A 56,091-nucleotide genomic window follows, 5' to 3' on the forward strand; every position below is an offset into this window, starting at 1 on the left:
CGCCGGGTTAGCCGCGCTGGGCCAGGGATGGCCCATCGCGGCGGCCCACGGCTCACTGCCGGAGCGAGGGCATGCCGAGCCTAGGCGAGGCACCCAGTGGTGGGGCAAGAGCCCTTTGGTTACTTTGGGGCTGTTCCAAAGTGACCCGCTGTAAGAGCGGAACCCATACCCGCCACACCCGCAGCAATGGATATGCACACCCATAAACCCGAGGCGTCAGGTCTTGGGGCCGCTACACGGTCCAGCGGGAGCAAGCTCCCTCGCCACAGGTGGTGTTTCCTCAGGTATAACTGCCACCCCCCGCGGACCAATGAAGGATAACAATGCTCAACGAATTCACCGTCCATGGAACCGCAATCGGAACCACCACCAGCCTCCAGCTGGACGAAATCTCCCTACTCGCCACCCCACAAACCCTGAGAGAACTGGGCCAGTTCCTGATCCACGCATCGGAACAAATGACCACCCACGGCCTGGAGCACCTGCACCTACAGGACGTCCTGAAGGATTTCTCCCCCCAGCAGCACGTGGATTTCATCGCCCTCAACAAAGACCGGATAACCCCCACAAAAACCTGACCAGCCAACGAACCAGGCACACAGCCCCCGAGGCTGAACGCCCTACTCAATCTGCCCGCCCTAGAACCCCACCGTGGCCGACACCAACCAGGTGCGCGGCGTCGACAACGTCAGCCCCGCCGCACTGTCGGACGAAGTGGCAGCCGAGGCCCAGTAGGTTTTATCCAGCACGTTCTCAACAGTGGCGCGCAGGGTAATCGGGCTTTCACCCAGTTCGAAGGCATAGCGCGCACCCAGGTCATAGCGCTCCCAGCCATCGATTTTCTGCTGGTTGGCCGGGTCCAGATACTGCGAGCTGGTGTGGATCGCGCGGGCAGTCAGGGTCAAGCCGTGCAGGCTGTCGATATCCCATTCGGCGCCGAGGTTGGCGTTGACAACCGGCGAACCGGTGCCGCGATTGCCGTCATACAGGCCCTTGCCAGTTTCGGTCTGCACGCTGTCGAGCAGCATCAGCCCGCCCAACAGGCGCACACCCTCATGGGGTTCGCCGAATACATTCAGCTCCAGGCCCTGGTTGCGCAACTGGCCATCGGGCTTGAAGTTGTTGTTCTCGTCGTAGACATAAGACGGCTGCTGGATGCGAAACAGGCTGGCACTCATGCCGAAGCTGCCCAGGTCGTACTTGGCGCCGACTTCCACCTGTTTGCTGCGATACGGCGCGAACACTTCGTTGGCATTGGTGGCGGTGGTCGGAGCGGTTTCGCCCTGGCTCAGGCCCTCCATGTAGTTGCTGTACAGCGACAGGTGATCGGTGACCTTGACCACCAGACCCAGGGCCGGGGACAGGGCTTTTTCGTCATTCACCGGCTCGTCGCGCACGCCGTTGCTCCAGGAGGTGACCTGAACCCGCTGCAAACGCGCGCCCAGGGTCAGCAGCACCTGGTCCTCGGCAAAACTCAGGGTGTCGGCCAGGGCCAGGCTGGTGAAACGGTTTTCGGTGTGGGTGCTGGTGTCGATGCGGTTCGGGCGCCCCGGCAGCGGCAGTTCCACTGGGCGGTAGAGGTTGCTGACACCGCGCAGGTAACGCTCGCCGGCGTTGTCGAAATCCATATTGAAGCGGTTCAGGCTCAGGTTCACCGTGTGCCCGACCGCTCCGGTGTTGAACCCGCTGCGCAGGCCGATGGTGGCGGTCTTGACGTCTTCATCACGGCGAAAGGTGCGCGGGGTGACGGTGAAATCACCATTGCTGTTGGTCACCTGCACCGCGTGCCGCAGGAAGTCGTAGTTGCCTTTGCGTGCGCCAAAGGCGGCGTACACCATCAGCGAGTCGCTGAGGTCATACTCGCCGCGCACTGCGCCGAAGCTGTCCTTGGAATGGGCGTAGGTCCAGGACTGGGCGATGTTGCGCTTGATGTCTTCGGCCTTGGGCATTTTCGCCGCGGCTGCCACTTCAACCCGCTCGATCGGCGCATCGGCGTGGCGTTCCTGGTGCCCCAGGTCCAGTGACAGACGCAGCCGCTCATCACGCAGGTCGAGGCCGATGACCCCGGTCTCGCGCTTGATCTGCTGGTGGTCCCACTCGGTGTCGCCGGACTGGCGCACGCCATTGAAGCGCAGGCCAAAGCGGTCGCCCTCGCCAAAGCGGCGACCGATGTCCACGGCGCCGCCGGTCTGCCCGGCAGAGGCGTAGTTGGCGGTGAATTCGGTCAGGGGGGTGTCCTGGGCGCGTTTGGGCTCGATGTTGATGCCGCCGCCCACGCTGCCCCGGGGCGGAATACCGCTGAGCAGCATGCCCGGCCCCTTGAGCACATCCAGGCGGCCGACCATTTCCATGTCGATGGCGTAGGTGGGCAGGATCCCGTACAGGCCGCCGTAGGACACATCACTGTTGAACAGGCTAAAGCCGCGCACCGAAAACTGCTCGAAACGCCCACTGGCCGGGTTGGTGGTGCGCACCGACGGGTCGCTGGCCACGGCGTCGCCCAGGGTCCGCGCCTGCTGGTTTTTCAGGGCCTCGGCGGTGTAGGACGTGAGGTTGAACGGGGTGTCCATAAAGTCGCGGTCGCCGAGCAGGCCCTGGCCGCCCTTGCGATCCACCTGGCCACCGGCATAGGGCTCGCCGCTGCTGGGGATGCTGGCGCCGAGAATCGAGGTACTGGGCAGCTCCAGGCTACCCGCCTCGGGAGCCGGTGCCAGGGTGTAGGCCTGCTCGCCCACGGCTTGCAGTTGCAAACCCGACCCCTGCAGCAACCGGGCAAAGCCCTCCTCCACCGCGAATTCACCGGAAAGCCCGGCGCTGTTGCGCCCACTGACCAGGCCCGGATCCACCGACAGGTCGACCCCGGCCAGCCCGGCAAAGCGGGTCAGGGCCGCGCCCAGGCTGCTGGCCGGCACCTGGTAGCTGCGGCGCCCGGCATCCTCGGCCCAGCTCACGGGGACCAGCAACGGGCTGGCACTCAGGCTCAGCAACAGACTCAGGCGCAGCAAGGGACGCACAGAACTAGGCATTACGAGGGGCATTGAAGAGGCTCTCTTTTTCGTTCACTTACCTGCAATGACAGGCACCTCGAAAAAAGGGGACAGCCCTCAAGCAACTTTTTTACGCGGCAGCAGCGTGACCCAGAAACGGGTCCGCGACTGCACCTCCAGCGGCAGGCTGGCGGCCAGCAGGGCCAATACCCGGTCGGTGTCCTCGACCCGAAAACTGCCGGTGACCCGCAGCGCTTCCAACTCCGGTTCCCAGCGCAACACGCCGCTGCGGTAGCGACTCAACTCCCGCAGGAAATCGCCCAGGGGCTGGTCCTGGGCCATCAACACCCCTTCGCGCCAGCCCGGCATCGCGCTGTCGAAGGCCTGCGGCAGCCCGGCCCCGGACGCCTGCAGACGGACCTGCTGCCCGGCGCGCAAGGTCAGGGCCGGACCCTGCAGGGGCTGCACCTGCACCGTGCCACTGACTACCGAAACCCGACAGCCGAGGCTGTCCTGGCGCACGCAGACTTCGCTCTGGCTGACCCGCACCCGGCCGAAGTGGGTGTGCAGGGTCAGGGCCGCGCTGCCCGGCACCTTGAGCGCCATCTCGCCCTGGACCAGGGTCAGGCGGCGCGCGGCCAGGTCCACATCCACCGCCGTGGCGGTATTGAGTTGCAGGGAACTGCCGTCGGCCAGGGGCACCTGTCTGCGCTCGCCGGTGGCGGTGTGCAGATCGGCGCGCCAGACCTCCAGGGGCAATTGCCGGCTCAGCAACCAGGCTGTTGGCACCAGCACCGCCACACCCAGGCCGCGCTTGAGCAGCGCACGGCGTCCCGCTTGCGGGCGGTCGAGGCTGGCCAGGGCCAGGGCCGAGGGCAATTCGGCGAAGCGTTGGCGCAGCATCTGGGCTTTCTGCCAGGCCTGTTCGTGACTGGCGCAGCGCTCGCGCCATTGTTGCAGGCCCTGCTGGTCGCCCTCGCTGGCGGTGCCCGACTCCAGCAACGCCAGCCACTGGGCGGCGGCACGGGCGACCTGGCGCGGGTCGCTGGCGGGTGCCGGGTTCACAGGTCCACCAGCAGGCAGTGTTCGTAGGCGTGGGCCATGTAGCGCTTGACCGTGCGTTCGCTCACCCGCAGGCGCTCGGCAATCTCGCGGTAACCCAGGCCTTCCAGCTGGCTCCAGAGAAACGCGCGGCGCACCCCGCTCGGCAGACCGTCGAGCAGTTCATCCAGGGCTTGCAGGGTTTCCAGGAGAATCCAGCGCTGTTCAGGCGAAGGCACGCAGGTATCGGGCAGGGTTGCCAGGGCGTTGAGGTAGGCCTGCTCGAGGCTGCGCCGCTGGTGGAAGTTGATCAGCAGGCGTTTGCCCACGGTCAGCAGATAGGCCCGTGGCTCCTGCAACTGGGTCAGGGGCTGGGCGCTGCCAAGCACGCGCAAGAACGTGTCCTGGCTCAGGTCGGCGGCATCCCAGGCGTTGCCCAGGCGCCGCCGCAGCCAGCTTTCGAGCCAGCTGCGGTGGTCACGGTACAGGTTGTCGAGGGTGTGCTCCGTTGGCAGTACGGCATCATTCATGGCAAGGGCACCCGGCGTGGCACGTTAAATCAAATGAGACTCATTCTATTTAATATCGCTCGCGGGCACACCTTCTTTCGTCGCCTTTACCGGACCGCCCTCCTCCCTGTTCGCTATCGCTGTCGATTGCCCAGGCTCCCTCAGCGCCGCCAAGACCCCAGCGGCAACTCGACCTCACGCTCGGCCGCCGCCAGGGCAGCGCTCAGCCCTGGCTGGTCCAGCGGCACGCAGTACGCCGGCTTGGCCCGCTCGAAGCGCCAACTCTGATCCAGGCCACCGCCATCGACGGCGTCGAAACCGACCTGGTCCAGAAACTCGATCACCTGGGCCCTGGCCTGGGCGTCGTCCGTCGCGATCGGCAGCGCGCGGCGGTCGGGCGCGGCCTGGGGTCGGCCGTCCTGCAAAAGGTCCTGGGCGAGAATGGCGTTGAACACCTTGACCACCCTCGATTGTGCAAAGTGCTCGGCGAGCAGGCGGCTGGTAGTGGTTTCAAAGCGATCCAGGGCGGCGATATGGCCGTCGCGATCCGGGTAGTAGTTGTTGGCGTCCCACAGGGTTTTCCCCGCCAGCCACTCGGGGTCAATGCTGGCGTAATGCTCGAAGGGAATCGCCACCAGCACCACCTCGCCAAACCGCGCCGCCTCCTCGGCCGTGCCCACCTCGCAGCCGCTGATCCCGCTGAGCACACTGCTCATGGTGTGCGGCCCCCGGGAATTGCTGAGCATCACTGAATGCCCGGCCTTGAGCGCCAGTTGCGCCACGGCGCGCCCGATAAAACCTGCTCCGATAATGCCAATACGCATGTCGTTCTCCGCTGTTGGGGTAAGAAGGCCCTATGATGATTGGCTACCATAAGCAGATAAATCGTCACCCCTTACTTAGACTCATTACCAGGAGTATTGAATGGATCGCCTGACCAGCATGGGCGCCTTTGTGATGGCGGCCGACACCGGGTCCTATGCCCGCGCAGCCGAGCGCCTGGGCATGTCGGCGCAAATGGTGGCCAAGCATGTGGCCGCGCTCGAGCAGCGGCTGGGCGCGCGGCTGCTCAACCGCACCACTCGACGCCAGAGCCTGACTGAGCTGGGCAGTGCCTATTACGAGCGCTGCAAACACATTGTCAGCGAAGCCCAGGCCGCCGATTCCCTGGCGCAGATCATGAACGACACCCCTCGCGGCAAGCTGAAAATCAGCGCACCGGTGACCTTTGGCTCCTACAGCCTGATGCCCCTGGTCACCGACTTCTTGCGCCTGCACCCGGAGGTGGAGATCGATCTGCACCTGACCGATCGCTTCGTCGATCTGGTGGAGGAAGGCTTCGAGGTGGCGTTTCGCATCGGCCCACTGGCCAACTCCAGCCTCACGGCGCGGCCGTTGGCGCCTTATCGACTGGTGGCCTGCGCCGCGCCGCGCTACCTGGCCGAGCGCGGCACGCCCCAGGTGCCGAGCGACCTTGAGCAGTATGAATGCCTGGGGTACGCCTACTGGTCGCGCCCGGCCGACAGCGAATGGACCTTCAACCAAGGCACCAACGTGCACCGGGTCCAGGTCAGCAGCCGCTTGCACGTCAACGAGAGCAGGGCACTGATGAGCGCCGCGCTGGACGGCTTTGGCGTGGTGCTGGGGCCGGAGGATTTTTTGGCGCCGGCGCTGCAACGGGGCGATCTGGTGCGCCTGCTGAGCGACTTCAGCGCACCGAGCCGGCAGATGCATCTGCTGTACACGGCCCATCGGCAGAAGACCGCCAAGGTGCGGCACTTTATCGAAGCGGCGCTGGCGCGCTTTGGCGGGCGCTGATTCTGACCGGCAGGCGCCTGGCCGGTTTTTTGTTGCGCTTGGCATGGCGCCTGCCCTTGCGCAGGTTTAGGCTGGCAAGCGGCGAGTTTCAACGCGCCTCTTGCCACCAGGATGCCGAACCGACATGGATTTTCGCCAACGCCTCACCCTCGCCGCCACCCTGATCCTCGCTGCCCTGCCGGCCTGGGCCATGGAAGGCCGAGGTTCCCCCTCCGACAGCTCCACCCTGTACAGCATCGGCGGCACCTTGCTCGCCAGCGCCTTCACCACCGAGCCGCGAACATTCCTCAGCTTCGCCAAAGATGACGCCACCAGCTTCGTCGCCTCGAACGGCGCGATTCGCGGCGCACAATTTGAACGCGCCGTGCGCGACTACCACAACCACTACCCCGCGCCGCACATGAGCGACGACCAACTGGCCCAGGCGATAGCCGCGCGGTAGATGCCACCGAGTCATGACGAATTCTGTAGCCGCTGCCAAAGGTTTGGGCCGCGTTCGGACGCGGTCCCTTTCACACGCCGGAGGTCCACCTGGAAAAACGACTCCCAGGGCCCATTACCACACCGCAATATGGGAATCCGCACGCGGTTCGGTGCCGCCACAGAGCACGCCGCTGTCCGGGTCGCGCAGGATGATCTGGCCGCGGCCGTAGTCGGTCAGGTCGCTGGCGATTTCCACCTGGTGCCCGCGGCGGGCCAGGGCGTTGGCCAGGTCGCGGGAGGCGCCCTGCTCGATGCCGACTTTCATCTCCCCCAGCCATTGCCAGCGCGGGGCATCCAGCGCGGCTTGCGGGTTGAGGCCGAAATCCACCAGGTTCATGACCATTTGCACATGGCCCTGGGGCTGCATGTAGCCGCCCATGACCCCAAACGGCCCGAGGGCCTCGCCGCCCTGGCTGAGAAAACCGGGAATGATGGTGTGGAAGGTCTTTTTGCCCGGGGCCAGGCAATTGGCGTGGCTCGGGTCGAGGCTGAATTCCTGGCCGCGATTCTGCAAAGCGATGCCACTGTCGGGCAGCACCACGCCGGAGCCGAAGCCGTGATAGTTGCTCTGGATAAACGACACCATATTGCCCTCGGCGTCAGCCGTGGCCAGGTACACCGTGCCGCTGGCATGGGGGTCGCCAGGCTTGGGAGGCTGCGCCTGTTCACCGATCTGCTCGCGGCGCCGGGCGCTGTAGGCATCGCTCAGCAGGTCGGCCACGGCCACGCGCATATGCTGCGGATCGGTGATGTAGTGCAGGCCGTCACTGTAGGCGAGCTTCATCGCCTCCAGTTGGCGATGCCAGGTCTGTTGGCTGTCGCGGTGATCGAAGTCGAAGCCTTCAAGGATCTTCAGCGCCATCAGCGCCACCAGGCCCTGGCCGCTGGGGGGGATTTCCCAGACGTCGACCCCACGGTAATTGATGTGGATCGGCTCGACCCACTGCGCCCGGTAGTCCGCCAGGTCAGTGGCCCGCAGGTAGCCGCCGGTGGCGCGGGAATGGGCATCCAGGCGCTGGGCCAGCGGCCCGCGATACAGGCTTTCGCAGGCGCTGGCCGCCAGTTCCTCCAGGGTCCGGGCCTGGGCCGGGTTGCGGAACAGTTCGCCGGCCCTGGGCGCGCGGCCGTCGATCAGGAAGGTGTCGAACCAGGGTTCCAGCAACGCGTTGCGGTGGGGGCTGAATTCATCCAGGGCGATCTGCCATTGATGGGCGACCACCGGCGACAGCGGGAAGCCGTCCCGCGCCAGGCTGATGGCCGGTTGCAGCAGGTCGGCAAACGGCAATTTGCCAAAGCGCCGCGACAGCTCGGCCCAGGCCGAGGGGCAACCGGGGACGGTGACCGGTTCCCAACCGTAGAGCGGCATCTGCTGATGGCCGGCGGCTTGCACCGCCTCGATGCTCAGGGCCGCCGGGGCGTGGCCGTTGGCGTTCAAGCCATGCAACTGGCCCTGGGTCCAGACCAGGGCAAAGGCATCGCCCCCCAGGCCGCAACCGGTGGGTTCGACCACGGTCAGGGCCGCGGCCGTTGCAATCGCGGCGTCGATGGCATTGCCGCCCTGGCGCATGATCTCGATCCCGGCCTCGGCCGCCAGGGGTTGCGAGGCGGCAACCATGCCCCGGCGAGCGAACACGCTCTGGCGCTGGGAGGGATAGGGGTACTCGTGGGCAGAAAATTTCAACATGGCAAACACTCGTCAATTCATTGGCCGGACTTGATCCGGTTCCACTCGCGGGTGATCAGGCGCTGGATCGGGTCCGGCAGATCGGCGGAAACAAAGGTGTGGCTGATCACCTCATCGCCGGGGTACACCCCGGGGTTGCCACTGACCTTGGGGTCCATCAGCGCGGTGGCGTCTTTATTCGGGTTGGCGTAGCCCACGTAATCGCTGATCGGGGCGATCACCTCGGGGCGCAGCAGGTAGTCGATCAGCTTGTGCGCATTGGCGACGTTGCCGGCGTCCTTGGGAATGGCCAGCATGTCGAACCACAGGTTCACCCCCTCCTTGGGAATCAGGTAGCGAATGTCGGTGTGCTTACCGGCCTCCCTGGCCCGAGTCTGGGCCTGCATCACGTCGCCGGAATAACCGATGGCCACGCAGATATCTCCGTTGGCCAGGTCGGCGGTGTATTTCGACGAGTTGAAGTAGGTCACCGACGGCTTGAGTTTGATCAGCAGCGCCGAGGCTTTTTTATAGTCCTCGGGGCGGCTGCTGTTGGGGTCCAGGCCGAGGTAGAGCAAGGCCTGGGGAATGATCTTCACCGGCGCATCGAGAAACGCCACTCCGCAGTTCTTGAGTTTGGCCAGGTTGGCCGGGTCGAACACCATCGACCAGGAGTCGAGCACCACGTCCTTGCCCAGGGCGGCGCGGACTTTCTCCTCGTTGTAGCCGATGCCCACGGTGCCCCACATATAGGGCACGGCGTATTGATTACCCGGGTCGGCGGCCTCCAGGCGCTGCATCAGACGCGGGTCCAGGTGCGGCCAGTTGCCCAGCAGATTGCGCTGCAACGGCTGGTAGGCTCCGGCGCGGATCTGCTTCGACAGGAACTGGCTGGAAGGCACCACCAGGTCGTACCCCGAGTGCCCGGACAGCAACTTGGCCTCAAGCATTTCATTGGTGTCGAAAATGTCGTACTGGACCTTGATCGCGCTGGCCTGCTCGAAGTTTTTCAAGGTGTCCGGCGCGATGTAGTCGGACCAGTTGTACACCTTCACCACCTGCTCGGCGGCCTGCACTTGGGGCAACACGGCGGCCATGCACAAGGCCGCGGCAAGACTGGATAAACGCATGGTCAACTCCCTGGAAAAGATCACAGCACACGGCTGAGAAAGGCTTGGGTACGGGGATGGCTGGGGCGGCTGAAGATCTGCTCCGGCGGCCCCTGTTCAATCAACTCGCCCTGGTCGAGCACCACCACGCGGTCCGCCACTTCCCGGGCAAAACCCATTTCATGGGTGACCACGACCATGGTCATGCCCTCCTCGGCCAGCTCCTTCATCACTTGCAGCACCTCGCCCACGGTTTCCGGGTCCAGGGCGCTGGTGGGTTCGTCGAACAGCATGGCCTGGGGTTTCATCGCCAGCGCCCGGGCAATCGCCACCCGCTGCTGCTGGCCACCGGAAAGCATCGACGGGTAGTGCCCGGCCTTGTCCGCCAGGCCGACCCGCGCCAGCAGGCCGCGTGCCTGCTCCAGGGCCTGGGCACGCGACACGCCGAGCACCTGGATCGGCGCTTCGATGATGTTTTCCAGGGCGGTCATATGGGGGAACAGGTTGAAGCGCTGGAACACCATGCCGATGTCCCGGCGCTGGCGGGCAATGTTGCGTTCCGAGTCACGCACCAGGCTGCCGTCGGCGCGCTCGCGGTAGCCCATGGCCCGGCCGTTGACCCGGATACGCCCGCCCTGGATGTCTTCCAGCAGGTTGATGCAGCGGATAAAGGTGGTCTTGCCCGAGCCCGAGGCACCGATCAGCACCACCACTTCGCCGCGCCGCACCTGCAGGGAAATGCCCTTGAGAATCTGCAGCTCGCCAAAGGACTTGTGAATGTCCTGGGCATCGATGATCAGCTCTTCGCTCTTGTGCGCCATGCTTAGCGTCCCCGCAGCAGTTTCAGGGTGTGGCGGCCGAACATGCGGCTGCTGGCAGGCGGCGGCGTGGGCCGGTCCGACTGGCCGAAGCGTTGTTCCAGCCAGCGCTGGAAGAAGCCCCACAAGGTGGTGAGCATCAGGAAGTAGATCGCCACCACCAGGTACAGCTCGAAGACGCGGAAGGTGGCCGAGGTCACCATCTGCGTACTCAGCAGCAGCTCCTGCACGCCGATCACGCTGACCAGGGTGGTGTTCTTGAGCATCACGTTGAATTCGTTGCCCAGGGGCGGAACGATCACGCGGAAGGCCTGGGGCAGCACGATGCGCCGCATCAGCTTGCCGAAGGTCATGCCCAGGGAACGCCCGGCCTCGTACTGGCCCTTGTCCACCGCGCCGATCCCGGCCCGGATGATCTCGGACATGTAGGCGCCTTCATTCAGGCCAAGGGCGATGATCGCCGCCTGGATATTGCCCGGCACCACCAGCCCGAACAGCTCCAGGTCTTCGAAGCGGAAAATCCCCCCCGCCGCCAGGGCGGTGTAGAGAAAGACGATCTGCACCAGCAGCGGCGTACCGCGCATCAACCACACGTAAAAACGCACCGGCAGATGCAGCAGAGGGTTGCGCGACAGGCGCATCAGCGCCGCCACCAGCCCCAGCGCACAGCCCATCAACATCGCCAACACACTGATCAGGCAGGTCAGCCAGAGCCCGGTGAGGTACACCCCGCTGGGCTGCAACAGGTACTGCCAGAACACATCCCAATTGAAGTTCATCAGGGGCACGCCTCAGTCGAGTTGGTCGCTGGCCACATGCCATTTGGCCAGCAGTTGGCTGTAGCTGCCATCGCTGCGCATGTCACTGATGACGTGCTGCACCGCCGCCGTCAGTTGCGGGTCATCCTTGCGAATACCCAGCCCGGTGAGAATCCGGCTGAAGGCCGGCACCCCTTCCTCGAACAGATCCGGGGCCATGGCCGCGTAGTAGCCGGCGGTTTCCACGGTGGTGCCGTAGGCGTCGACCTGGCTGATGCGCAAGGCCTGGAAGGCGTCGGTGTCGGTGTTGTAGACCACCAGCTTCATGGGCGGCTTGCCGGCCTTGGTCAGGGTCTCGTTGTGTGCGTCGAGCAGGGTCTTGATGGTCGAGCCGTTGAGCACCGCCACCTTGTGCGTGGACAGCGCGTCCAGGGTCCGGATGCCTTTGGGATTGCCCTTGGGCACCACCACCGACTGGCTGGAATACATGTAGTTGACGATGTCGATCACCTCGCGGCGCTCGGGCTTGTCGAACAACTGGTCGACGATCATGTCGCACTGCTGGGCCAGCAACGCCGGCAGCAGCCCGGAGAACGGAATCACCCGCCACTGCACCTGCTTGTTGCCCAGGCGCTTGGCGATCTCCAGGCCCAGGTCCACGGTCAGGCCCTTGGGCTTCTGCGCCTCGTCGAACGACACCAGGGGTGGCGAATCCATGCCCGAGCAATAGGTCAACTTGTCGACCTTTTGCAATCGCTCCGGCGCCACGGGCGCGGCGAGCGCCCACTGTGCACAAAGTCCAAGGGATACCGCGGCAAGCAAGGCGCTTGTTTTGTGCATGACCAGACACTCCAGTTCGGTTAGTAACGGGGGCAGTACTCAAAGTCACAACAGGGTCGGGCTCGGGGCCCGCTTCTTGGCTTATTTTTCGGCTTGCAGAAACTTGATCAGCTCGGGGACCGTGCCTTCGATGTGCTCGCGCACCACGGCCTCGGCCTGATCGGCATCGCCGGCACGAATCGCGTCGAGGATCACCGCGTGCTCCTGGCGCGCGCTCAGGGGTTTATCGACGTGTTGCAGCCACAGGCGCATGGGCGCCTCGATCAGCGAATACAGGGCCGAGATCTGCTTCAGCAGCCGAGGCCGACCGCTGAGGCTGCACAGGTATTCATGGAATTTGCGGTGGCGGCTGACCCATTGCGCGCTCTCGTCGCGGTAGTCATCCATCTCGTCGAGCAGCCGCTCCAGGGCCGCCAGCTGGCGCTCGCCGATATGGGCCACCGCCACCCGCACGGCCAGGCCCTCCAGGGCGCTGCGCATCTCGAACACTTCGTGCAGCTCGGCGATATCCAGGCCACTGACGATCGCTCCCCGATTGGGCCGCAACGTCACCAGGCCCTGGGCATCGAGGCGGCGAAAGGCTTCACGCACCGGCATCCGGCTCATGCCGATTTCACCGGCAATATCCTCGGCAATCAGCCGATCGCCCTTGCAGTAACGGCCGCAGCAGATCGCTTCGAGCAGAAAGTTGTAAGCCTCCTCCTCGGCGGTCAGGGGCTGACGTTCAACATAAGCGGGAGCGAATTGCATGGCGGGCACCTTTTGTATTTTTGTATCCAATTATCCATAAATTCAAAAATGCAGAAGCCGTGCCAGGTTGTCCTGAAAACATTCAAGTGACTGATTTTCAATGGTTTAGACCCGTGGGCCGGGCGCGACGGCCCTGACGGGATACCCAGAAGACGGGAGATTTGCTACCAAATGGCCCAGCGAGCGGCCCATAAGTGGGCAGGAAAGTGCCTGAGTAACAGCCAGCGACAGGAGCGCGCAAAAACACAAATCCCGTAGCCGCTGCCGAGCTTGGCGAGGCAGCAGCTACAGACACTGACGTTCAATACACCCGATCTTCGGCCTTCATCGAGGCAATCCGATTGATCGTCCATGCCGAGATCCCCAGAAACAGCAGCACCAACAGCAATGCAGTGGCCATGATGTAAAAGCTCATGCGGTAGGTATGCAGTGCCGAGGACAGGCTGCTTACCGACGGAAACCAGGCCGAATACTGGATATCAATGGGGCCACCAACGTCGTATGCAGGGTGCTCATCGTAATAAGCATCGAAGTAGCTGTTTTCGTGAACCTGGCCGTCATGGTCGGTGTAGGTGTAATGAATGGTGGCGAAGCGGCTGTTTTTCTCGAATCGCTCAATCTGGGCGACTGTGCCCACCGCCTCGGTAGGGCTTAGATGAATGGCACCGTAGATCACACCTGACCCTCGGGCCATGAAGGCGAATGCCAGCAGCACGCAGCAGGCAATCGTGAGGAGGATGACCCGATTGTAGAGATGATCTTTTTCGGCTTCGCGGGGGTAGTACATGAACCGTCCTTATTCGTGAAAGCTGACTGTTTATCAAGCGACCGGCAATGACGATCAACGTCCCTTTTTGGCCCTTGTATCAGGCCCGACCGTTCAGGTTGCAGACCCTAAAGTAGCGGCACTTTGATTTCAACGATTCCCCCATCAAAAACCTGCCCTACTGCGCCCTTTCCCCACCCGCTATCAAGCTGACAGCGGTGACAGCTCCCGCCCCACATGGGGCCGGGCAGCCCCTCGCCCGGCACCACCCAACCGCCCTCCCCGCTAGAACTTGTGCAACAGGTTAAACACCAGCTTGTTGCCCTCGGTGCGGTTCTCGGCCTGTTGCTCGAAGTAGGCGTTGACCGACAGCACGTTCTCTTTATTGAAGGCATAGAGCACGCCCGGGCCGATGGCCCAGACCTTTTCCCGGCGGCCGCTGACGGCGTGGCCGTCGACTTGGGTGTCGGTGAATTGCTTGAGCCAGTAGCAGTTGAGCCCGGCGCTGAACTGTTCGCTGAAGGCGTATTGCAGGGTCAGGTTGGCGTGCAGGGCCTGACCGGCCTGGGTGTCGGAGACATCGCCGAAACCGGCTTGCGGGTCGTGATTCTTGCCGTTCCACAGGTACATGAAGCGACCGCTGGCCGACCAGCGCGGGGTGAACCAGTAGGTGGCGGCGTAATACGGGTTGAACGACCAGAAGTTGCTGCCGGGGTTGATCGAACGGTTGCGGTCGTAGGCGCCCACCGGCACTGAGACATCGGCCTCGATCCGCTGGGTCAACCACGGGCTGCCGTCGGCGCGGGTCAGGGTGGGCAGTTGCACGAAGGCGCCGAGGATCAGGTCGCCAACACCGGCGCGGGCACTCAAGGCGGCGTTGTTCAAGCCATCGTCGACGTCGACATGAGCCAGGGAGGTATTGATCAGGGTAAAGCCCGGCATCGCGCCATTGGCCAGGGGCTGGCCGACGTAGATGATCTGGGTGGTCGGGGCCACCACCTCCAGTTGCTGCCTGGGCAGGGGCAGCTTGTTGCCGTTGGCGTCGTTGAAGCGAGTGCCCCGGGAATAGCTCAGGTACTCCTCCAGGTACCAGCCGGGCCCCGCCGGCACCGGCGAGCCGTCGTAGAAGCTGGTACTGCCCAGGTTCAACCCGGGCAGGTCGTAGGCGTAGGCGCTGCTGCACAGCGCGACACATACCGCGGCCGCAAGAGTCCGCAAGAATGGCTTGGGCATCTTGTTAGTCCTGTATTTTTGTTGTTGTTCAAGACCCCCGGCAGGGCCGGGGTTTATGGCATCGGCTGGGGTTACACGTAGGTCGCCGCGAGCCCGCCATCCACCGGCAGGTTGACCCCGTTGACCCAGCGCGCCGCGTCCGAGCAGAGAAAGGCAATCACCGCCGCCACCTCATCGGCCAGGGCCGGGCGCTTCATGCGCACGCTGTCGCGGGCCACCCGTTCCTCGCCGAGCATGCTCACGAAATCACCAAGGATCGGCGTCAGCACCGGCCCCGGCGCCACGCAGTTGACCCGTACCGAATGCTCGCGAAACCAGCTCTGGGATTGCAGGAAGCTCCAGACAATCAGCGCCTCCTTGAAGTACTGGTAGCAACTGCCCTGGGGCACCGGGTTGGCCGCCAGCCATTGCTGCCCGGCGCTGTAGGACTCGGTGGCGGCCAGGGCCTTGTGCAGCGCCAGGCGCTCGGGCCATTGCGCCCCGAGGATCGAGGCCACGTTGACGATGCTGCCCCCCGGGCTCATGCGTGGCAGCAGCCCCTGGCTGAGGTGGCGCAGGCCCAGGTAGTTGACCTGGGCCACCGCCTGCACCGGCGACGTGCCGGGCACCCCGGCGACATTGCACAGGGCATCGATGCGTTGCGGCAACTGCGCCACCAGGGCGTCGATGCTCGCCGGGTCACCGAGGTCGGCCTGGAAGAAACCGTCCAGGGTCAGTTGCGGTTCATGGCGATCGATGCCGATCACCGTCGCCCCCTGGAACTGCGCCAGGCGCGCCAGCTCGGCACCGATGCCGGAAGCGGCGCCGGTGACCACCAGGATTTTGTTGTGCAGGTTCATGTTCAAGCCCTCTTATTGTTGTGTAGGCACAGGTTTTTCGGAAATCAGAAGGGATAGGCCGGCGCAGTGTTTTTCACCGTGACCCATTGCCATTGGCTGTATTCATCCCAGTCCGCCGGGCCGCCGACGCTGCCGCCATTGCCCGAGGCGCCGCGCCCGCCGAAGGGGTTGATGCATTCGTCGGCCACGGTCTGGTCGTTGATGTGCAGCAGGCCGCACTGCAGGCGATCGCCAATGGCCATGGCACGCCCCACCGACGGCGAAATCACGGCCGCAGACAAGCCGTACTCGGTGCGGTTGGCCAGTTCGATGGCCTCCTCGTCGCTGGCAAAACTCACCACCGTGGCCACCGGACCGAAGACTTCATCTTCAAAGGCCCGCATGCCCGGACGCACGCCGCTGAGCACCGTCGGCAGGTAGAACAGGCCGCGGGCTTCGCCACCGGCTTCCAGGCGCGCTCCGGCGGCCAGGGTGTCGCTGACAATCTGTTGCACCCGCTGCAATTGCCGCGCGTTGATCAACGGGCCAAGGGCGGCCTCTCCACGAGCGGCATTGCCCACGGTCAGGGCCCGGGCCTTGTCCGCCAGCTTGCGGGTGAATGCGGCGGCAATGGACTCATGAACCAGGATCAGGCCGCTGGCCATGCAGATCTGCCCCTGATGCAACCAGGCGCCCCAGGCAGCGTTGCTCGCGGCCAGGTCGAGGTCGGCGTCTTCGAGAATGATCAGCGGGTTCTTGCCCCCCAGCTCCAGGGCCACTTTTTTCAGGTGACGCCCGGCCACTTCAGCGACCTTGCGCCCGGCGCCGGTGGAACCGGTAAAGGCAATCATCTGCACATTGGGGTCACGGCACAGCGCTTCGCCGGCATCCGCAGCCCCCGGCAATACCTGCAACAAACCCTTGGGCAAGCCAGCGGCCTCAAACAGGCAGGCAATCAGCAAACCACCGCTGACCGGGGTCTGCGGGTCGGGCTTGAGCACCACCGCATTGCCCGCCGCAAGGGCCGGCGCCACCGAACGCAGGGACAGCACTAGGGGAAAGTTGAACGGCGAAATCACCCCGACCACGCCGTGGGGCTGGCGCCGTGCATAGGACAAACGCCCCGCTTCGCTGGGCAGTACCAGGCCGTGGGGCTGGGACAGCAACCCCGCGGCCTGGTGCAGCAGGACAATGGCCTCGCGCACTTCGTGTTCGCCCTTGAACAACGCGCCACCGGTTTCCCGGGCCACAAACAGCGCCAACTCGTCGAAGGCAGCCTGGGCCCAGCCCGCCGCCTTGCGAAACACCTCGGCACGCTGGCGTGGCCCAAGGGCGGCCCAGGCCGGTTGGGCCAACGCCGCGGCGCGGCAGGCGGCGGCCATATCGGCCGGGTCGGCCATGGCGCTGTGCAGCAGCACCTCGCCGGTGGCAGGTTCAAGCACCGCCTGCACCGGGGCCGATCCAGGCACCCAGTCGCCGTTGAACAAGCAGTGGGCCTCCAGGGCCCGCCGCAGTAATTGCGTGGTTTCAGACACAGTCATTGCACACTCCAGGTTCTTGTCATTGTGTTCGTCGTCGCCGCCCGAGGGCTTGGTGCAACGCCGTACCAGGCCTTGAGCAAGGGCTGTGCCGGTTTCGCCAAGGGACTCGCCGAGGCTGCCGTGATGGCTCTAACTCAAGGCTTGCACCAGCGCCCTTGGGAATTAGTCGCCGCTGGCGGGCGGCGCTCGCTCCGGGCGCGCTTGTTCAATTGATAAAGTTATGTTTAATAACTATCTCGCCAATTGCTCATATCGAGCACTCAAACGCCCGGGGCCAAAACAATGACCATTCCCCACTGCCCGCTGCCCGACCCCCAACTGACCCGCGAGCCCTACCGCCCCCGTGGCGACAGCAGCGAACTCAGCGCCAGCAGCTCGCCGACCCCTGCCGAACTCAATGACTGCCTGTTCTTCTCCCCCGACGACGGCCGTATCTGGCTCAACGACCAGCGCATGCTGTTGCTGCACAGCTCGTCGTTCGGCGCCCTGCGGCGGGAGATCATCGAGCGCCAGGGCCTGGAGCAGGCGCGCGGCCTGTTCACCCGCACCGGCTATGCCTGTGGCGCGCGGGATGCGCGGCTGATCCGCGAGCGCTGGCCCCAGGCCGATGCGGCGGCGGTGTTTCGCGCCGGCACCCACCTGCACAGCCTGGAAGGCATGACCAAGGTCGAGCTACTGCACTTCAAGTTCGACGCCGATTCCGGCTTCTATGACGGCGAGTTTCTCTGGCACCACTCCTGCGAGGCCGATGAACACGTGGCCGCCTATGGCATCGGCCAGGACCCGGTGTGCTGGACCGAACTGGGCTACGCCATCGGTTTTGTCAGTTGCCTGTTTGGCCAGATGGTGATTTTCCGCGAGGTGGAATGCCGCGGCATGGGCCACACCAATTGCCGGGTGCTGGGCAAGACCGCCGCCCAGTGGGGCGATGTCGAGCAAGACCTGAGCTACCTGAACGTTTCGCCGTCGCCAGCGTCCACCGCCACCGTCGCCCCGAACAGACCCTCGAGCGTCCCTGCGCCCGCCTCCAGCCAGCAACCACTGATTGGCACCAGCGCCGCGTTCAATGCCGCGACCCAGGCCTTGCAGCGCGTGGCCGCAACCCCGGCCACGGTGCTGATCAGCGGCGAATCCGGGGTCGGCAAGGAGCTGTTCGCGCGCCAACTGCACCAGCTCAGCCCGCGCCGGTCTGGGCCTTTTATCGCCCTCAACTGCGCGGCGATCCCCGACAACCTGATAGAGGCCGAGCTGTTCGGGGTCGAACGCGGCGCCTTCACCGGTGCCACCCATTCGCGCCCCGGACGCTTCGAACGGGCCCAGGGCGGCACCTTGTTCCTCGATGAAATCACCTGCCTCAGCCTGGCCGGGCAAGGCAAGCTGCTGCGTGCCTTGCAGGAACGGGAGATCGAGCGGGTCGGCGGTGGCCACGGCATCGCCGTGGATGTGCGGGTGGTGGCGGCGACCAATATCGATCTGCGCCAGGCGGTGGCCGCCGGCGAATTTCGCGCCGACCTGTTCTACCGGCTCAACGTCTACCCCATCGCCCTGCCGCCCCTGCGCGAACGCCGCGACGATATTCCGCTGCTGATCAACGCCTTCCTCCAGCGCTACTGCCACGAATACGCGCGGACCCCGGCCGGGCTGACCATGCGCGCCCTGAAGGTGCTGTTGCGCTATGACTTCGCCGGCAATGTGCGCGAACTGCAAAACCTCATCGAACGCGGGCTGATCGCCAGCGAGGACGGACAGGCGATTGACCTGGTGCACCTGTTTCGCAACGAACCCTTGCCCGAAGAGGCCTATTCCCTGGACGACCACGGCGGCCTGTCCCTGGCCCCGGGCGCGCGCCCCGAGGCCGAGGCCGAGGCGACCCTGCTCGACAGCCTCAATCAACGGGACCCGGACTTTTCCATCGAAGGCCTGGAGTCACGCCTGATCAACGAAGCCCTGGAAAAAAGCGCCGGCAACCTGTCCGCCGCCGCCCGCCTGCTGGGGCTGAGCCGGGCACAGTTTGCCTACAGGTTGAACAAGCACCGCCGCGCTGAAGGCTCAAGCACAGGCTTTACAAGGCTGGACAGCTGAGCCAGAGTTCGCCACCGCGGCGTGCTCCAGCGCCGCCCACCGCTTGCCAAGGACCCCCGCCATGGACTGGAACGCCCTGCAGAACGCCCTGTTCGACAGCGCCCGCGACGCACTGGAAACCCTGTTGAACGAGGGTATTCCCGCCCCCTATGCCGTGGCCTTCCATGCCAGTTACCGCGAAGAGGATCGGGTTATCGACCTGCCTTCCCTCGCCGTCAGCAGCGAGGCGACCCTGGAGGAAGATCATGGCCCGGGCCAGCCCCGTGACATCAGCGGCGTGCGTTGGAACCCTGCCGATTGGCGCTGGGATTGGGAGCTCGATGACTACGCCAACCCGGCGCTGCAAGCCTGGGATCAGCCGTTGCAAGTCGAAGCCAACCGCGAGGGCCCGCAACATTGGCAGGCGGTCGAAGCACAGTTCATCGCCTGCGTGGCGCAGGCGGCCCGGGCCTTGCGCGAACACTTCAAGGACGATCCCCGGGTCGATCGGCATTTCGTCGCGCTGTTCCATGACTTCAACGACGAAGTCGGCATGGCCCGCGCCAGCATGCCCCCCGAGCTGTTTGCCTGGCACTTTCCCGAAGAGGTCGCCACCGACCGCCTGCGCGAAGAAATCGCCGCCTTGCCCTATGCCGCACAGCTGAGCTTTTACCTCGACCGCCTGCAACGCATTCAGCGCATCGGTTCCGAAGAAGCCCAAGCCTGGCTGATCGCCCAGGGGCCCCGTGCCAGCAGCGCCTTGATCGAACGCCTGCACCAGGTCAAAGACCCCTATGCCATCGCGCGCATCCTGGGCCTGGCTGGGCATGCCGACACGGCGGTGATCGAGGCCTTGCGCCTGCGCCTGGGCCAGGCCCAACAGGAAACCACGCGCCATTGGTGCGCAAGGGCCCTGGCCTGCCTAGACGATGTCGAGTGGTTGCTGGGACAGGCCGACGACGTGGCAGTGGAGGGTCTTTGCACGCCGTTGAGCCACCTCAACGATAAGCGCACGCAACCGGCGGCCCTGGATTACAGCGTGCTGATCAGCCTGCTCGAACAACGTCCGGGTCTGACCGCGGCCGTGGAAGACGCCCTCAAGCCGGGCAGCTCCTTCACCACCATCAGCGATCAGGACCTGCCCCAAGCCCTGGCCGGCCTGGCCTCGCCCTACCGGGTGATCCGCCGCCACGCCGCCTGCGTCCTGAACAACCGCTGGCTCGGCGCCGCCGCCCAAGCCCAGGCCATCCAGGGCTTGTTGCCGGCGCTGCAGGACGACGACGAAAAGGTCCGCTACCTGGCACAACTGGGCCTGGAAGGCTTGCGCCACAGCTGAAAGACCCGTCAGTTGCCCAGCATTTTGTAAAACATCTGCCGCACCGTCCGCCGAATTCCATACGCGCGGCGGCGGCAGTTCTGTTAAAACCCGTCATCTGTGTTCTCTGTGTGGTGACTCCCTCCATGACTGCATCCCTGCTCAAGCGTGCCGGCCGTCGCTGGCTGTCCCTGCTGTGCATGGCCCTTTTGCTGGTCGGGGTGCCGGTGGGCTGCCAGGTGCTGGAACACCAGGAACGCAAACTGGTGTTTCGCATCGAGCCCGGTACAGCCGGCTGGTACCACGGCCTGCCCAAAACCGTGCGCGAGCTGGAGCTCACGCCCAAGACCCTCAAGGCCGGGCAGAACATTCATGCCTGGTGGTGGCCGGCAGCCCGGGCCGATGCGCCGGCGATTCTGTATTTGCACGGGGTGCGCTGGAACCTCACCGGCCAGCTGTTTCGCATCGAGCAACTGCACGCCCTGGGCTATTCGGTGCTGGCCATCGACTACCGTGGTTTCGGCCAAAGCCAGGGCGACCTGCCCTCGGAACGCAGCGTGTACCAGGACGCGCGCATCGCCTGGGACAAACTCCTGGTATTGCAACCTGATGCGCGCAAACGCCTGATCTACGGCCACTCCCTGGGCGGCGCGGTGGCCGTGGACCTGGCCGCCGAACTCGGGCAGCAAGCCGCCCGCAACCACACGCCGGTGGCCGCGCGCGGGTTGATTATCGAGTCCTCCTTTACCAGCCTGGCCGATGCGGCCGCCGCTATCGGCAACACCTCGCTGCCGGTGCGCTGGCTGCTGTCGCAGAAGTTCGACTCCATCGACAAGATCGACCGCATCGGCATGCCGCTGCTGGTGGTCCACGGCCTGGAAGACCGATATGTGCCCTCGCGCTTCAGCCAGCAACTGTTCAACGCCGCGCAAGAACCCAAGCAACTGCTGCTGATCCGGGGCGGCACCCACAACAACAGCATGAGCCTGGCCGGCAACCGCTATCGCCAGGCCATCAACACCCTGATGCAGGCCAAGCCACCGGCCAAAATGGCCGGCGCCCTGCCCGCCGCGAAACCTACCGGATGAGGCAATTGCCCGGCGCTGGCGCTCAGCTCTTGAGCACAGCCGCCACCGAGTCGGCGATCGGCGTGGTGCCGCGCCCGATCAGCCGGCTCAGTTGCTGGCCGTCATCGAACAGCGCGCCCTTGGCCGCCGCCGCGTCGGAGTCGGCCAGCAGTACGGCGAACCCTTCGGGCAGGCCAATGCCCAGCAGCGCAGCCTGGTACTCCTCCTGGGATAGATTCTGATACACCAGGGGCTTGCCGGACTGGCGAGCGGTTTGCGCCGCCAGTTGCTCAAGGGTGTAGGCGCTGTCGCCGGCCAGTTCGTAGACGCGCCCGGCCTGGCCTTCGCTGGTCAGCACCACGGCGGCGGCCTCGGCGTAATCAGCACGAGCTGCCGAAGCGATGCGGCCCTGGCCGGCGGCGCCCAGCAACACACCGTGCTCCAGGGCCGTGGGCAAACCGGCGCTGTAGTTTTCGCTGTACCAGCCATTGCGTAGCAACACATGGTCCAGGCCCGAGGCGCTCAACGTCTGTTCGGTGGCGAGATGTTCCGCCGCCAGCCCCAGGGCCGAGGTGTCGGCACGCAGCACGCTGGTGTAGGCCAGCAGTTTCACCCCGGCGGCCTTGGCCGCATCAATCACCGCAAGATGCTGCGCGGTGCGCTGGCCGATTTCGTTCGAGGAAATCAACAACAGACGCTCGACGCCGACCAAGGCCGTGGCCAGGGTTGGCGGCTGGCTGTAATCGGCCTGGCGCACGGTAACACCCAGCGCAGTCAGGTCCCGGGCCTTGAGGGGGTCGCGCACCAAGGCCAGCACTTCGCTGGCGGGCACCCGTTGCAATAACGCATCGATCACCAGACGACCCAACTGTCCGGTTGCACCTGTGATAGCAATCATGGGGAAAATCCTTGTGTGAAGACGAGAGAGCGCCCACCCTATCGCCCTGGCTAACTTTTAGTAAGTACGTACAAAAAGGTAAGTACCATGAGCGTTTCCGAAGACCTGCCCCTGCCCTTGAGCGCCAAGCTGCGACGCGGCGAACTGCTGGCAGTCAACTGCCCATCGCGCGATGTACTCAAGCACATGACCAACCGCTGGGGCGTACTGGTGCTGGTGGTGCTGCTCGGCGGCACCCAGCGCTTCAGCGACCTGCGACGCAAGATCGGCGGGGTCAGTGAAAAAATGCTCGCCCAGACCCTGCAAGGCCTTGAAGGCGATGGCCTGGTACACCGCCACTCGTTGCCGGTGGTGCCACCCCATGTTGAGTACAACCTCACACCCCTGGGCCAGGAAGCTGCGCAACGGGTCGAGGCGCTGGTGGACTGGATCGAGGAAAAACTGCCGCACATCATGAGCTTTCGTCGCGAGCGCGAGGCCGACACACTAGAGAACGACGCCGAGGCTTAGCCGAGGCTTAATGGCGGAAAACTCCCACTCGCCGACCGTTCCCGACCTTCTGTAGCACGCGGGCGGCGACTAGATTGAAGCCCCCGCCACCGGCCACGGAGCTACCGTGACCGGGCCTGCGGACCAAGGTTTATTCAAGGGAGAACGGCATGACTGACCAACACAAAATTCACCAGGGCAGTTGCCTGTGCGGCGCGGTGCGCTACCAGATCAACGGGCCGCTGAACGATGTACTGAACTGCCATTGTTCGATGTGCCGCAAGCTGCACGCAGCCGCGTTTCGCACCCGGGCCAAAATCGCCAGCGCGGATTGGACCACCACTGCCGGGGCGCAGTTGATCACCTTTTACGAATCATCCCCAGGCGAGCACAAAGGCTTTTGCTCACGCTGCGGTTCCAGCCTGCTAACCCGTTTCGACACACAGCCCGAGATTCTCGGCGTGCCTCTTGGCACCCTGGACACCGACCCCGGCGTGCGCGCCAGCCGCCATGTGTTTGTCGCCAGCAAGGCGCCCTGGTTCAGCATTACCGACGACTTGCCGCAGCATCCCGAGTATTGAAAAAGCTGTTGGGGGTAACGGTAAAAGATGCGGTGTTTAGCGTCTTGTAGCCGCTGCCGCAGGCCATCTGAACCGCCGCAAATACACCTGACACTCCACGGCGTCCTCAAGGGCCAGCGCAGCCTCGTTCCTCGGCAGCGGCTACAGAAACTCAGACGAGCCGAAAACCAGGCCGGCCGGAGGGCCGCCTCGCTTTGCAGGTGATTTTGATCTGAAGCGCCCGTTAAACCACGATGGCCGAACGCAGGCAGTGAGCCGTGGGCAACCCGGCAGGACGCCGGGTTAGCCGCGCTGGGCCAGGGATGGCCCATCGCGGCGGCCCACGGATCACTGCCGGAGTGAGGGCATGCCGAGCCTAGGCGAGGCACCGAGTGGTGGGGCAAGAGCCCTTTGGTTACTTTGGGGCTTTTCCAAAGTGACCCGCTGTAAGAGCGGAACCCATATCCGCCACACCCGCAGCAACGGATATGCCCCCCAATAAAACCGAGGCGCCAGGTTTCAGGGCCGCTACGCGACCCAGCGGGAGCAAGCTCCCTCGCCACAGGGGCTGGACGGCCAGCGCAGCCTCACAGACTCAGCAGCAGCCACACAAAAAAACACCGGGCAGGTGACCAAACCTGCCCAGTGCGCAACGACCGTTGACCTGGAACCGTGACCGCTAACCCAGGGTGTTGAGACACACCACTTTGGGTTGGGTCATTTCTTCATAGGCGAAGCGCACGCCCTCACGGCCCATGCTGCCGTACTTGGAGCCACCGAACGGCATGGCGTCGAAGCGGTAGTCGGATGAGTCGTTGATCATCACCCCGCCCGCCTCGATGCGTCGTGCGGCGCTCATGGCGGTGGCCAGGTTCGAGGTGAAGATCCCGGCATGCAGGCTGTATTCCGGTTCGTTGGCCAGTTCGATGGCTTCATCGAAGGTCTCGAACGGCTCCAGCACCACCACCGGGGCGAACACCTCGTTGCGCCACAGGCGGCTGGCGTGATCGACGTTTTCCAGCACCGTGGCGGCGTAGCACGAGGCGTCGCGCCGGTGCCCGCACAGCAGGCGTGCACCCTGCTCCAGGGCTTCGTTGACCACCTGTTCGGCATTCTGCGCCGCTTGCACGCTGATCATCGGCCCGATGTCGCTGCTGGCCAGCAACGGGTCACCGGTCACCAACTGCTGCGCCAGGCTGACAAACCGCTCGCGGAACGCCTCGTAGATCGAGGCCTGGATCAACAGGCGCTGGGTGCCGATGCAGTTTTGCCCGGCGGCCCAGAAAGCGCCGGACAGGCAACTGTCGACCGTCGCCTCCAGGTCGCAATCGCCCATGACAATCACCGGCGCATTGCCGCCCAGGTCCATGGCCAGCTTTTTCAGGCCGGCGCCGCGGGCGATCTGTTCACCGGTGACAAAACCGCCGGTGAAGGAAATCATCCGCACCTCACGGGCCGCCACCAGGGCCTTGCCCAACTCGGCACCGCCGGTGGCCACCGTGACCACCGATGGCGGCAGGCCGGCCTCGACCAGGCACGCCACCAGCTTGAGGGCCGACAGCGGCGCCAGCTCCGACGGCTTGAGAATCACCGCGTTGCCACCGGCAATCGCCGGGCCGAGCTTGTGGGCCACCAGGTTCAACGGATCGTTGTAGGGGGTGATGGCCACGATCAACCCCAGGGGCTCGCGGGAGAACCAGCCCTGGCGCGACTCGGAACCTTCGTAAGCATCGAACGGCACCACTTCCCCGGCATTACGCCGGGCTTCCTCCGCCGACAGCTTGAGGGTGTTGACGCAGCGCTTGACCTCCTTTTGTGCCTGCTTGAGGGTCTTGCCGGCCTCGTCGACGATCAACCGGGCAAAGGCCGGGGCGTCGCGTTCGACACTCAGGGCCGCCTGTTCGAGGATCTGCGCGCGGCGATAACGCGGCAACCCGGCGCACACCCGCGCGCCGCTGCGCCCCTGCTCCAGCAACTGCGGAACCTGGGCGGCACTCATGTCCTCGACGCTGCCCACCAGGCTGCCATCAAAGGGGTTCAGTACATCAATCGGCGATTCGACAACCGCCAGGGCCAGACGCGATAGGTTCACAGGCCTTCTCCTAGTGCTGCGCAACACGGCGGTGGATGGCGATGATGTCCGAGAGCAGAGCGAACGCGGTTTCCATGCGCCCGGCGCCCGGCCCGGAGACCGTGACCGCGCCCAGCAGCTCGCTGTTGAACGACACCGCATTGGTGGCGCCGCTGATCCCGGCCAGCGGGTGATCGTTGCCCAACAGGCGCGGCTCGACGCTGGCACTCACCGAACCATCGGCGTGGCGCGTGGCGGCGCCGATCAGTTTCCAGCGGGCGCCGTCGGCGCGGGCCTGTTCGATGTCGGCCAGGTCGAGGGCGGAAATACCGTTGCAGCTGACATCGCTGACGGTGAGTCTGGCGCCCAGCAACTCGTTGGCCAGGATCACCACTTTGAGGCGTACGTCATGCCCTTCGACATCAGCCGTCGGGTCGGCTTCGGCGTAACCCAGAGCCTGGGCTTCCTTGACCGCCTCGGCAAAGCCCAGGCCGCCTTCCATGCGGGTCAGGACGTAGTTGGAGGTGCCGTTGAGGATGCCCTCGAAACCACTCAGTTCGCTGCCGGCCAGGGTCTGCTTGGCCAGGCGGATCACCGGGGTGCCGCTCATCACCGCACCTTCGTATTCGAAGCCGACGTCATGGCGCTGGGCCAGGGCCTTGAGCTCTGGACCGTGCAGGGCGATCGGGCCCTTGTTGGTGGTGACCACGTGCTGGCCGTTTTCCAGGGCCCAGCGGCAGAACGACGTGGCCGGCTCACCGTCCACCGGGTTGGTGAAGGTGGCCTCGGCAATGATGTCGGCGCCGGAGTCTTTGATCACTGCCGCGTTCTGCGCTTCGGCGCTGCCGCCCGGCAGTTGGGCAAAGGCCCCCTTGACCGCTGGCAGGCGTGCCAGCACCCCGGCATCCAGGCCTTCGCGGCCGATCAGCGAGCCGAGAAACAGGTCGGTCACGCCGACGATTTTCAGGGTGAAGCCGAGCTCGGTTCTCCAGCGCGCATTGCGCTCGGCAATCAGTTGGGCCAAGGCCCGGTTGACACCACCGAAGCCCACCAGCGCAAGTTTGTATTCAGTCATTTTGTTATGGCCCTTGATCCGGGTGAGGGGTTGTTGGGCACTAGATTAGGCACGCGACCAGGGCAGTGAAATAGGCCAATTTGCTCTATTTATTGAGCGTTTTGACCAGGGCGCGGACGTGTTCCGGGCCGGGGCACCTGTAGCCGCTGCCGATAGGCTGCGCTGGCCATTGAGGGCGCCGAGGAGCGTCAGGTACAGGGCGGGTGGTTGGGTTCGCAGGCTCGATAGCGGCGTGTACCGTGGCGAGGGAGCTTGCTCCCGCTGGGCCGGGCTGGCGCTCCAGCGCGAAGCGGCCTCAGAACAGGCACCGCGGGCATTCAGGCAGAACCGGGTAACGGGTTTGCGGCTGCTGCGCAGCCGAGCGGGAGCAAGCTCCCTCGCCACAGGTCGGTTGCCGTTGGGCTGCGTTTGGACGCTGGCTCTGCAAAACGATGCGGTACACCTGATGCGTCACCGGCGTATGAGAGGGACAGCGCAGGCTGGCCTTTTAGGCAATCGGGGTTAGACCACCGAGGACAACACGAAGGAGGTCACGGTGTTTTCGACGCCGGGCAGCGCGGCGATGTCGTTCCAGACTTGGTGCACGCCCTGGGCCGAGGCGGCGCCGACGCGCAGCATCAGGTCGAATTCGCCGCTCATCACGTCGCACTGGGTGACTTGCGGCATGGCGCGCAGGGCTTGCAAAACTTCGGCGCCGCGCATGCGGTCGTAGCGGTAGACGAAGATCACCGCATTGATCGTGGCCGATGCCTGCCGCCCTTCCCCTTCGCGCACGGTGTAACCCTGGATCGCACCGTCGCGTTCCAGGCGCTCGATGCGCTGGCGCACGGCGTTGCGCGACAGGTTGACCTTGGCCGCCAGCTCCGCATGGGCAGCCCGGGCATTGAGCCGCAGCTCGGCGATGATGCGCTCATCCAGCGGGTCGAGAATTCGCTTCACAGAACCTCCCGGTGCGGCGCGTTCACAGCGCGCCCAGCCGTTGATGAATGATGTCCAACTGGTCCGGACGCAGCCGATACACCTGGTCCGACGCCGAGGCCGATGCCACGGCCCGGGCCGGCGGCCCCGGGATCCCCAGCTCGGCCAGCAACAGCGCCGACTTGCCCGGGCAGATCTCGCCCAGGGTCACCATCGGCGCCACCAGGCTGCGCCGGTACAGGCGCGCCGCCAGCACTCCGGTGGCGGTGTGCGGGTCGATGACGTAGCCGGTGTCGCGGTACAGCGAGCTGATCTCCTCCAGGGTCTGGTCATCGCTGACCGCATAGGAGTCGATGATCATCCGCGCCTGCAGCCAGAACTCGTTGCCGAGGGTCATTTCGCCGCTGGCTTCGAACGCCGCCATCAAGCCGCTGACCGCCTGGCCGTCGTGGCCGTAGAGTTCCCAGAGGAAGCGCTCGAGGTTGGAAAAGATCGACAGGTCCATGGCCGGCGACAGGGTTTTATTGGCCCGCGAACGGGAGTAGTGATTCTTCAGGAACAACTGGTGCAGCGCGTCATTCTGATTGGTGGCCACGATCATCTGAGTGATCGGCAGGCCCATCTTCTGCGCGATGTAGCCGGCATAGACTTCAGCGAAACTCGCCGCCGGCACGCTGAACCCGATGGGCCGCTGGCCGCCCCCCAGTTGCAGCACCGCATGAAAATAAAACACCAGCTGCGCCAGCACCCCGACCCAGTTGCTGGAATTGAAACTGATGGCTTCGTACCCCGCGCAGGGCCAGTGCCGGAACAACTGGCTGACGATGGTCTGGCACTCGTCAAAACTGCCCTCCAGCTCGAACCGGTGCACCCGGGGGTGGGCCACCGCCTGCAACTCCCGCAACTGCTGCGCCGGCACCGCCGCAGGCGGATAGAACACCACGACCTGGACCTGCTCGCAGTGCTTGAAGGCGTCGATGGCCGCCAGCCCGGTATCGCCATTGCTGGCCCCCAGCACCACGCCGCGACGCTGGCGTTTACCCAGGAAGTACTGCACCAGCTGCGCCTGCAGGCGCGCGGCGAAATCCTTGGAGGACCGGGTCGGCCCATGGAACAGCTCCAGCACCCACTCGTTGCGGTCGACCTGATGCAAGGGCGCCACGGAGCGATGGCTGAAACCGCTGTAGGCCTGTTCCAGCAGTTGCCTGAGATCGGCGTCGGGGATGGACTCGCCCACAAACGGGCGGATCACCCGATAGGCCAGCTCGGGGTAGGCCAGGGTCGACCAGTTGCCGATGTCCTGGGGGCTGAACAGCGGCAGTTCCAGGGGCACGAACAGCCCGCCGTCGTCGGCTATTCCGGACAACACCACCTTCTCGAAATCGGCCTGCAACGCCGAACTCCGTGTACTGACATAACGCATGGGTGGCTCCAGCCATCTATTTGAAACGGTGTGCCTGCTCAACCAGCCAGGTAGAAAACATCACGGCATCGGGGTGTTGATCGGCCCCGGAACCGCGTACCAGATAGAACGATTCGCTGGCTTCGATGCGCTGGGTAAACGGCTCGATCAAGCGCCCGTCAGCCAGCATTTCATCGACCATCGACGAGCGCGCCAGGGCTATGCCCTGCCCCAGCTCGGCCATGCGCAGGGTGGAAATCAGGGTGTCGAACTGCATGCCGGTGGACGAGTCCACGCCCTCGGCGCCGACCATGTTCAACCAGTAGCCCCAGCCCTCTTCGTAACCCAGCACGTGCAGCAGCGGATGCTCGCCCACGTCTGCCGGCACCCGCAGCGGCGAGCGCGCCATCAGCGCCGGCGAACACACCGGGAACAGCGTGTCCCAGGTCAGGCGCTGGGACACCAGCCCCGGCCATTGACCGTGGCCCCAGCGGATTTCCATGTCGTCCTCGCCGTCCAGTTCCTTGACCCAGATATTGCTGATATAGCGGATATCGACGTGGGGATGGGCCTGGCGAAAATCCACCAGCTTGGGCGCCAGCCAGTGCACGAAAAACGACAGGCTGCCGCGCACCTTGAGCGGCCGGCGCTTGTGCTGGCCGAAAATTTCGTTGGTGCCCACCGCCAGCCGGGTGATGGCGTCCTGCACCACCGGCAGGTAGGCCTGGCCCTCTTCGGTCAGGCCCAGGCCCCGGGGCAGGCGCTTGAACAGCGCCACCCCGAGGTGACTTTCGAGCTGGCGGATCTGCTGGCTGACCGCGCCCTGAGTCAGGAACAGTTCCTCGGCAGCGTGGGTGAAGTTCAGGCAGCGGGCCGACACCTCGAAGGCCCGCAGCCAGTTCAGTGGCGGTAATGTCTTTTGCTTCATGACCCGAACCTCATTGACGCCCCCGGCACCGAACGCGCGTGTTCAACCCGTGGAGCGCGCCTGGAGCGCATCTGCCGGGTGTGCCGAGGAAGCAAGCGACAAGCGTCGCTCGCGGCTGGTGCGGGTAATGTAATACACGAAATAGCACCAGGCGATGAACGGCAAACCGAAGTACAGGGCCACGCGCTGCTCCGGGTCGAAGGCGATGCCGACACAGGCCAGGGCGCAGCACGCCAGCGCTCCCAGCGGCACCCAGGGGTAGCCGCGAACCCGGAACTTGAGGTCGCGGATATCCCCGCCATTGGCCACATAGTGCCGACGAAAGCCGATCTGGCTGGCGGCGATGCTCATCCACACCACCACCACCGCCAGCCCGGAGATCGACACCAGCGCCAGGTAGATGGTGTCGGCGGCGAACACGCTGCTGAGCAACGACGCGGCGCCGCCGGCCATGCTCACGATGATCGCGTTGAGCGGCGTGCCCATGCGGGTCAGGGCCGAGAACTGCTTGGGCAGGTGGCCCTGGTCGCTCAGGGTCCAGAGCATGCGCGAGGCGGCATACAGCCCGGAGTTGGCGGCCGACAGCAGCGCGCTGATGATCACGAAGTTCATGATGTCAGCCGAGTACGGAATGCCGATGTAGGTGAACACCGTGACAAACGGGCTCTCCACCAGGCCGGCCTGCTCCCGGGGCAACAGGGTGGCGAGGACGAAGATGGTGCCGACAAAGAAGATCGCCAGGCGCAGCACGGTGGTGCGGATCGCCCGCGGCACATTGCGCTGCGGGTCCTTGGTTTCACCGGCGGCGATGCCGATCAGCTCGGTGCCGGAAAACGCGAACGACACCGCCAGCAAGGTCATGGCAATCGGCATGAAACCGGTGGGGAACAAGCCCTCGCGGGTGAAGTTGCCAAGGCCGATGCTGTGCACCTGATCGATCTGCAACAGGCCGAGAATCGCCCCGCCACCGATCAGCAGAAACACCACCACGGTGATCACCTTCACCAGCGACAGCCAGAACTCGGTCTCGGCAAACAGGCGCACCGACACCACGTTGGTCAGGAACACCACCCCGGCGAACAGCGCGCTCCAGATCCACACCGGGGTGTCGGGAAACCAGCGCGACATGAGAATGCCGGCGGCGGTGAATTCCGAGCCGATGGCCACGGTCCAGGTCAGCCAGTACAGCCAGGCCACAGTGTAGCCGGTGCCCGGGCCGAGAAAGCGCGTGGCGTAGGTGCTGAAGGAGCCGGTTTCCGGCATCTGCACCGCCAGTTCGCCCAGGCACATCATGACCATGTAGACCATCAGCGCGCCGATGATGTAGGCGATCACCGCACCCAGGGGGCCGGCCTGGTTGACGGTGTAACCGGAGGTCAGGAACAGTCCGGTCCCGATCACGCCGCCCAAGGCCAGCATGACGATGTGACGGGTCTGCATTTCCTGCTTGAAGCCGCTGCGCGCGGCGATTTGTTGTGGGGTACTGGACATGATTTTTCTCATGAAAGGGGTCAGGGCAAGGGTCGACGTCTGCGTCACAGACACGGGCAGAAATCAAAGGCGATGCCGACAGGTTTTTATTTTTTTTGGCTCTTCATGGAGAACTCACGGCGACCTTGCCGTGAGGGGGTGTGGCTGAACTCAGTTGGCGGCCTCAACGCAGGGTTCGGCCAGGGATGTCTGGACCGCAGCGTCCGGCTGCAGTGAACGTCTGACCCAGGCGAAAGCCTGCTTCAGGTCGGCGAGCAGATCGTCGGTGTCTTCAATGCCCACCGAGACCCGCACCAGGCCTTCGGAGATGCCCAGGGCCAGGCGTTCTTCGAGGGTGTTTTCAACGTGGCTGGTGGTGCGCGCCGGGCCGTAGATGGTTTCCACCGCCCCCAGGTTGCCGGCGCAATGGGCATAGCGCAGGCGCGGCAGCAGCAGCTTGACCGTGTCCATGCCGCCCACCAGCACAAAGCTGACGATGGCGCCGAAGCCACGCATCTGCGCACAGGCCACGGCGTGATTCGGGTGGTTGGGCAGCCCCGGGTAATTCACCGACTCCACCAGCGGCTCGCTGCCCAGGAACTCAGCCAGGGCCCGCGCGCTGTGCTGCTGCTGACGCACACGCAGGGCCAGGGTCTTGATGCCGCGGATGATCAGGTACGCCGAAAACGGGTCGAGGGCGGCGCCGTTGATTTCCCGGTAGTGCCGCACCTGGGCCATCAGCGTTTCGCTGCCACACACCAGGCCGCCCAACACGTCGCCGTGGCCGCTGAGGAACTTGGTGGCGCTGTGGATCACCACGTCCACCCCGAGGGCCAGGGGGTTCTGGTTCAGCGGCGTGGCAAAGGTATTGTCGGCCACCACCAGCGCACCGACCTGTTTCGCCGCGGCCACCAGGCGCTGGATGTCGACGATTTTCAGGGTCGGGTTGGTCGGGGTCTCGAGGTACAGCACGTCGCAGCCCTTGGCGATTTCCCGTTCGATCTGCTGATGATCGAAGGTTTCACACAGGGTCACCGCCACGCCCATGCGCGGCAGGAACTCTTCGAAAATCTTGTTGGTGCCGCCGTAGCTGTCCTTGGTCGAGACCACCCGTTGGCCATGCTGCAAAAAGCTGTAAAGCACGCTGCTGATGGCGGCCATGCCACTGCTGAAGGCCACGGCGGATTCGGCGTTTTCCAGGGCGCAGAGCTTGGCTTCCAGCACCTCCACCGTGGGGTTGCTCATGCGGCTGTAGATAAAGCCCGGGGCTTTGCCCAGCGCCACGTCGTACCACTGGTCGATGTCGTCGTAGCCGTAGGCGGCACTGGCGACAATCGGCGTCTGGGTGGCGTTGTAGGGGTGCTTGACCTGCTCGCCGCCCCAGACCACGCGGGTCCCGGTGCCGGCAGAGTGCAGCCCTGTGCTTTCAGGTTTCTTATTCATGGTGAAGGCTCACGCTAAAGGGCGCGCAGTCAGGGACTGCGCTGGATCTGCGGGCCAATATAGAGAAAAGCCCACGCCCCGAGAAACGATGTTATCGGGGCCAAAGGGGCGGTTTTTTTAATGGCTGGAAGGAGCCATGCACGCGTCTGGAGTCAGGCCCCATTCCCCCTTCGGGCAAGGGTTGTTCAAACGCCGAGCTGCACGGCTATCCACTGCGCCACTTGCTGCCGGATGTCGGCCAGCGCCGAGACATGGCCCACAATCACCCGCTCGGACTGCCCCTCTTTATCGAGGTAAGAACACAGTGGCTGAATGTCCTCGTCGAGCACCACCCTGAGGGTGTCGCCCGTGCGTTCATGTTTGGCGGAGAAGATCGGATTGCCGTCAAAAAACGGCTGGCCATTGGCGAAGGTGGTCCTGTAGTACGGCGTTTTCATCAGGTTGGCGTCTGCCTGCCGGCGCTTGATTTCAGCCTGGAAAAACTCGCTGAAGTGGCGCTCCAGCGCCTGGTAGACGGCGGTATCCGCCCGGTACTCATCGAACATGTTGTGCTCCTTGCTCCTGCTGCCTCACGACGCGGACCTCAAGATCCGCTGCACTTCACTGACCACTCCCGGGTCGCGTTTTGCATGGCGGGCAATGACATCCAGCCCCAGGGCCACGCCCTCTTGACCTTCGGCGCTGGCGCTGCGAAAGACCTTTTTGAAAAAGGCCATGGCCTGGGATTTTTCATAGTGCCGGGCAATCAGATCACCCAGGACCCAGCATCCGTCCAGGTAGGTGTAGCGAGGGTAGTTTTCCCCGGCCACCTGCAACAACGCCTGTCGTTGCGCCAGCGACAACTGGTGCATGTCGGCGGCCAGGTTCACCAGGAAATACTCGATACCGCGCTTATTGAACAACGCATCGACCGTGAGTATCTCCAGCAGCAGGGCAAAACCCGCGTCGGGGTAATGCTCGTGACTCAAGGCCAGGCTGGCATGCTCGATGGCCAGTGCCTGCACGCGCTTGCCGACCTTCTTGCCGGTGGTGGCGTACAACGCGGCCCTGATGGTTTCTACTGCGACTGCGTCTTGCACAACGCGCTCCTTGGTTCGTCATGGACATCCGGGTCAAGCACTTTGATTTCAGGCAGGCATACCGCTGATGGATAACGGCCGCTCAGCGATACTCCAAGACCCGGGCCCAGTCGCCCAGGCCTTGGGCGAAGGTCCGGTCCGCGTGCAATGAGGCAACCGCATCACGGTACAGCGGCATCCCGGCGATTGCCTGCTCATCCTCGACACTCAACACCACCGCCTTACCCTGCTTGCGCTCAAGCACATACTGTTGCCCTGCCCCATAGTCATAGGCATCGACGATGGCGCTTTCGGCTGCGCTCAAACTGGCGGGCGTGGCCTCGGAGAAAAACATCGCGAAATCGGCAAGCGCATACAGGTAAAGGTTTTTCAGAATCTCGGCGGTGCCTGCGCCCTGCTCATCGACCACTGCTGCGTCTATGGCAGCGTCCAGGGCCTGCGTGTTAAAGGTCGCAGCTCCCGCCGCCAGGCAGCCCCAGGCCTGGTCGATAAAGCGATGCGCCTGCTGCGGCAGTGCGATGCCCTGCCCTTCAAGCCACAGACCCAACCTGTCGAAGGCCTTGAGCAGGACAAACAGCGCCACCTGTTCCGAGTCGTTCACCGTGTTCCCTCATCAACGTTTGGCGCGCAGGATAATTGACTGCGCCTGATCGCGTCCCGCGAATGATCGCCCGCCTGGCCGGCCTCGAAAAAAACGCGCTTATTTCTTGCGCCGCGATCCAGGGCGAGGCCAAGCTGTCGCCCTTGCCCAGCGACCACGACTTGCAGGACTGCACCATGACCCGCACCGAACACCTGTGCCTGATGGCCCGCTACAACCAGTGGATGAACCACAACCTGTACACCGCGGCGATGACCCTGCCGGACAGCGCCATCGGCCTCGATCGCCAAGCCTTTTTCGGCTCGATCCTCGGGACCTTGAATCACCTGCTGGCGGGGGACATCGTCTGGCTCCAGCGTTTTGCCGGACACCCGGCGCGGCACGAGGCACTGGAGCCGTTACGGCAAATGGCGCCGCCGGTGAATCTCAGGGCGTTGCTGGCGCCCGATATTCGGGCCCTGTGGCAACAGCGTCAGGCACTGGACCAGGCGTTGCTCGACTGGACCCAGGCCCTGAGCGAAACCGACCTCGACCACGACCTGCAGTACCGCAACCTGCAAGGCGAAACCGGCGCGCGCAACCTCTACGCCCTGCTGCTGCATTTTTTCAATCACCAGACCCACCACCGGGGCCAGGCCACGACTTTGCTAACCCAGGCCGGGGTGGAGGTGGGTAATACTGACCTGGTGGGGTTGATCCCCGCGCGCTGATCAGCCTGCAGCCAGGCGCCCGAGCAGCAGCGGCAGCGCGCTTTCGCGCCAGAACTGCGGGGAAATACCGCCGCTGCTCATGCCGCCATGGGCGAAGGTTTCGACGAAAAAATGGGTTGGCGTCGCCAGGGGTTTGCCAGTCAGCCGCTCGAACGCCTGGGTGATCGAATCCTCAAGTTCTGCCGCCGTTGCCGGCAGCGGCGTATTGGCAAAATGCGCGGCCATGGCCCGCCATAAATACGGGTCGCCGCGCAGGCCCCAGGGCATGGGTTCTTCGATAAATAACTCACCTGTGGTGCGGTAAATCGTCATCGCCAGTCGGCTCCCGGGAGTTAGTCATTGATTGTGGGCGAACAATCTAGCGTCAAGCCCAGGCTTCTGCGACCATGCGCGCGGAAAAAACCGCTCGCTAAGGAATGGCCTCATCAAAACGCTCAATATCCTGCTCGTGCTCTGCCTGGTGTCCCTCACCGGCTGCGGCACCTTTATTGCCCGCCTCAGCTCCAACGCCAGCGGTTCGGGGACCTACCAGGGCACCTCGGCCAACGTCGCGCTGCTCACCACTTACGGCGCACGCGGCTACGACGGCTACGCCACGATCTTCTGCTGGTTCACCATCGTCTGCCCGGTCGTGGCCATCGTCACCTTGCCGGCCGATGTGGTGGTCGACACCGTGATGCTGCCCGTCGACGCCTGACCTGCGTTCAACCCGTTGCTCGCCCGGTGCTGCGCCGGGTGTCTTGCTGTCCGGCCTTGCTCCCTGGAAACCTCATCATCAAGATTCTCGCCCGCTTGCTACTGCTCAATACGCTGCTGCTTTCCGGCTGCGGCACCTATATGGCCCGGGTTCCGGGGACCTACGACTGGCGCGACGACCGTTATTACCGTGGGACCAAGACCAGCGCCCAGCTGCTCACCGGGTATGAGATGGGCTACGGCAAAATCCTGCGGGGCATATGTTGGGTCACGGTGGTGTGCCCGGTCTATATCGTCGTCACCCTGCCGGCGGATGCGCTGATCGACACCGTGCTGCTGCCTTACGATGCGGTCCAGCCAGAGCGGCCAAAAATGCAGCCCTATGACTACGACCCCGCCCCCGTGGCCCCGCTGACGCCCGAGGAGATATACGAGCTGCAGCACCCATCGGAACACTGACCCCTGAGCCCGGGCCTCAGGCAGTCAGCGGGCGATCACGCAAGCGACAACTGGCGCCCAGGGCGTCGGCCCGGGGCCGGCCGAACAAGTAACCCTGGCCCCACTCGCTGCCGCAGGCGGTGGCCAGGGCCAGGTCGGCCTCGGTCTCGATGCCTTCGATAATCACGCAGGGCGCCAGGGTCTTGCACAGTTGCACCAGGTGGCCGAGGGTCTGGGCGCTGTTGGTTTCCAGGCGGGCGCGCTGCAGGTAGCCCTGATCGATCTTGACGATGTCGGGGCGGGTCTTGCGGATGAATTCCAGGGTGCCCAGGCCCGAGCCGAAATCATCGATGGCCACCCGGCAACCCAGCTCGCGCAAGCACAGGACAAACTCGATGGCCGCCCCGGTGCTGGGCGGGCGGGCGCTTTCAGTGATCTCGATCACCAGCCGCGAGGCCACCGAGGGCGTGCCCCGCAGCTGGGTCAGAATCTCCTGCCAGAAGGTGTCGATGATCGCGCTCTGCGCAGAGATGTTGCAGCCCAGGCGCAGGTGCTCATCGGCCAGCAACCGGTCGATCACGCACTGCACCACGCTGCGGTCGAGGTCGCGCATCATCTGGTGCTGCTCCATCAGGGCGAAGGGATAACTCTCGGGCCCCTGGGCATCGGCACGGCGCAGTAATCCCTCCTGATACAACACGCGGCTGCTGCCCGGCAGCCACACCACAGGCTGGAAGGCCAACAGCAACTGGCCCCGTGACAGCTCCCGGTAAAAGTCCCTGACTCTTTGCATGACACGTCCATAGGCAGGGCCACGGCGAGTTGCGCGCCACAGCCATGGTTGATTGCCGGCCATGATCGACCCTCGGAGAGCTGCCCGGAAGTGTTCCCGGGTACCTTTCGCTTGTCCTGGGAAACGCGCATACCCGGTTAATCGACTGCGGCCATTTGTTTATTGCGATCATGCAACGGCCCGCGCGATATCACTTAGCCACTAGTCCAGGAAGAACTATGCACAGAATGACCAGCGCCAGTTTTCGGGTGCTTGCCCATGCCCTGAGTGATGCAGGAGCTAACGTTGACGCTCTGCTCAAGCATTTCGACAGTGGCGAGGACGTCTATGCAAACCCCAAGGGCGTCAAACTGGAACTGGTCTACAAGGTCATGGAAGAAGCGGTACAACGCACCGGCAATGCCGACCTCGGGCTGTTGGCCTATACCCGTGCACACCCGGCCAATCTGGAGGTGCTGGGTTACGCGGTGATGTCATGCGCGACCCTGGGCGCGGCCTTGCAGCGGCTGGTGGATTACCACTCGCTGGTCAGCAATGGCTTTTGCATGTGCCTGGAACGCAAACCCCATGCGTTGAAGCTGATCGGCTTCGACATCACCAACGAACCCTCGCTGACCCCGCGGCCGTTTATCGACGCAGGCACCGCGCAGACCCTGGGCCTGGTGCACTGGCTGCTGCCCAACCACAAGCCCCAGCCCCTGGCGGCGGCCTTTACCTACCCCGAACCTGAGGACACCCGCCTGTTGCGGCGCCTGCTGGGCAACAACCTGCAGTTCGACGCCCCGCACAACAGCCTGACCTTCAGCGCCAGCGATTGCGCGATCGCCCTGCCCAGCGCCGACCCGGCCCTTGATGTGCTGCATGTGGAATACGCCCGCACCCGCCTCAACCAACTGCTCAGTGGCTCGATGACCGCCCAGGTGCGGCGCGTGCTGTCCGAGCGGCTGGCCCAGGGCGGGTCGAGCAACCTGGACCATATCGCCCAGGTGGTGGGGGTCAGCGCCCGCAGCCTGCAACGGCGACTGGGGGATGAAGACATGCATTTCTCGGCGCTGCAGGATGAGGCGCGGCTGATGCTCGCCCATAACTTCCTGCGCAACTCGACCCGCAGCGTCAAATACATCGGCGCCCTGCTGGGCTTTCGCGACCAGAGCAGCTTCCACAAAGCCTGCCTGCGCTGGTTCGGCATGACCCCGGGGCGCTATCGCGCACGATGCTGAAGACCGGTTGTCCTGACCCAATGCCGGCGCTCTCCAGGGCCAGCGCAGCCTCGCGGGCTCGGCAGCGGCTACAGCGTGCACATTCACCTGGCTGGGCCCATAGGGCGCCGCCGATCGCCTCGCATGGCAAAAACTGCCGATCTCTTGCTCTGCGTCATCCTGGCAGCAGGACTGCGGCTGGTGCAGGCCCGCCAGCAACTGGTAGCCTGCTTCGCGGCTTCAGGTCTCGGCTCCGGCATTGAGGCCATCCGCCGCCCGATGACCGCCTCGCCCCTTACTCTTTCACGCTCAAGGTGACGCCTTTGATCAGCAGCACCCCTTCACTTGCCCGCGATATCGACGGCAAGGCCATTTCTGCCCTGGTCCTCGACGAGGTCCGGGAAGAGGTCCTGGCCCTGGCCGGGCAACAGATTTTCCCTGCCCTGGCGGTGGTCCTGGTCGGTGAAGACCCGGCCAGCCAGGTGTATGTGCGCAACAAACTGCTACGGGCCAAGGAAGTCGGGATCCGCTCCCTGGAATACCTGCTGGCCGCCAACGCCAGCCAGGCCGAAGTCCTGGCGCTGATCGCCCGGCTCAACGCCGACGTCACGGTCAACGGCATCCTGGTGCAACTGCCGTTGCCGGCCCATATCGATGAACAGGCGGTGATTCATGCCATCGACCCGATCAAGGACGTGGACGGTTTCCATCGGGAAAACGTCGGCGGCCTGGTGCAGGGCATCGACGTCCTGACCCCGTGCACGCCCAGCGGCTGCATGCGCCTGCTGCACGAAACCTGCGGTGACTTGAGCGGCCTGCACGCGGTGGTCATCGGCCGTTCGAACATTGTCGGCAAACCCATGGCCACCCTGCTGTTGCAGGCCCATTGCTCGGTCAGCGTGGTGCACTCGCGCAGCGTCGACGCCCCGGCGCTGTGCCGCCTGGCAGACATCGTGGTGGCGGCCGTGGGCCGGCCGCAGATGATCGACGCCAGCTGGCTCAAGCCCGGAGCGGTGGTGATCGATGTCGGGATCAACCGGATTGCCGGCGAGTCCGGCAGCCGCCTGGTGGGCGATGTGGACTACGCCAGCGCGCGCACCGTGGCCAGCGCCATCACCCCGGTGCCGGGCGGCGTGGGGCCGATGACCATTGCCTACCTGCTGAAAAACACCCTGGTCGCCAGCCACTTGCAGCGCGCTGCCCAGGCCGCATCCCAGCCGGCACGTGGCACTCCTGAACCGGCTCTGTAACCGCTGACCCGCCGCGCAGGCTCGGGCACGCGGCGGCCCGCCCTGTTGCTGGTCGCAGCCGCGCGTGGCGGGTCAGCGGCTACAGGGCGTGGATGGGCGGATGGGCGAAGGTGTGAGTGCGGTTGCGGCCCTGGGCCTTGGCCGAGTACAGCGCCTGGTCCGCCCGCTCAATCAACTGGCTTGGGTCGCAAGGCTCATCCTGCGCCACCCAGGTGGCCACCCCCAGGCTCACGGTAATGATCCCGAACGGGCTGCCCAGGTGCGGCAGGCCCGCGCGCTCAATGGTCTGGCGGATGGTTTCGGCCACGGCTCGCGCCCCGACTTCATCGGTATTGGGCAGGACCACGGCAATCTCTTCGCCGCCGTAGCGCGCCACCCGGTCCCCGGGGCGCCGCACGCACTCCTCGATCAGGCGGCTGATGCTTTTCAGGCATTCATCCCCTGCCAGGTGCCCGTAGTGATCGTTGTAGCGCTTGAACACATCGACATCGATCAGCACCAGCGACAACGGGTTGCCCGTGCGCCGAGCACGCTTGAATTCGATGTCCAGGAAGCCGTCGAAACTGCGACGGTTGGCCAGCCCCGTGAGCTTGTCCTGGGAGGCCAGCACCTCCAGGGCCTGGTTCAGTTCCAGCAGGGTGCCCTGACTGGCGAGCAGCGCCTGCTCCGCGCCAATCCGCCGGTTGATATGGGTGATCAAACGCCGCCCCAGCACCAGCACCAGCCCCAACAGCAGCAGGACCACCGCCATCGATTGCCGGGTCTGGCTCCACCAGCCTTGCAAGGCCTCGTCACGGCCCACGGCAACGGTGGTCACCAGCGGGTATTGGTCGCTTTTGCGAAAGGCATACAGACGGCGCATGCCATCGACCCTGGAGGCGAAATCCGCAGTGCCCCAATCCTGCTCCTCCAGCGCCTGGGCGAAGATCGGCGCCGAAGACAGGTCGCGGCCGATGTCCGCTTCGTGGAACGGATAACGCAACAGCAGGCGCCCCTGGGACGAGGTCAGGCTGATAACCCCGGTGTCGCCGACGTGGATGCGCTTGTAGAAACCCAGCAGGTAATCCAGGCCGATGCTGACCGACACCACCCCGGCAAAGGAGCCATCGGGATAGTCGATGCGACGACTCACCGGGATCACCCAGTCGCCGGTGGCACGGCTGCGAATCGCCGGGCCGATAAACGCGGTCCATGAGCGGTGGTCGCGGTGGTAGGTGAAAAACTCGCGATCGGTGACATTCATCGGGCCCAACGCCGTCACCGTGGAAAACTTCAGATCGCCCTGGGCGTCGTACCAGAACATCGCATTGAGCTGCGGCAACGCCGCCATCTGCTGCGCCACCACCCCCCGCAAACGAGACATCTGGCGCGGATCATCCTCCAGGTGCTCGACCCGCTCGGCCAGGCCGATCAGCACCAGCTCGCTCTGCTTGAAGATGCCGTCGGTGTAAGTGTTGAGGGCGTTGGTCAGGTTGACCGTATCGGTCTGGATATCACTCAGGGTGTTGTCGCGAGCGGTCCAGACCTGCCACAGCGTCAACAGAATGACCGATGAACACACCAGATAGGTCAACAATGAGGCAAGCCGAAGATCGCGTTTCAATAGGGCAGCACCGGTGCAATAGGCAATCGTCAAAAAGGCGCAACGCGCAGGATCGTCGACCCCATGGGCCGTGACGCACTTCAGGCCCGGCCTACAACCGCCGTTACGCTGGACACACCGACAACCTGCTCCAGCAACTCCCTGCACCCTGTATCGGCACCTTGGGCATTTGCTGCAATGCGAGAGGCCAGGTTGCCGGGATAAGGGGCACGCCGCTGCCGGGTAGGCGCTGAATGACCCCGACCATTGGTACGAAGGCGCACCGCAACGGGTGCGGGTGATGGAGCCGCGCTAGGTCCCAGGCCTGGAGGACGCACACTGGATCGAGCCTGGGAAAGAAGCCGGGGTTTATCTGGCGCTGGTCAGGTGCAAGGATTAGGAAATTCACGTACCAGCGGCATAAATCCCTGTCCGCGCAACTCTCTTAACACCAGGCTGCTATAGAAGTTGCTCACCCGTGGCATATGCCGCACCACGCCATCAATGAAGTCGACATAGTCGTCCATGGTCGAGGTGACGACTTGGAGTACCACATCGAACTTTCCGGTCACGGTGTGCAACGCGACAACTTCCGGCCGACTCATCAATGCTCTTTCAAGCAACTTCAGTTCGTGTTCGGCATGCGTTGAAACTTCAAGAAACACATAAGCACATACCGAATAACCCAACATCTTGCGATTCAGGTTCGCCTGGTACCCCAGAATGAACTTCTGCGCCTCCAGGCGTTTTAAGCGGCGCCAGCAGGGAGCGGGGCTTAACCCGACTTCCAGCGAAAGTTCCACATTCGATATACGCCCATCACGCTGTACCGCTCCCAAAATCCGCAGGTCGACGGGCTCAATTTTCGGCAAAGAAATAAACGTTCTCAAATCGCAATCCATTAGCAATTTTTTATAGAAATGCTTCGTGCATCGATAAGTTTATTTCCTGGATTCGCCCTAACATTGTTCGCCGCGCACCGTGCTATCCACCGCAGGAACGTGCACGGTCGTACTCAATAGGGACAGTCTGGTAAATACGGGAAGTTATCGATGCCAAGCAACGCAAAAGAGTACCTCAATTACGATTTCGACATCACGCTCGATGACGGCGTGGCGCTGGTGGAGTTCACCGACTCGCACCGGCATAACCTGTGGTCGATGCCACGGATGGCGCAGTTGACCCGCCTGCTCAAACAACTGAATGACGATGATGCGGTGCGCGCCGTATTGCTGCACAGCGGCGAGGGACGCTCGTTCGGGGCCGGCGGCAGCTTCCACGAAACCTCGACCTTCAAAGGGGGCGAGGAAGTCGATATCTGGATCGATCACGTCACCGATCTCTACATCGCCGCCCTGCAACTGACCCGCCCACTGATCGTGGCCATCGACGGCTACGCCATCGGCATCGGCCTGCAGATCGCGTTGACCGCGGACTATCGAATCGGCAGCGAACGGTGCGTGCTGAAGATGCCCGAGTTCGAGCTGGGTATCGCCTGTACCTTCGGCGGATTCATGCTGGAAAAGATCGTGGGCCGCAGCCTGATGCAGAACATGCTCATGTCCTGTGCCCCGTGGCCCGCGGAACGCGCATTGGCCGACGGCATGCTGCACAGTCTGGTCGACGCCACGCAGTTGCGAGACCGTGCCCTGGAACAGGCGCGCCGCGCCGCAGGCTTCACCAGCGCCGCCTTCAGAAATACCAAGACCTACCTCAACCGCGATTTCATCGCAGGCCTTGAACAGACCCGCATTGCCGGGAAACAGGCGCACCGCGCAGCGTTCGCCGCAGGCGAGGCGCAAGGGCGGATGAAAAGCGTCCTGGGCAAGTCCGCTGCGCAGCCGGCCCAGGAGTCTGTCTCGTGACTTCATACCCTTGGTTACTGCTCTCCAGCCGCCCCATCGAGCAACTCCAGGACGCCCACCTGCCGCTGACCGGCTCGGCCTTCCATGCCTACGCCAGCAACTGGCCGACACCCTACCCAAGTGGCTCGGGGGCAACCCTGGAGGAGCCGTGTACACGCCTGACGGTGGGCGGCGACAACCTGCTCGACGTTCAGGGCCATCAGCTACGCGTGACCACCAGCAGCCGGAATACCACGCCGCTGTATTGGCGCGCGGACACGCAGGGCCATTTCATCATCTGCACCGACCTGCTTATCGCGGCCAGCGCCTGGGTGAGCCTGACCGACGCCCAGTTATCCGTGCGTGAGGATGCCGGGGTGCATCTGGGTGAAGATTCGAGCATCCATGGCATCGCTCGTCTGCCACACAGCAGCCGCTTGGACGTTACCCTGCAAGGCCGGCGTACCCACGTCGAACTTGGCGAAACCAGCGATAGCCTGGCCTTGCAAAGCTCCCGACTCGACGATGCCCTGCTGGCCGGCGAGGCCCAGATCAGTGCGTTGCAGCAAAGCATCGCCGACCATCTGCTGCGTCCGGGCAAGGTTGCTGCGCTGGTGTCCGGTGGCGTCGATTCGGGGTTGGTCGCCGCCCTGCTGGCCAAGCCGTGCCCGACGTTCGAAGCCTTCAGCATTGGCACGCCCTGGGGCAATGAGTTCGACGATGCCCAACAGTTGGCCGACGCCCTGGGACGCCCGCTGAACCGGGTCGAGCTGGATCCGCAATCAATCCTGCTGGCACTGCCCCAGACCATCCGAGCGTTCGGTCACCCGCAACCCCAGGCGGTGGAGATCGGGGTCGCGATCACCGCGTTCTGCCGTCAACTGCCTGCCAGCCACCTGATTTTCACCGGCTACGGTTCGGACCTGATCAACTCGGGCCTGGCCACTGGCGACGGGCTGGCCGATGACATTCGCAACAGCATTGCCGTCGAGGTCAACAAGACACGCTACTCCAGCGAACTCACCAGCATCGCCGCCCAGGCCTGCGGCAGCGAGCTGGCACATCCCTATTGGGACCCACGGGTGCTGCGCACGGCGCTGGATACCTGCCCCTCAGTCAAGACCACCCGTGGCCGCGAAAAGGGCCACCTGCGGCTTGCCGCCGAGCGCTGGCTGCCGGCGGAGGCGGCCTGGCGCAAGAAGACGGCCATCCACCATGGCAATGGGCTGGGCAAGGCGCTGGCACAGTTGATCGACGACACCACCGGCCAGCGCGGCAGTGCACCGGGTCTGTACCGAAAGATCCTGGCCACGCAACTGCAGCATGCCACTTGTGCGCCCCTATCCCACCTGAGCGCGGATGACATCCTTGATCGTTCGGTGCACTCATTCACTCACTGCCGCTAAAGGAATAGCCCATGAACTCCTCCGTACATCCGCATGCCGTGCGCGGCCGGCCCCTGACCGCCTCCGGCCTGGGTATCGAACTGCCCGACGACACTCCGCTGACGGCCGTTCGCCAGGCCGTGCTCGACCATGGCGTAAGCTTGCTACGCAACGTGCACTTCGATGACCACAGCTTCCGGCGCTTCGTTGAAAGCCTGGGCGACAAGATCTCCTACACCGACGACAACGCCCAAGTCGGCTACGGTTTTGCCGACATCCTCAAGCTCGACGGCACCCACGACCAGGAAAAAGTCATCACCGGCCGTGGCAGCCTGCCCCTGCACACCGATGGCATTCTGCTCGGCACCCAGGTCGACTTGATCATCCTCTACGCCGCCGAGGTCAGGGACATTGACGAAGACGGGGCGACCGTCGTCTGCGACCAGCTTGCCGCCTGGCAAGACATGCCGGAGCCACTGCGCCAGCCCCTGCTGGACGGCAAGCTCGAGTACCTGGCATTCGAGCGCGGTTACTTCACCAGCGTCCCCGAAGGCTGGTACCCGATCAGCACCTTCCGCGATTACGGCCGCGTGCGCTCGCTCAATCTCGCCCTGCCCTTCGACGGCCAAGCCAAGGCCAGCTGGGACGTACGCGTGCCCGGGTTGACGAGCGAGGCATCCGCCGCCTGGTTCGCGGCGCTTGAACAGCACTTGACCACCGATGCCTATCTGTACAGCCACCGCTGGCGGACCGGCGACCTGTTGATCATCGACAACCAACGCACCTTGCATGGTCGACGCGGGTTACAGCCGCAGACCTGCCGCAAGTTGCTGCGCGGGCAAGTGACGTTCGAGGCCATCACCTCGGCACCGGGCGCCACCCTGGCGAGCGTGTGACGGTGTGCACCATCATTGCCGCCGTCGGCCTGTCTCGGCGTTGGCCGGTACTTCTGGCCGCAGTGCGCGACGAGTCCGTCAACCGTGGCTGGGTAGCACCCGCGCGGCACTGGCCCGTTCGTCACCCTGAAGTCATTGGCGGCCTGGACCTGCAATCGGGTGGAACCTGGCTGGCGCTGGATCGCAGCAATCACCGCGCCAGCTTCCTGGTCAATCGCCCTGAACGCGTGCGTGGCGAAACCCGCAGCCGGGGCGAGCTTCCGCTACTGGCGCTGGAGGCGCCCGAGCACTGCTGGAGTGCCGACACGTTGCGCCAATACAACGGGTTCATCCTCGGCCAAGCCGATGCCGACGGCCTGTTGCTCCATCAATGGGACACCCGGACCCTGAGCTCCCGGCGCCTGGGCAAAGGGGTTCACGGCCTGTGCTACCGCGGCATCGGCGAGGGTCACCCACGCCTGGAGCGGCACCTGCCACTCTTCGCCGCCAAGCCACTTCCGCAGCCAGCCGCCCAGGCTTCATCGGCACAGGCCTGGGGAAAATGGCTGTACCTGCTGGCCGGCGATGGCCAGTACAGCAGCGACGCAGAGGCATTGATCTGGCGGCGTGAGGTCGAGGGCAGTGTCTGGGCTTCGCAGTCGGCGGCGTGCGTCGCCCTCGGCAAAGGCCGCTCGCGACTCGACTTCAACGCCTCCCCCCTGAACCCCGCGTGCTGGCAAACCCTCTCTCCTCTTCCACCCTTTAAAACGAGTGCCTTGCCTTGAGCATCCAGACCCTTCCCCTGGAACACTATTCCCAACTACTGGAATTTATCCGCCACGCAGAAGATGCCGATGCCCAGCTCTTTATGACGGGCGCCCTGCGCACCTGCCCACAGGGCCTGGAAGTATTTGTGCGCCGGGACGGCACGCAACTGCGCGCAGCCGTCGCACTGCTACCCTCGTTGCCGCCCTTTGCGGTGCCGGTGATTCTCGCCACCGGCGATCCGGACGCTGCGCTGCTGACCCATGTCGCCCGGCAGCATGCCAGCCCGCGGATGGCGCTGGGCTCCAAGGCGGTCCTGGAGCGCCTGGCGCAGCACTGGCCCGAGGGCTGGCTGCCGTTGATCGGGCGTCGTGACGAAGTGCTGCTCAAGCAGTTCGAAGCAATCCCGGCCAGCAACACCCCGGAGCTCGCGACCCGACTGGCCGAACCCGCGGATGAGACAACCCTGGTCGAGTACCGGATCCAGATGGAAAAGGACTCAGGCGTAAAACAACTATCAAGCCACGAACAAGCAACCCACACCGTGCGCCAACTGATGCAGCGCCAAGCGCTGTACGTGGTCGAGGTGGACGGCCAGCTCGGCGGCTGCACGGCCTTGACCAGCGGCGATGAAGAGCACGAACAGCTAGGCTTCATCTTCGTCGAGGCCAGGCACCGGCTGCGCGGCGTATCGGACAGACTGCTGAGCGACGTCTGTATCAGCATCCACCGCCGGCAACGCAAACCCCTGACGTTCACTTGCGTCAACGGCCCCTTGCGCCATCGCCTCGGTGAAATCGGCTTTCGCCCGGTAGGCGAGCACCTGAAGCTGTACTTCGGCCACAGCAGTTGACCCTAAAGGAGAAGGATCAATGTTCCAGCAACAGTTCCACAGCGTGGTCGCACGCAATCCACACAAGACGGCAGTCATCGACAACCTGGGAACGGCGCGGACCTATGGCGAGCTTCTGCAAGACATCGAACAACTGCGGGCCCGCCTGCATGCCACGGGTCTGCGGGAAGGGGATGTGGTGGCGACCCAATTGGACAACAGCATTGGTTATGTAGCCCTGTTGCTGGCCCTGGCAAGCCTCGGGCTGGTGCACTGCCCGATCAACACCGCAAGCAGCGCCGATCACCGGGCGATGCGCCTGGACCAGGTGCGGGCCACGGTATTGATCACCGAACAGGGTGTGATACCCGAGGGGCTCGAGGTGCCGGGCTTTGCCCTCAGCAGCACCCGGCCGACCGCCGAGCCGGCTCCAGAGCGCCATGGCTTTACCGGGCTGATGCGCATGCAGGAGACCTCTGGCAGCACCGGGACTCCAAAGCTTGCCTTGTGGCGACAGGACAGCCTGTTCCGGGAAATCATGCATTGGGTCCAATGGGCTCAGTTGGCGAGTAGCGACCGCCACCTGAACATCCACACCCTGGATGGCGGGCACGCCGTGGATCTTCATGTATTCCCCGCATTGCTGACCGGGGCCACGCTGTACCTGGGTGATGCCGGCCAGGTCGCAGAGAACCTCAAGACCCTCGCCGAACACCGCATCACGGTCATGAGCGCCCTGCCCTCCCAGTACCTGGAACTGGCCCATCACTCACAGCAACAGGGGATTCGCCTGCCGGCACTGAGCAGCCCATTCTGTGGCGGGGCCTACCTGGACGACCAGGTCGTCGTGCAAACCGAGCGCTGCCTGGGGGTCAAGATCAAGCGCATCTACGGCTCCACGGAGTTCGGCATGATCCTCGCCAACTTCGATACCGGGTTGCAGGTGAGCTGCGGCATGCGTCCGGTGGGCGATGTCAATGTGGAGCTGGCGGTCCTGGATCCGGCACAGCCGGACATCGGCGAGATCATCGCCCGATCCAGCCATCGGGGGTCTGGCTACTTCCCGCTGCCTGCCAATCTCGTCGAGGATGACGCCTACCGCAGCGGTGATATCGCCCAGCGCCTGGTCGATGGCAGCCTGATGCCGTTGGGGCGCAGCACCGATGCCTTGCTCACGCGCCGGGGTACGCAATTCGCACCGGCCCTCGAGGGGCGTATTGCGCAGGAACTGATGCTGGAACGCGCGGTGGTGCTGGTCGATCCCCACGACCGTCACCGCGCCGATGTGGTAATTCAGGCTGACGCGGCGAGGGCCCATGGCTTGCAAACAAGGCTGTGCGCAATGCTCGACGAACTGGGTGTTCGCGCTGGCATCGCAGCGCTCGAACGGATACCGTTGACGCCGACCGGCAAGCCGGACCGCGCACGCCTGCGCAAACAACTCTCCGCGCGTCACACGGCAAAGGACGCATTCACCTATCTAAAGGACCTGATATGAGCGACGCCCCCATCCAGCCGCAAGGCTTTCGCAGCATCATCGCCAACCTGGGCATCAAGGACAGCCGTGACGATTTCATGGCCGTGGTCTCCGACGTGCCGGCCAGTATCAGCGCGGTGTTTACCCAGTCGCGCTTCGCCGGGCCGAGCGTGACCTTGTCCCGCGAAGTGGCGGCCCGTGACACGGCGCGGGGCGTGGTGGTGATCGCCCGCAACGCCAACGTCGCCACCGGCCCCGAGGGCCTGGCCAATGCCGAAGAGGTGCGCCTAGGCGTCGCCCGGGCGGTCGGGGTCGAGCCCCAGGCGTTGGTGATCGCCTCCACCGGGGTGATCGGGCGCCAGTACCCGATGCCGAAGATCCGCGCCTTTCTGGCGGATGTGCCGGCCCTGCAAACGGCCGACTTCCAGCGCTGCGCGGCCGCGATCATGACCACCGACACCCGCACCAAACACGCGGCGCGCAAGATCGGCAACGCCAGCCTGGTGGGGATCGCCAAAGGCGTCGGCATGATCGAGCCGAACATGGCGACCCTGCTGACCTTCTTCTTCACCGACGCCAACATTGCCCCGCAGACCCTGGATGCCATGTTCCGACGGGTGATGGACAAGACCTTCAATGCCCTGAGCATCGACACCGACACTTCCACCAGCGACTCGGCCGCGATCCTGGCCAACGGTCTGGCCGGTGACGTGGACCTGGTGGCATTCGAACAGGCCCTGTACGACATCGCCTTGAGCCTGGTGCGCATGATCGCAGCCGACGGCGAAGGCGCGAGCAAGGCGCTGGAGGTGCAGGTCAGCGGTGCTCGCGACGATGCCCAGGCCAAGCGCGTGGCCAAGGCCATCGTCAACTCGCCCCTGGTCAAGACTGCCGTGCACGGCGCCGACCCGAACTGGGGCCGGGTGGCCATGGCCATCGGCAAGTGCGAAGCGGAACAGGACATCGACCCGGACCAGGTCAGGATCGTCTTCGGCGAAACCGAAGCCTACCCTCGCCAATTGGACGACGCCGGGCTGCGGGCGGTGAAGACCTATCTGCAAGGCAAGGAAGTGCTGATTTCGGTGGACCTGAACATCGCCCAGGGCCGTTTCACCGTGTATGGCTGCGACCTGTCGGAAGGCTATATCCGCATCAACGCCGACTACACCACCTGAGTCCAGCCTCAGGCTAAGGCCATGCAGCCGGGGGTTTTCCTCGACTGCGTGGCTGTCACGCCCGACGCACCCGGCCACGCCCTGATGCTCGGATCAGCCTCCTCCCACCACCCGCTAACCGCAGCCGCCACCATCTGCCGGCGCGATACCGCCATCTCAATTCTGCACGACCCACACCCCCTGTATGCAGTTAGGATATGGGCAACTCCCCCGCCCCGGGCCCACGGCCAAGCCGCCGAACCCGAGGAACAATAAAACCGGAGACTGCTCGATGCTGCCCACCGCCACCGCTACGCCTGCTTCCCCGCCGCTGCCCAACGCCCTGCTGGATGAACTGACGCTGTTGCTGGGCCCGCGTTTCAGCACCTCGGCCAGTGTTCGCGAACACCATGGCAGCGATATCTCCGCCCTCGACCCCATGCCGCCGCAAGCCGTGGCCTTCGTCAACGGCCTGGATGAGATCGTCGCCGTGCAGCAGGCCTGCCACCGCCACCGGGTGCCGATCATTCCCTATGGCAGCGGCAGTTCCCTGGAGGGTTGGGTGCATGCGCTGCATGGCGGGGTGTGCATCGACCTGTCGGCGATGAACCAGATTCTGGAAGTACGCATCGACGATATGGACGTCACCGTGCAACCCGGGGTGACCCGCAAGCAGCTGAACGCAGCGCTGCACGGCACCGGCCTGTTCTTCCCCATCGACCCCGGCGCCGATGCCTCCCTGGGCGGTATGGCGGCGACCCGGGCCTCAGGCACCAACGCCGTGCGCTACGGCACCATGCGTGAAAACGTCCTGGCCATGACCGCGGTATTGGCCGATGGCCGGGTGATTCACACCGGGGGGCGGGCGCGTAAATCCTCGGCCGGCTATGACCTGGGCCATCTGCTGATCGGCTCCGGCGGCACCCTGGCCACGGTGGCGGAACTGACGGTCAAGCTGCACCCGATCCCGGAAGCGATTTCCGCCGCGGTGTGCAACTTCCCCAGCGTCGACCAGGCGGTGCGCACGGTGATCCAGGCCATCCAGCTGGGGGTGCCGATTGCCCGTATCGAGCTGATCGACGCCCTCACCGTCCGCGCTCTGAATGCCTACAGCAAGACCCAATTGCACGAGGCGCCATCGCTGTTTTTCGAGCTGCATGGCTCCGAAGCCAGCGTCAAGGAACAGGTGGAGACCATCCGCCTGCTGGCCGATGAACACGGCGGCCAGGACTTCGACTGGGCCGTGCACCCCGAAGACCGCAGCCGCCTGTGGCAGGCGCGGCACGACGGTTATTTTGCCGCCATCGCCCTGCGCCCCGGCTGCCGGGCCTTGACCACCGACGCCGTGGTGCCGATCTCGCGCCTGGCCGAATGCATCGAAGCCACGACTGCCGACCTTGAGCAAAACGGCCTGCTGGCGCCGATATTCGGCCATGTGGGCGATGGCAATTTCCACGCGGTGATCCTGGTCAACCCCGAGGACCCGACCGAAGTGCAGCGCGCCGAAGAGGTGGCCCATCGCTTGGCAGAACGGGCCATCGCCATGAACGGCTCCTGCACCGGCGAGCATGGCATCGGCCTGACCAAGCAAGGTTTCATGAGCCTGGAATACGGACAGAACGCGGTGGATATCATGGCCGCGATCAAGGCCGCCCTCGACCCGCAGCAGCTGATGAACCCGGGCAAGATCTTCGTCCGCGGCACGCCAGTCGAATAGGCGTCGGCCCTCAGCGCGCAAGGAAGGCTTATGGAAATCAGGCAACTCAAATACTTCGTCGCCGTGGTGGATGCCGGCAGCCTGTCCCGGGCCTCGCGGGAGGTGCACGTGGCGCAATCGGCCCTGAGCAAGCAGATGTCGGCCCTGGAAGCCGAACTCGGCGCGGTGCTGTTCCATCGCAGCAACAGCGGCATCGTCGCCAACGAGGCGGGCAAGGTGTTCTATGAATACGCCCAGGGCATCCTCAAGCACCTGAGCGCGGCCAAGGCCGCGGTCAACCCGCAAGCGGCGACTCTGAGCGGTTCGATCGTGCTCGCCTTGCCGCAAAGCGTGGCCACTATCGTCGCCCTGCCGCTGATGCAGGCCGTGGCCCGCACCTACCCCCAGGTGCAACTGCACTTGAATGAAGAACTCACCGGCAACCTGGTGGACCAACTGGTGCGCGGCCGGGTCGACATCGCCCTGTTCACCGATATCGGCCTGCCCTCGGAAGTCAGCTTCAGCCCGCTGATCGAAGAAGACTTCTACCTGATCCACCGCGCCGGCGCCCCGCACATGCCGCCTCCCGGCGACGTGACCCTGGCCCAGGCGGTGGCGCAGCCCCTGGTGTTCCCCAGCCGCGCCCACAGCCACAGCACCCGCGCCTTTGTCGACCAGGCCGTGGCCCAGCAGCAGTTGCCGCCGGCGACCGTGGCCATGGAAGTCAACTCGGTGCACATCCTCAAAAGCGCGGTAGAGGCCGGCATCGGCCCGAGCATCATGCCGCTCAACCTGGCCCTGCGCGAAGTCGCCGAAGGCCGGCTGGTGGCCCACGCCATCACCCCGCGCGTGGTGTTTCGCACCCTGGGTATCTGCGTGTGCGAGGCCCTGCCCGGCAGCAACCTGCGAACCCTGATCGCCGCCCTGATCGGCCAGGTGGTGCGCGACATGTGCCGCTCCGGCGAATGGCCCGCGACCCGCCTGCTGCCCGAAGGCTGAACCGCTGTTTCACCCATTGCTTCGACAACAAGAATAAAGAGGCTAGCCATGAACCAACCTTCCCCGCCGCCCGCGGCCCTCGACGGCGCGGCCCTGCACTCGGCCTACCGCAAGACCGCCTGGCGCATCATCCCGCTGCTGGTGCTGTGCTACCTGGTGGCTTACCTGGACCGGGTCAACGTCGGCTTCGCCAAGTTGCAGATGCTCGACGACTTGAAATTCAGCGAAGCGGTGTACGGCCTCGGCGCCGGGGTCTTCTTCGTCGGCTACCTGCTGTTCGAAATCCCCAGCAACATCGCCCTGCACCGCTTCGGCGCGCGACGCTGGATCGCGCGGATCATGGTCACCTGGGGCCTGCTGTCGGCGGCCATGATGTTTATCGAAACGCCCCTGACCTTCTACGTGCTGCGGCTGCTGATCGGCATTGCCGAAGCCGGCTTCTTCCCCGGCATCATCTTCTACCTCACCACCTGGTTCCCCAGCCAACGCCGGGGGGTGATGACGGCCCTGTTCATCATGGCCCTGCCGATTTCCAGCCTGTTCGGCTCACTGATCTCCGGCCTGATCCTGCAACACCTCAACGGCGTGTCCGGCTACGCCGGCTGGCAATGGCTGTTCGTCATCGAAGGCCTGCCTGCCGTGGCCCTCGGCGCCGCGGTGTTCTTCCTCCTGCGCGACCGCATCGCCGACGCCCACTGGCTCACCCCGGAAGAACGCCACGGCATGCAAGCCGCCATCGACCGCGAAGCCGCACACAAACAAAGCCACCGCCTGCGCGACGGCCTGCTCAACCCACAAATATGGCTACTGGGCGCGGTGTACTTCTGCCTGGTGCTGGGCCAATACGTCATCAGCTTCTGGCTGCCCACCATCATCCGCAACAGCGGCGTGCAGCAGCCCTGGGCCATCGGCGTACTCACCGCCCTGCCCTACGCCGCCGCAGCGGTGGCCATGGTCATCGTGGGCCGCAGCTCGGACCGCCACGGCGAGTACCGCTGGCACCTGGCAGTCTGCGCGGGGATTGGCGCGCTAGGCGTGGCCTTCGGCACCTTCTTCGGCGACAACCTGATGCTGGCCATGTTCGGCCTGATCATCGGCACCGCCGCCATGATCAGCAGCCTGCCGGTGTTCTGGGGCTTGCCCACAGCTGTGGTGGGCGGCGCCGCAGCCGCTGCGGGCGTGGCGTTGATCAATACCCTGGGCAATGTGGCGGGGTTCTTCAGCACTATTGTGGTGGGGTGGCTGACCCAGGTGACGGGGAATACCCAGGCGGCGATGTACTTTATGGCGGCGATATTGCTGGTGGGTGGGGGCTTGGGGCTGTTGGTAAAACGCGTTCATAAAGCACCCCGGCTGCAGATTGCCTGAAACGGCATGGCTCATCGGCGGGGACAGAATTGTCCAACAGCTTGTTGGACAATTGCTTGGGCGCATCACCCCTCAATGACCCAAAGCTGCCGGGCTACTTGGTCGCTTACTTGATCGGTTACTTGGTCGCTTTGGCCACAGTCCGGTCACTCCAACCACCAATTCAACAGCGTCTCATCCTCATCGTCATCGAGGTTTTTATAGACGTTCGCGTAGTACCACTGGATCCCGGTTTTTTCGCGGAAGCGGTCGAAAAACCTGTTGATCTTCTCCATCCCGTTTTTTGCAGGAACAGCCAACGCCAGATTGCCTTCGCACACCCCATCCAAGGTGCCCTTCAATTCACGAATGACATCGTTTTCAAGTGCGCTGATCACCTCCGGATCAATGTAATCGGCATAGATCTGAATGCAGAAATTACCGCCCCGGCGCAGCACTTCAGCCGGTGCATCGGGATTGCGGAGTGAAACGATATCGCCCCGCGCCAGGTTTTGCGCCAGGCCGGGTGAGGACAGCAACTCGTAAGTGTCCTCATCGATCTGCCGCGCCAGCAGCTCCTCGCGAACGGCGCCATCGTCATCGGCCATGTACACCTGAATCAGCACCGGTGATGGTTTATCCAACATAGGCAGCTCCACAGATTAACTTGCAGATTCTGATCAGCCTCACGGCAACACCTCAAACCGCCCGCTGCCTTTATTCCACGCAAAACCCGGCAACGTGCAGCCACTCAAACTGATCCGCACGCTCTCCCCCTCAGCCTGCACCTGCAACGTATCCACCCCCTGATTCGGGCACCCCGGCTCGGCGAGCGCCAGGGTCTGCAAGGGCTTGCCGGTGGCCTTGCTCAGCACCTCAATGGCCGTCACCCGTCGATCATTGCCCTGCATCGGCAACTGGAAATACCAACGCGAGGTGGATGCACTCTGCAACAGCGCCGTGCTCGGCTGCGGCCACGAACGGTCCGAATCCACCAGGCCCACCAGCTTCAGGCTGATGGGCAGGGTCTTGCCGGTGCGATAACTGGTCCAGCTGCCGCGCACCTGCTCGCGCTGACGGCTGACCATCAAGTCGTTGAACTGCAAACGCGCCACCGGCAACCCCTGCTCGTCCAGCTCATCCATGGCCAGCACCTTATTGCTGAAACTGAAGGTCGGCTTGAGCCGGATCGGCGTGCGATAGCGCTGGTAGGCATAAGTGCCCTGGTACACGGCATTCTGGTTACCCAGGGTCAACACAATCGCCTGCTTGCCCAGGGTGCCCTCATACACCCCATGGGCCGCCTGCGCTGGCAGCATCCACAGCACCAACAGCCCCGCCGCCAATCCGCGATACAGATCACCCAACCCCATCAGAAACGCTCCTCGCCCGACGACAGAAACTCCAGCCGATCCGGGCTGATTACCCGGTAATAATCCCAACGCCGCGTGCGCTGATCGAAATTGATAAAGTCCTGCTTGCTGAACTCCATCTGGCCACTGGGCGAAAAGCGCAACGTACCGTCCACGGCGAACTGCTCCAGCAGCGGATGGCGCAGGTACTGCTGGCTTTCACGGTTGTACAGGTAGTACTGAGTGGGCCCGCACAACAGCCGGCCATCCGACTCCGCCAGGCGATAACTCTGGGCCTGAAAATCCATCGGCGACCCGGCCTGGAAATGCCCGAAAGTCAGCGTCCCGGTGCCAACCGCAGGCATGCACCACGGCCCACTGATCTCCTGCACCTGCGCCCCCGTAACACGACTCATCACCCGAATACGGTCCACCCGCGCCACCTCCTCCCCGGCCTTGCGCGCGGCATGCACACTGAAATAGAAATCCTTGTCCTGCACCGGCTGCAACAACTCACCGTCAAAGGCATCCCGCTGACTGTCACCAAAGCGCGTTACCCGCTGCAACCGCAACGGCTGCTGCGCGCCCGTGCGCAGATCCACAAAGGAACCCTGCAGCGCATCAGCACCTTCAGTAAAAGGCAGCAACGACACGGCCGCCGCCGGCAGGGTCGGGTTGTCCATGATATTGATCAGCAACCCCGCGCCCTGGCGAAACGGCGTCAGCTCCAAAGGAATGGGCAAGCGCTCGGCTTCGGTGAACCAATAACCGGAGAAGCCACCGCCGTATTGCGAGTCGTAGGTCAGCGCCAGTTCTACCGGGGTGGAACCGAGGGTGCCACGGTAGGTGGTGGTGGGGTTGGCGTGGGCGCTGGGGGTGGTTAGGGCGAGGCCTAGCAGGAGGGCTGGGGCTAGGAGGTGTGGCAGGAAACGCCGTTTACCAGCCCTTGTTTGCGTACAGCCATCAATGGACGGGGTCATGCGGGCGCTCCTTGCTAAGGGGGAAAGGGGCGCAGGATAGCAAAATCGTTCTGGTTTTATGGGTAAAGAAGAGGGTTCTTACAGCGATGCTGTTGGCTGCGACTATCCCAATACCTAGCGTTTGAAACGTCAACTGATGAGTCAGTGGTGGGGTTTTGCAGCTCTATAGAAAGAACCCAGAACCTGCTCTGATTAGTAACGATGAC

Annotated in this window: 55 protein-coding genes; 23 read left to right on the top strand and 32 right to left on the bottom strand. The window is 64.3% G+C overall.

Annotated elements, in window-relative coordinates:
- Window positions 1–323: 323 nt before the first annotated feature.
- Window positions 324–578, top strand: coding sequence for an Imm32 family immunity protein (locus ACOZJV_RS33150; protein ID WP_421549447.1), 255 nt, complete (start codon window positions 324–326; stop codon window positions 576–578).
- 60 nt (window positions 579–638) lie between these two features.
- On the opposite strand, the gene ACOZJV_RS33155 is transcribed toward ACOZJV_RS33150, so the two are convergent.
- From ACOZJV_RS33155 to ACOZJV_RS33170, 4 genes are all read right to left on the bottom strand, one after another.
- Window positions 639–3,038 carry a TonB-dependent siderophore receptor gene (locus ACOZJV_RS33155; protein WP_421549448.1) on the bottom strand — a complete coding sequence of 800 codons (2,400 nt, stop codon included), beginning with the start codon at window positions 3,036–3,038 and terminating at the stop codon, window positions 639–641.
- Between the two features lie 66 nt (window positions 3,039–3,104).
- Complete coding sequence (locus tag ACOZJV_RS33160; RefSeq protein ID WP_078468592.1) at window positions 3,105–4,052, bottom strand: FecR domain-containing protein; 948 nt, start codon at window positions 4,050–4,052, stop codon at window positions 3,105–3,107.
- Window positions 4,049–4,558, bottom strand: coding sequence for a sigma-70 family RNA polymerase sigma factor (locus ACOZJV_RS33165; RefSeq protein ID WP_421549449.1), 510 nt, complete (start codon window positions 4,556–4,558; stop codon window positions 4,049–4,051). Before ACOZJV_RS33165 ends, ACOZJV_RS33160 begins: the two co-directional genes overlap by 4 nt.
- Window positions 4,559–4,698: 140 nt before the next feature.
- A complete protein-coding gene (locus ACOZJV_RS33170) occupies window positions 4,699–5,361 on the bottom strand; it encodes an NADPH-dependent F420 reductase (protein WP_421549450.1) in 663 nt (220 codons plus the stop codon).
- Window positions 5,362–5,461: 100 nt separating this feature from the next.
- Between ACOZJV_RS33170 and ACOZJV_RS33175 the strand changes: the two genes are divergently transcribed.
- Window positions 5,462–6,355 carry a LysR family transcriptional regulator gene (locus tag ACOZJV_RS33175; RefSeq protein ID WP_421549451.1) on the top strand — a complete coding sequence of 298 codons (894 nt, stop codon included), beginning with the start codon at window positions 5,462–5,464 and terminating at the stop codon, window positions 6,353–6,355.
- Window positions 6,356–6,479: 124 nt separating this feature from the next.
- On the top strand, window positions 6,480–6,797 hold the full coding sequence (locus tag ACOZJV_RS33180) for a DUF2388 domain-containing protein (RefSeq protein ID WP_201131580.1): 318 nt from the start codon (window positions 6,480–6,482) through the stop codon (window positions 6,795–6,797).
- A gap of 114 nt (window positions 6,798–6,911) precedes the next feature.
- On the opposite strand, the gene ACOZJV_RS33185 is transcribed toward ACOZJV_RS33180, so the two are convergent.
- The 10 genes from ACOZJV_RS33185 to ACOZJV_RS33230 all read right to left on the bottom strand — a co-directional run bounded on the left by ACOZJV_RS33185 (window position 6,912) and on the right by ACOZJV_RS33230 (window position 17,134).
- Window positions 6,912–8,522, bottom strand: coding sequence for a gamma-glutamyltransferase family protein (locus ACOZJV_RS33185; RefSeq protein ID WP_421549452.1), 1,611 nt, complete (start codon window positions 8,520–8,522; stop codon window positions 6,912–6,914).
- 17 nt (window positions 8,523–8,539) lie between these two features.
- Window positions 8,540–9,631, bottom strand: a complete 1,092-nt coding sequence (locus tag ACOZJV_RS33190; protein ID WP_078468578.1) for a polyamine ABC transporter substrate-binding protein — start codon at window positions 9,629–9,631, stop codon at window positions 8,540–8,542.
- Window positions 9,632–9,651: 20 nt separating this feature from the next.
- Window positions 9,652–10,431 (bottom strand): amino acid ABC transporter ATP-binding protein, encoded by a 780-nt coding sequence (locus tag ACOZJV_RS33195; protein ID WP_201131583.1) that lies wholly within the window; start codon window positions 10,429–10,431, stop codon window positions 9,652–9,654.
- A 2-nt stretch (window positions 10,432–10,433) separates the two neighbouring features.
- Window positions 10,434–11,207, bottom strand: coding sequence for an amino acid ABC transporter permease (locus tag ACOZJV_RS33200; protein ID WP_078468576.1), 774 nt, complete (start codon window positions 11,205–11,207; stop codon window positions 10,434–10,436).
- Between the two features lie 12 nt (window positions 11,208–11,219).
- Window positions 11,220–12,026, bottom strand: coding sequence for an ABC transporter substrate-binding protein (locus ACOZJV_RS33205; RefSeq protein WP_421549453.1), 807 nt, complete (start codon window positions 12,024–12,026; stop codon window positions 11,220–11,222).
- An 81-nt stretch (window positions 12,027–12,107) separates the two neighbouring features.
- Window positions 12,108–12,776: a GntR family transcriptional regulator gene (locus ACOZJV_RS33210; protein ID WP_201131584.1), complete on the bottom strand. Its 669-nt coding sequence runs from the start codon at window positions 12,774–12,776 to the stop codon at window positions 12,108–12,110.
- A 301-nt stretch (window positions 12,777–13,077) separates the two neighbouring features.
- Window positions 13,078–13,563 (bottom strand): DUF3592 domain-containing protein, encoded by a 486-nt coding sequence (locus tag ACOZJV_RS33215; protein WP_178102895.1) that lies wholly within the window; start codon window positions 13,561–13,563, stop codon window positions 13,078–13,080.
- Between the two features lie 264 nt (window positions 13,564–13,827).
- Window positions 13,828–14,775, bottom strand: a complete 948-nt coding sequence (locus ACOZJV_RS33220) for a SphA family protein (RefSeq protein WP_421549454.1) — start codon at window positions 14,773–14,775, stop codon at window positions 13,828–13,830.
- A gap of 71 nt (window positions 14,776–14,846) precedes the next feature.
- The gene (locus ACOZJV_RS33225) at window positions 14,847–15,614 is read right to left on the bottom strand and encodes a coniferyl-alcohol dehydrogenase (RefSeq protein ID WP_078468572.1); all 768 of its coding nucleotides are present in this window, start codon (window positions 15,612–15,614) and stop codon (window positions 14,847–14,849) included.
- Window positions 15,615–15,658: 44 nt separating this feature from the next.
- On the bottom strand, window positions 15,659–17,134 hold the full coding sequence (locus ACOZJV_RS33230; RefSeq protein WP_078468571.1) for a benzaldehyde dehydrogenase: 1,476 nt from the start codon (window positions 17,132–17,134) through the stop codon (window positions 15,659–15,661).
- Between the two features lie 282 nt (window positions 17,135–17,416).
- On the opposite strand from ACOZJV_RS33230, the gene ACOZJV_RS33235 reads away from it, so the two are divergent.
- The 3 genes from ACOZJV_RS33235 to ACOZJV_RS33245 all read left to right on the top strand — a co-directional run bounded on the left by ACOZJV_RS33235 (window position 17,417) and on the right by ACOZJV_RS33245 (window position 21,598).
- Window positions 17,417–19,216 carry a sigma 54-interacting transcriptional regulator gene (locus ACOZJV_RS33235; RefSeq protein WP_421549455.1) on the top strand — a complete coding sequence of 600 codons (1,800 nt, stop codon included), beginning with the start codon at window positions 17,417–17,419 and terminating at the stop codon, window positions 19,214–19,216.
- A 61-nt stretch (window positions 19,217–19,277) separates the two neighbouring features.
- Entirely contained in the window at window positions 19,278–20,531 is a 1,254-nt protein-coding gene (locus ACOZJV_RS33240) for a DUF4303 domain-containing protein (RefSeq protein WP_421549456.1), read from the top strand.
- A 125-nt stretch (window positions 20,532–20,656) separates the two neighbouring features.
- Window positions 20,657–21,598: an alpha/beta hydrolase gene (locus ACOZJV_RS33245; protein WP_078468568.1), complete on the top strand. Its 942-nt coding sequence runs from the start codon at window positions 20,657–20,659 to the stop codon at window positions 21,596–21,598.
- A 22-nt stretch (window positions 21,599–21,620) separates the two neighbouring features.
- Here ACOZJV_RS33245 and ACOZJV_RS33250 read toward each other — a convergent pair whose 3' ends face one another.
- The gene (locus ACOZJV_RS33250) at window positions 21,621–22,475 is read right to left on the bottom strand and encodes an SDR family oxidoreductase (RefSeq protein WP_421549457.1); all 855 of its coding nucleotides are present in this window, start codon (window positions 22,473–22,475) and stop codon (window positions 21,621–21,623) included.
- A gap of 87 nt (window positions 22,476–22,562) precedes the next feature.
- Between ACOZJV_RS33250 and ACOZJV_RS33255 the strand changes: the two genes are divergently transcribed.
- Together ACOZJV_RS33255 and ACOZJV_RS33260 are read left to right on the top strand one after the other, a co-directional pair.
- Complete coding sequence (locus ACOZJV_RS33255; RefSeq protein ID WP_421549458.1) at window positions 22,563–22,985, top strand: winged helix-turn-helix transcriptional regulator; 423 nt, start codon at window positions 22,563–22,565, stop codon at window positions 22,983–22,985.
- 149 nt (window positions 22,986–23,134) lie between these two features.
- A complete protein-coding gene (locus tag ACOZJV_RS33260) occupies window positions 23,135–23,545 on the top strand; it encodes a GFA family protein (protein ID WP_078468565.1) in 411 nt (136 codons plus the stop codon).
- 658 nt (window positions 23,546–24,203) lie between these two features.
- Here ACOZJV_RS33260 and ACOZJV_RS33265 read toward each other — a convergent pair.
- From ACOZJV_RS33265 to ACOZJV_RS33310, 10 genes are all read right to left on the bottom strand, one after another.
- Window positions 24,204–25,616 (bottom strand): aldehyde dehydrogenase family protein, encoded by a 1,413-nt coding sequence (locus ACOZJV_RS33265; protein ID WP_201131594.1) that lies wholly within the window; start codon window positions 25,614–25,616, stop codon window positions 24,204–24,206.
- 10 nt (window positions 25,617–25,626) lie between these two features.
- On the bottom strand, window positions 25,627–26,670 hold the full coding sequence (locus ACOZJV_RS33270; RefSeq protein WP_421549459.1) for a homoserine dehydrogenase: 1,044 nt from the start codon (window positions 26,668–26,670) through the stop codon (window positions 25,627–25,629).
- A 501-nt stretch (window positions 26,671–27,171) separates the two neighbouring features.
- Window positions 27,172–27,609: an Lrp/AsnC family transcriptional regulator gene (locus tag ACOZJV_RS33275; protein ID WP_078468562.1), complete on the bottom strand. Its 438-nt coding sequence runs from the start codon at window positions 27,607–27,609 to the stop codon at window positions 27,172–27,174.
- 22 nt (window positions 27,610–27,631) lie between these two features.
- A complete protein-coding gene (gene thrC / locus ACOZJV_RS33280; RefSeq protein WP_421549460.1) occupies window positions 27,632–29,011 on the bottom strand; it encodes a threonine synthase in 1,380 nt (459 codons plus the stop codon).
- A gap of 16 nt (window positions 29,012–29,027) precedes the next feature.
- Window positions 29,028–29,918 (bottom strand): LysR substrate-binding domain-containing protein, encoded by an 891-nt coding sequence (locus ACOZJV_RS33285; protein WP_078468560.1) that lies wholly within the window; start codon window positions 29,916–29,918, stop codon window positions 29,028–29,030.
- A 42-nt stretch (window positions 29,919–29,960) separates the two neighbouring features.
- Window positions 29,961–31,409: an amino acid permease gene (locus ACOZJV_RS33290; RefSeq protein ID WP_078468559.1), complete on the bottom strand. Its 1,449-nt coding sequence runs from the start codon at window positions 31,407–31,409 to the stop codon at window positions 29,961–29,963.
- A gap of 150 nt (window positions 31,410–31,559) precedes the next feature.
- Window positions 31,560–32,831, bottom strand: a complete 1,272-nt coding sequence (locus ACOZJV_RS33295; RefSeq protein WP_078468558.1) for a cystathionine gamma-synthase family protein — start codon at window positions 32,829–32,831, stop codon at window positions 31,560–31,562.
- 185 nt (window positions 32,832–33,016) lie between these two features.
- Entirely contained in the window at window positions 33,017–33,376 is a 360-nt protein-coding gene (locus ACOZJV_RS33300) for a hypothetical protein (protein WP_421549461.1), read from the bottom strand.
- A gap of 24 nt (window positions 33,377–33,400) precedes the next feature.
- The gene (locus tag ACOZJV_RS33305) at window positions 33,401–33,910 is read right to left on the bottom strand and encodes a hypothetical protein (protein WP_421549462.1); all 510 of its coding nucleotides are present in this window, start codon (window positions 33,908–33,910) and stop codon (window positions 33,401–33,403) included.
- A gap of 82 nt (window positions 33,911–33,992) precedes the next feature.
- Window positions 33,993–34,511, bottom strand: a complete 519-nt coding sequence (locus ACOZJV_RS33310) for a hypothetical protein (protein ID WP_421549463.1) — start codon at window positions 34,509–34,511, stop codon at window positions 33,993–33,995.
- 176 nt (window positions 34,512–34,687) lie between these two features.
- Here ACOZJV_RS33310 and ACOZJV_RS33315 point away from each other — a divergent pair, with 176 nt between their 5' ends.
- On the top strand, window positions 34,688–35,221 hold the full coding sequence (locus ACOZJV_RS33315; protein ID WP_421549510.1) for a DinB family protein: 534 nt from the start codon (window positions 34,688–34,690) through the stop codon (window positions 35,219–35,221).
- On the opposite strand, the gene ACOZJV_RS33320 is transcribed toward ACOZJV_RS33315, so the two are convergent.
- Window positions 35,222–35,533: a hypothetical protein gene (locus tag ACOZJV_RS33320; RefSeq protein WP_078468554.1), complete on the bottom strand. Its 312-nt coding sequence runs from the start codon at window positions 35,531–35,533 to the stop codon at window positions 35,222–35,224.
- A gap of 148 nt (window positions 35,534–35,681) precedes the next feature.
- Here ACOZJV_RS33320 and ACOZJV_RS33325 point away from each other — a divergent pair, with 148 nt between their 5' ends.
- Window positions 35,682–35,918, top strand: coding sequence for a YceK/YidQ family lipoprotein (locus tag ACOZJV_RS33325; protein WP_238596103.1), 237 nt, complete (start codon window positions 35,682–35,684; stop codon window positions 35,916–35,918).
- A gap of 95 nt (window positions 35,919–36,013) precedes the next feature.
- Window positions 36,014–36,376: a YceK/YidQ family lipoprotein gene (locus ACOZJV_RS33330; RefSeq protein ID WP_238596102.1), complete on the top strand. Its 363-nt coding sequence runs from the start codon at window positions 36,014–36,016 to the stop codon at window positions 36,374–36,376.
- Window positions 36,377–36,392: 16 nt separating this feature from the next.
- On the opposite strand, the gene ACOZJV_RS33335 is transcribed toward ACOZJV_RS33330, so the two are convergent.
- Window positions 36,393–37,148: an EAL domain-containing protein gene (locus tag ACOZJV_RS33335; protein ID WP_201131601.1), complete on the bottom strand. Its 756-nt coding sequence runs from the start codon at window positions 37,146–37,148 to the stop codon at window positions 36,393–36,395.
- A 218-nt stretch (window positions 37,149–37,366) separates the two neighbouring features.
- Between ACOZJV_RS33335 and ACOZJV_RS33340 the strand changes: the two genes are divergently transcribed.
- Entirely contained in the window at window positions 37,367–38,368 is a 1,002-nt protein-coding gene (locus ACOZJV_RS33340) for an AraC family transcriptional regulator (protein ID WP_078468552.1), read from the top strand.
- 293 nt (window positions 38,369–38,661) lie between these two features.
- Window positions 38,662–39,597: a bifunctional 5,10-methylenetetrahydrofolate dehydrogenase/5,10-methenyltetrahydrofolate cyclohydrolase gene (locus ACOZJV_RS33345; protein ID WP_421549464.1), complete on the top strand. Its 936-nt coding sequence runs from the start codon at window positions 38,662–38,664 to the stop codon at window positions 39,595–39,597.
- A 79-nt stretch (window positions 39,598–39,676) separates the two neighbouring features.
- On the opposite strand, the gene ACOZJV_RS33350 is transcribed toward ACOZJV_RS33345, so the two are convergent.
- Window positions 39,677–41,200 (bottom strand): sensor domain-containing diguanylate cyclase, encoded by a 1,524-nt coding sequence (locus ACOZJV_RS33350; RefSeq protein WP_421549465.1) that lies wholly within the window; start codon window positions 41,198–41,200, stop codon window positions 39,677–39,679.
- Window positions 41,201–41,562: 362 nt separating this feature from the next.
- Window positions 41,563–42,069 carry an Lrp/AsnC family transcriptional regulator gene (locus ACOZJV_RS33355; protein WP_421549466.1) on the bottom strand — a complete coding sequence of 169 codons (507 nt, stop codon included), beginning with the start codon at window positions 42,067–42,069 and terminating at the stop codon, window positions 41,563–41,565.
- A gap of 162 nt (window positions 42,070–42,231) precedes the next feature.
- Between ACOZJV_RS33355 and ACOZJV_RS33360 the strand changes: the two genes are divergently transcribed.
- The 10 genes from ACOZJV_RS33360 to ACOZJV_RS33405 all read left to right on the top strand — a co-directional run bounded on the left by ACOZJV_RS33360 (window position 42,232) and on the right by ACOZJV_RS33405 (window position 53,574).
- A complete protein-coding gene (locus ACOZJV_RS33360) occupies window positions 42,232–43,044 on the top strand; it encodes an enoyl-CoA hydratase/isomerase family protein (protein WP_421549467.1) in 813 nt (270 codons plus the stop codon).
- Complete coding sequence (locus ACOZJV_RS33365) at window positions 43,041–44,429, top strand: asparagine synthase C-terminal domain-containing protein (protein WP_421549468.1); 1,389 nt, start codon at window positions 43,041–43,043, stop codon at window positions 44,427–44,429. The genes ACOZJV_RS33360 and ACOZJV_RS33365 overlap by 4 nt, the downstream gene beginning before the upstream one ends.
- An 11-nt stretch (window positions 44,430–44,440) precedes the next feature.
- Window positions 44,441–45,304 (top strand): TauD/TfdA dioxygenase family protein, encoded by an 864-nt coding sequence (locus ACOZJV_RS33370; protein ID WP_421549469.1) that lies wholly within the window; start codon window positions 44,441–44,443, stop codon window positions 45,302–45,304.
- Window positions 45,301–46,068, top strand: coding sequence for an NRDE family protein (locus tag ACOZJV_RS33375; protein WP_421549470.1), 768 nt, complete (start codon window positions 45,301–45,303; stop codon window positions 46,066–46,068). The genes ACOZJV_RS33370 and ACOZJV_RS33375 overlap by 4 nt, the downstream gene beginning before the upstream one ends.
- Complete coding sequence (locus ACOZJV_RS33380; RefSeq protein WP_421549471.1) at window positions 46,065–46,901, top strand: GNAT family N-acetyltransferase; 837 nt, start codon at window positions 46,065–46,067, stop codon at window positions 46,899–46,901. The genes ACOZJV_RS33375 and ACOZJV_RS33380 overlap by 4 nt, the downstream gene beginning before the upstream one ends.
- Window positions 46,902–46,920: 19 nt before the next feature.
- A complete protein-coding gene (locus ACOZJV_RS33385) occupies window positions 46,921–48,378 on the top strand; it encodes a class I adenylate-forming enzyme family protein (RefSeq protein WP_421549472.1) in 1,458 nt (485 codons plus the stop codon).
- On the top strand, window positions 48,375–49,532 hold the full coding sequence (gene argJ, locus ACOZJV_RS33390; protein ID WP_421549473.1) for a bifunctional glutamate N-acetyltransferase/amino-acid acetyltransferase ArgJ: 1,158 nt from the start codon (window positions 48,375–48,377) through the stop codon (window positions 49,530–49,532). Before ACOZJV_RS33385 ends, argJ begins: the two co-directional genes overlap by 4 nt.
- Before the next feature lie 271 nt (window positions 49,533–49,803).
- Window positions 49,804–51,228: an FAD-binding oxidoreductase gene (locus tag ACOZJV_RS33395; protein WP_421549474.1), complete on the top strand. Its 1,425-nt coding sequence runs from the start codon at window positions 49,804–49,806 to the stop codon at window positions 51,226–51,228.
- A gap of 30 nt (window positions 51,229–51,258) precedes the next feature.
- Window positions 51,259–52,206 carry a LysR family transcriptional regulator gene (locus ACOZJV_RS33400; RefSeq protein WP_078468548.1) on the top strand — a complete coding sequence of 316 codons (948 nt, stop codon included), beginning with the start codon at window positions 51,259–51,261 and terminating at the stop codon, window positions 52,204–52,206.
- Window positions 52,207–52,254: 48 nt separating this feature from the next.
- Window positions 52,255–53,574 (top strand): MFS transporter, encoded by a 1,320-nt coding sequence (locus tag ACOZJV_RS33405; RefSeq protein WP_421549475.1) that lies wholly within the window; start codon window positions 52,255–52,257, stop codon window positions 53,572–53,574.
- A gap of 146 nt (window positions 53,575–53,720) precedes the next feature.
- Here ACOZJV_RS33405 and ACOZJV_RS33410 read toward each other — a convergent pair whose 3' ends face one another.
- The 3 genes from ACOZJV_RS33410 to ACOZJV_RS33420 are packed head-to-tail and all read right to left on the bottom strand — an operon-like array spanning window position 53,721 to window position 55,885.
- Window positions 53,721–54,200, bottom strand: a complete 480-nt coding sequence (locus tag ACOZJV_RS33410; RefSeq protein WP_421549476.1) for a DUF4265 domain-containing protein — start codon at window positions 54,198–54,200, stop codon at window positions 53,721–53,723.
- A 39-nt stretch (window positions 54,201–54,239) separates the two neighbouring features.
- Window positions 54,240–54,926, bottom strand: coding sequence for a hypothetical protein (locus ACOZJV_RS33415; RefSeq protein WP_421549477.1), 687 nt, complete (start codon window positions 54,924–54,926; stop codon window positions 54,240–54,242).
- A complete protein-coding gene (locus ACOZJV_RS33420; RefSeq protein ID WP_421549478.1) occupies window positions 54,926–55,885 on the bottom strand; it encodes a hypothetical protein in 960 nt (319 codons plus the stop codon). The genes ACOZJV_RS33415 and ACOZJV_RS33420 overlap by 1 nt, the downstream gene beginning before the upstream one ends.
- Window positions 55,886–56,091: the final 206 nt, after the last annotated feature.

Origin of the sequence: Pseudomonas sp. QD4, from assembly GCF_049199125.1 — a bacterium.
In the GTDB taxonomy this organism is placed as follows: domain Bacteria; phylum Pseudomonadota; class Gammaproteobacteria; order Pseudomonadales; family Pseudomonadaceae; genus Aquipseudomonas.

Excerpts from the sequence above, each read along its gene's own strand:
- ACOZJV_RS33270 (WP_421549459.1), bottom strand. The coding sequence starts at position 26,670 with ATGACTGAATACAAACTTGCGCTGGTGGGCTTCGGTGGTGTCAACCGG.
- ACOZJV_RS33235 (WP_421549455.1), top strand. The coding sequence starts at position 17,417 with ATGACCATTCCCCACTGCCCGCTGCCCGACCCCCAACTGACCCGCGAG.
- ACOZJV_RS33215 (WP_178102895.1), bottom strand. The coding sequence starts at position 13,563 with ATGTACTACCCCCGCGAAGCCGAAAAAGATCATCTCTACAATCGGGTC.
- ACOZJV_RS33240 (WP_421549456.1), top strand. The coding sequence starts at position 19,278 with ATGGACTGGAACGCCCTGCAGAACGCCCTGTTCGACAGCGCCCGCGAC.
- ACOZJV_RS33285 (WP_078468560.1), bottom strand. The coding sequence starts at position 29,918 with ATGAAGCAAAAGACATTACCGCCACTGAACTGGCTGCGGGCCTTCGAG.
- ACOZJV_RS33400 (WP_078468548.1), top strand. The coding sequence starts at position 51,259 with ATGGAAATCAGGCAACTCAAATACTTCGTCGCCGTGGTGGATGCCGGC.
- ACOZJV_RS33230 (WP_078468571.1), bottom strand. The coding sequence starts at position 17,134 with ATGACTGTGTCTGAAACCACGCAATTACTGCGGCGGGCCCTGGAGGCC.
- ACOZJV_RS33360 (WP_421549467.1), top strand. The coding sequence starts at position 42,232 with ATGCCAAGCAACGCAAAAGAGTACCTCAATTACGATTTCGACATCACG.
- ACOZJV_RS33225 (WP_078468572.1), bottom strand. The coding sequence starts at position 15,614 with ATGAACCTGCACAACAAAATCCTGGTGGTCACCGGCGCCGCTTCCGGC.
- ACOZJV_RS33385 (WP_421549472.1), top strand. The coding sequence starts at position 46,921 with ATGTTCCAGCAACAGTTCCACAGCGTGGTCGCACGCAATCCACACAAG.
- ACOZJV_RS33205 (WP_421549453.1), bottom strand. The coding sequence starts at position 12,026 with ATGCACAAAACAAGCGCCTTGCTTGCCGCGGTATCCCTTGGACTTTGT.
- ACOZJV_RS33260 (WP_078468565.1), top strand. The coding sequence starts at position 23,135 with ATGACTGACCAACACAAAATTCACCAGGGCAGTTGCCTGTGCGGCGCG.
- ACOZJV_RS33315 (WP_421549510.1), top strand. The coding sequence starts at position 34,688 with ATGACCCGCACCGAACACCTGTGCCTGATGGCCCGCTACAACCAGTGG.
- ACOZJV_RS33165 (WP_421549449.1), bottom strand. The coding sequence starts at position 4,558 with ATGAATGATGCCGTACTGCCAACGGAGCACACCCTCGACAACCTGTAC.
- ACOZJV_RS33245 (WP_078468568.1), top strand. The coding sequence starts at position 20,657 with ATGACTGCATCCCTGCTCAAGCGTGCCGGCCGTCGCTGGCTGTCCCTG.
- ACOZJV_RS33170 (WP_421549450.1), bottom strand. The coding sequence starts at position 5,361 with ATGCGTATTGGCATTATCGGAGCAGGTTTTATCGGGCGCGCCGTGGCG.
- ACOZJV_RS33185 (WP_421549452.1), bottom strand. The coding sequence starts at position 8,522 with ATGTTGAAATTTTCTGCCCACGAGTACCCCTATCCCTCCCAGCGCCAG.
- ACOZJV_RS33210 (WP_201131584.1), bottom strand. The coding sequence starts at position 12,776 with ATGCAATTCGCTCCCGCTTATGTTGAACGTCAGCCCCTGACCGCCGAG.
- ACOZJV_RS33155 (WP_421549448.1), bottom strand. The coding sequence starts at position 3,038 with ATGCCCCTCGTAATGCCTAGTTCTGTGCGTCCCTTGCTGCGCCTGAGT.
- ACOZJV_RS33370 (WP_421549469.1), top strand. The coding sequence starts at position 44,441 with ATGAACTCCTCCGTACATCCGCATGCCGTGCGCGGCCGGCCCCTGACC.
- ACOZJV_RS33180 (WP_201131580.1), top strand. The coding sequence starts at position 6,480 with ATGGATTTTCGCCAACGCCTCACCCTCGCCGCCACCCTGATCCTCGCT.
- ACOZJV_RS33320 (WP_078468554.1), bottom strand. The coding sequence starts at position 35,533 with ATGACGATTTACCGCACCACAGGTGAGTTATTTATCGAAGAACCCATG.
- ACOZJV_RS33195 (WP_201131583.1), bottom strand. The coding sequence starts at position 10,431 with ATGGCGCACAAGAGCGAAGAGCTGATCATCGATGCCCAGGACATTCAC.
- ACOZJV_RS33340 (WP_078468552.1), top strand. The coding sequence starts at position 37,367 with ATGCACAGAATGACCAGCGCCAGTTTTCGGGTGCTTGCCCATGCCCTG.
- ACOZJV_RS33395 (WP_421549474.1), top strand. The coding sequence starts at position 49,804 with ATGCTGCCCACCGCCACCGCTACGCCTGCTTCCCCGCCGCTGCCCAAC.
- thrC (WP_421549460.1), bottom strand. The coding sequence starts at position 29,011 with ATGCGTTATGTCAGTACACGGAGTTCGGCGTTGCAGGCCGATTTCGAG.
- ACOZJV_RS33150 (WP_421549447.1), top strand. The coding sequence starts at position 324 with ATGCTCAACGAATTCACCGTCCATGGAACCGCAATCGGAACCACCACC.
- ACOZJV_RS33420 (WP_421549478.1), bottom strand. The coding sequence starts at position 55,885 with ATGACCCCGTCCATTGATGGCTGTACGCAAACAAGGGCTGGTAAACGG.
- ACOZJV_RS33405 (WP_421549475.1), top strand. The coding sequence starts at position 52,255 with ATGAACCAACCTTCCCCGCCGCCCGCGGCCCTCGACGGCGCGGCCCTG.
- ACOZJV_RS33290 (WP_078468559.1), bottom strand. The coding sequence starts at position 31,409 with ATGTCCAGTACCCCACAACAAATCGCCGCGCGCAGCGGCTTCAAGCAG.
- ACOZJV_RS33200 (WP_078468576.1), bottom strand. The coding sequence starts at position 11,207 with ATGAACTTCAATTGGGATGTGTTCTGGCAGTACCTGTTGCAGCCCAGC.
- ACOZJV_RS33220 (WP_421549454.1), bottom strand. The coding sequence starts at position 14,775 with ATGCCCAAGCCATTCTTGCGGACTCTTGCGGCCGCGGTATGTGTCGCG.
- argJ (WP_421549473.1), top strand. The coding sequence starts at position 48,375 with ATGAGCGACGCCCCCATCCAGCCGCAAGGCTTTCGCAGCATCATCGCC.
- ACOZJV_RS33410 (WP_421549476.1), bottom strand. The coding sequence starts at position 54,200 with ATGTTGGATAAACCATCACCGGTGCTGATTCAGGTGTACATGGCCGAT.
- ACOZJV_RS33295 (WP_078468558.1), bottom strand. The coding sequence starts at position 32,831 with ATGAATAAGAAACCTGAAAGCACAGGGCTGCACTCTGCCGGCACCGGG.
- ACOZJV_RS33335 (WP_201131601.1), bottom strand. The coding sequence starts at position 37,148 with ATGCAAAGAGTCAGGGACTTTTACCGGGAGCTGTCACGGGGCCAGTTG.
- ACOZJV_RS33255 (WP_421549458.1), top strand. The coding sequence starts at position 22,563 with ATGAGCGTTTCCGAAGACCTGCCCCTGCCCTTGAGCGCCAAGCTGCGA.
- ACOZJV_RS33250 (WP_421549457.1), bottom strand. The coding sequence starts at position 22,475 with ATGATTGCTATCACAGGTGCAACCGGACAGTTGGGTCGTCTGGTGATC.
- ACOZJV_RS33415 (WP_421549477.1), bottom strand. The coding sequence starts at position 54,926 with ATGGGGTTGGGTGATCTGTATCGCGGATTGGCGGCGGGGCTGTTGGTG.
- ACOZJV_RS33190 (WP_078468578.1), bottom strand. The coding sequence starts at position 9,631 with ATGCGTTTATCCAGTCTTGCCGCGGCCTTGTGCATGGCCGCCGTGTTG.
- ACOZJV_RS33300 (WP_421549461.1), bottom strand. The coding sequence starts at position 33,376 with ATGTTCGATGAGTACCGGGCGGATACCGCCGTCTACCAGGCGCTGGAG.
- ACOZJV_RS33175 (WP_421549451.1), top strand. The coding sequence starts at position 5,462 with ATGGATCGCCTGACCAGCATGGGCGCCTTTGTGATGGCGGCCGACACC.